Origin of the sequence: Pseudothauera lacus, assembly GCF_003034845.1 — a bacterium.
Taxonomy (GTDB): Bacteria; Pseudomonadota; Gammaproteobacteria; order Burkholderiales; family Rhodocyclaceae; genus Pseudothauera; species Pseudothauera lacus.
Genome location: NZ_PZKC01000017.1, coordinates 1 through 40,827 on the forward strand (window position 1 = coordinate 1; position 40,827 = coordinate 40,827).

A 40,827-nucleotide genomic window follows, 5' to 3' on the forward strand; every position below is an offset into this window, starting at 1 on the left:
GGTTTCGCTCCACGCTTCCTCCCCACACTCGGTCACCCTCATGCAGTTGCGCTTCGCTTCATTTGCCGTGGTCAGCTTATGGGAGGACTTCCACCTCCAAAATCGCGCCCATGCTGGGCGCACAACGTGCGAAGGCCCGGTTCATGGAACCGGGCCTTCGTTTTTGGCCCCCCGCCTGTGCCGTCTCCGCCGGGCATCCTGAACCGGTGGTTCAGGGAGGTCGCGTTCCCACCGCTTCAGGCTCACCCGACTGGGGGCGCGCACACCGCGGCATTCAGGTCGGCAACCGAGTCTCTCGACTATTGGTTCAAGGAATCTACGACTTCGACGAACACTGCAGGGGATTGAACCTGCGACACACCTGACACGCTCAGAACAGCTTTTCCTGCTGGGCGAGCACTCCATCGAGGCGTGCCGTCATGAATCCGATTCTACGCTTCGCGGCAGGCATGTCAAACCCTCCGGCACGCTGCTGCAGAAGATGTTCATGGACGAGATTGAGCGCGGTCATGATGGCCAGGCGCTCGCCGGAGGAACCGGTCTTGCGCGCCACCTCGCCAAGGCGGTCGTCGAGCACGGCAACCGCCGCCAGCAGGCCCTCGCGGTCTTCCGGCTTGCAGGAAACGTGGTATTCCTTGCCGAGCAGCTTGATGTCCAGGGTGTCCATGGCGGGGCGCTCAGGCCTGTGGCAGCCTGGCGAGCAGGCTTTCCAGTTTCTCGGTGGCCAGGCGCAGCTTCTCGCCCTGACTGCGGCTTTCCGCTTCGAGTCTGGCGAGGCGCGCGCGCAGGTCGCGGTTTTCCGCCTTCACGCCTTCATGCAGGACGACGACCTGCTCGATGCGGCTTTCCAGTTGGGAGAGTTCTTCTTCCATGGCGGCGATGGTAGAGGGCGGCCCGATGGCGGTCAAGCGCGCGCGCTGCGCAGCACGTCGGCAAGGCTGCCGCCCATGCAGCGGGCGAGGGTGTCGAGGTCGAGCGCAGCCTCCAGGCTGTCCGCCAGACGGTCGAGATCGGCCTGGCGGCGGGCGGCAAGATCCACCTCCCCGGCGTCTGCGGCCCCCGCCCAGGCAAGGAGCGCCGCCAGCGCGGCGGGTTCGTCGAAAAGTCCATGAACATAGCTGCCCAGCACCTGACCGTCGTCGGACAGCGCTCCATCCTCGCGGCCATCACCGAGACGCAGCGCCGGGCGGGCGAGCGCAGCACCGCGCGACACCCCCATGTGAATCTCGTAACCGCGCACCGCTGCCGCCGCGCCCTGCAGACACAGTTCGCCGTCGACGTTGGCAAGCTGCTTCTCGGCCTCCAGCACGGTGTCCATGTCGAGCACGCCGAAACCTGCCGTCTCCCCGGCAAGCCCTTCCACGCCGGCAGGGTCGGCGAGCGTGCGCCCGAGCATCTGGAAGCCGCCGCAGATGCCGATCACCTTGCCGCCATAACGCAGGTGACGGCGCAACGCGCCCTCCCAGCCATGGGCGCGCAGCCACGCCAGATCGGCCTGCACGCTCTTGGAGCCCGGCAGCACGATGAGGTCGGCGGGCGGAATGTCCTGTCCCGGACCCACCCAGCGGAAGTCGACCTGCGGATGCAGGCGCAGTGGATCGAGATCGGTGTGATTGGAAATGCGCGGATACACCGGCGCGATCACCCGCAACAGGGGGACGGCCTTGTCCACCCGGGCATCGCCGAGGGCGTCCTCGGCATCCAGGAAAAGGCCGTGAAGATAGGGCAGCACGCCCAGCACGGGCCGCCCGGTGCGCGCCTCCAGCCAGTCCAGCCCGGGCTGCAGCAGGGCGATGTCGCCACGGAAACGGTTGATCACGAAACCTTTCACGCGCGCCTGCTCGGAGGGCGAGAGCAGTTCGAGGGTGCCTACCAGATGGGCGAAGACACCGCCGCGATCGATGTCGGCGACCAGGATCACCGGGCAATCGACAGCCTCGGCAAAACCCATGTTGGCAATGTCGCGGTCGCGCAGGTTGATCTCTGCCGGACTGCCGGCGCCCTCCACCAGCACGCACTCGTAGGCGTCAATGAGGCGCTGCCAGGACTCCAGCACCGCGGTGAAGGCGGTGGGTTTGTAGTCGTGGTAGGCGCGTGCATTGAGGTTGGCAGCGACCTTGCCGTGGATGATGACCTGGGCACCGACGTCGCTCGCCGGTTTGAGCAGCACCGGGTTGAAATCCGTGTGCGGCACCAGACCCGCAGCCAGGGCCTGCAGGGCCTGGGCGCGGCCGATCTCACCGCCATCGGCGGTGACCGCGGAATTGAGCGCCATGTTCTGCGGCTTGAACGGCGCCACGCGCACGCCGCGGCGCGCCAGCAGGCGGCACAGTCCGGCGACCAGGGTGCTCTTGCCGGCATCGGAGGTGGTGCCCTGCACCATCAGGGTGGGTGTGCGCTGCATCGCGTAGAATCCGGGGTCCGAGTTTTCCTGTTCCCGTAAGGGTCGCTCCGCGCAGACGCTTCGCCTGCCGGGTGCGGGATTATCCCATGTCCGCTGCCTCCGTCCTGCTCACCACTCTCCTTGCCAAATGCGCCGCGGGCATCGTCCTCGACCGTGCCCTTGGCGAACCGCGGCGCTGGCACCCGCTGGTCGGCTTCGGCCATCTCGCCAACTGGCTGGAAGGACGCCTCAATCGCGGCGGCGGTCCGGGGTTGCAGATGCTGCGCGGCAGCGTCGCATGGCTGCTCGCCGTACTGCCGTGGGTGGCGCTGGCGTGGCTGCTGCGCGACAGCCACCCCTACGCTCACTGGGTGGTGGACGTGCTGCTGCTGTGGTTCGCCCTCGGCGCGCGCAGCCTCTGCGAGCATGGCGAAGCCGTCGCCGCAGCGTTGGCGCACGGCGATCTGGACGCAGCGCGCACGCGCGTGGGCTGGATCGTCAGCCGCGACACGACGGCGCTGGACGCCGGGGAGGTCGCCCGCGCCGGCACCGAGTCGGTGCTGGAGAACGGCAACGACGCGGTCTTCGGCGCGCTGTTCTGGTTCATCGTCGCCGGCGGTGCCGGCGTCCTGCTGTTCCGTCTCGCCAACACCCTGGACGCCATGTGGGGCTACCGTAATGCGCGCTTCCTGTTCTTCGGCCGCGCTGCGGCACGCCTGGACGACGCCCTCAACTGGCTGCCCGCCCGCCTCACCGCGCTGACCTACGCCGTACTGGGCGACACCCGCCGCGCCCTGCGCTGCTGGCGCAGCCAGGCGCCACAGTGGGACAGCCCCAACGCCGGCCCGGTGATGGCTGCGGGCGCCGGCAGCCTCGCCGTCTGCCTGGGCGGCGTGGCCACCTATCATGGCCAGCGCGAAATCCGCCCGCAACTGGGTGAAGGACGCACCGCCGACGCCGGCAGCGTGCGCGCGGCAATCACCCTGGTCAGGCGCGGCCTGCTGCTGTGGCTGGCAGTGCTGGGCGTCAGCGCCCTGCTTGGCGCCCTTGCTGGCGGAGTCCTCGCCCATGCTTGAGCACGGCGGCCGTCTGCGCGCTGCCGCGAGGCAGTACGGCATCGCCATCGAGGCCTGGGTCGACCTGTCCACAGGCATCAACCCTTGCGGCTGGCCGGTGCCCCCCCTTCCCGCAGCGCTGTGGCAGCGCCTTCCCGAGGACGACGACGGCCTCATCGAGGCTGCCACTGACTACTACGGCAGCGCGCATATGCTTGCGGTGGCGGGCTCACAGGCCGCCATCCAGACCCTGCCGGCAGTGCTGCCAGGAACCAGCGTGGCCATCCTCGCGCCCACCTATGCCGAACACCCCCACGCCTGGCGGGGGTGCCGCCCGCGTGTGCTGGGCGCCAGCGAGGTCGATGCGGCGGCGGGAAATGTCGACGTGCTGGTGGTCGTCAACCCCAACAATCCCACGGGCACAGTGTTCGAGCGCAACCGTGTCCTTGCTTGGCTGGCACGCCAGCAGGCGCGCGGCGGCTGGCTGGTGGTGGACGAAGCATTCATGGACTGCACCCCTGCCCACAGCATTGCCGACCACGGCGGCACCGCGGGGCTGGTGGTACTGCGTTCGCTGGGCAAGTTCTTCGGCCTCGCCGGCGCCCGCGTCGGCTTCATCCTCGCACCGCTGCAGCTTCGCCTGGCGCTCGCCGAACGCCTCGGCCCCTGGGCGCTGAGCGGTCCGGCGCGTGAAGTCGCCCGCCTCGCCCTCGCCGACCGCGCCTGGCAGGAAACGAGCCGCCACCAGCTTGCAGCCGCCGGCGAGCGCCTGCACGCCATGCTGCAACACCGGCTCGGCGGCAACTGGACGGGAACGGCGCTGTTCCGCTGGCAGCAGCGCCACGACGCTGCCGCCGTACATGAGGCCCTCGCCCGTCAGGGCATCCTCGTTCGCCTCTTTGCCGAGAATCCGGCGCTGCGCTTCGGCCTGCCTGCCGACGAGCATGCCTGGCAACGCCTCGACGACGCCTTGCGCACCATCGCCTCACTTACCCACCACAACAGCCCCTCGGTACCATGACGACACGCTACAGACTGCGCACCACCCTGTCCGCAACCGCTGCGGCACTCGCCCTGCTGCTCGCGCACGGCGCGGCAGCCCAGATCAGCATCATCGACGATACCGGTCGCGAGGTGACGCTGCCACGCCCTGCGCAGCGTATCGTCAGCCTCGCACCCCATCTCACCGAGGTCTTGTTCGCCGCCGGCGCGGGCCCCCAGGTAGTCGGCGTGGTGGCCTACAGCGACTACCCTGAAGAGGCTGCGCGCCTGCCCCAGGTGGGCGGCTACACCAGCATCGACCTCGAAGCCGTGGTCGCCCTGCGCCCCGACCTGGTGGTGGCATGGGCCAGCGGCAATCGCGCGGCCAACATCGACGGGTTGCGCGCACTGGGCATCGCGGTGTATCTCAACGAGCCCCGCCGCATGGAAGACGTCGCCCGCAGCCTGGAGAACATTGGCCAGCTCGCCGGCACCGGCGCACAGGCCCGCGCCGCCGCGACCGCCTTTCGCGAGCGCCGTGCCGCACTGGCTGCGCGCTACAGCGAACGCCCGCCGGTACGCATGTTCTATCAGATCTGGGACCAACCGCTGATGACCATCAACGGCCAGCATCTGATCAGCGACGCGATCCGGCTGTGCGGCGGCGAGAACGTCTTCGCCGATCTGCCGCAGATCGCCCCTACCGTGGGCATGGAAGCGGTACTCGCGGCGGATCCGGAAGTGGTCGTCGCCAGCGGCATGGGCGAAGCCCGCCCGGAGTGGCTGGAGCAGTGGAAACGCTGGCCCGCCCTGCACGCCACCCGCGCCGACAATCTCTACTTCATCCCGCCACAGCTGATACAGCGTCACACCCCGCGCCTGCTCGAAGGCGCGACGCAGTTGTGTGAGTTCCTGGAAAGGGCGCGCACGCGGCGCGGCGCAGAGGCAAGGTAGCAGCGCAGGCAGTCCTGCGCCGCAATCACACCATCTGTGTGGGTATCGGCGCCGGCATCGGGTCGACCTTGCCCATCGCTTCGCGCGCGGCGCGGCGGCGGGCACTGCGCGACAGGCGGTAGGCCTGCTTCCACGCCGACTCGGAGCGCTCCCACCAGTCGCGGTCAAAGATCCACGCCAGGCGCGGCAACAGGGCGGAGAGGTAGTGCGAAGCGGCGGAAGGGCCGACGGTGGCCGTCTGCCCGGCCTCCACACGCATCGCCCGCAGGCGCTCGGCCGGGGTCGGATGCAGGCTGGCGGCGTCGCCTTCGGCACCACCGCAGAAGCCGGCATTCATGCCGGTAACCTCGTGAAAGCCGGCCGCCACGCCGAGCCCCATCTCGCGGAAGGGGCGGATGCTCGGCTGTGCCGACGACTCGCACTGCGCCAGCACCTTGGGCCAGTAATCCTCGCGCAGGAAGCGGTCCTTCAGCGAAACCTCGATCAAGGCCTCGGCGAGCAGTCCGCGGCCGACCAGACGCGCCGCCGAGGCATCGGCCTCGAACTCCTCCAGCCGGGACAGGCGCAGCATGCGCAGGGTGTAGTTGCCGGAAGCCGCCGCATCGAGCCAGCCTGCAAAGGCGGGGAAGAGGTAGGAGACGTGGTCGAGCACGCGCATCCACCACGCCCGCAGGTGGGCACCGATGGCGCCCAGGCCACGGCGCTGCATGCTCAGGTGGCCGAACTCGTGTGCCAGCACGGCGAGAAACTGTCGCCGCGACAGGCAATGCACCAGCGGCAGACCGATCATCAGGTGGGTTTCGATGGGACCGATCCAGCCGTAGCGCGGGCGCTGCATCACCGCCGCGTTCATCTCGTCGGTAATCCACACGCCGTCGAGCGGCGCGGCCCCCATGCGACGACCAACCTCGTTGATGCGGTAATGGAGGGCTTCGGCCTCATCGGGCGCCAGCCATACCCCGGCCGGCGGGGGCGGCGAGAGCATCAGCAGGCGCACCAGCACCAAACCGAACGCCGCCACCATCAGGGCCAGCGCAGCCCAGCCGAGGGTTTCGGCAAACGATGGGGCGATCAGCGCCTGCCCGCCAAGACGCCACACCGCTCCTGCAACGACGGCAAGCAGGAGCAGCAGACCGACGAGGGCAGCGCCAGCCACCATTCCCAGGCGACGCGCCAAGCGCACGCGCAGCGAGCCGATGCGGGAAGATTCGGAGCTGGCGGAAGCGCGCATGGGAAATCACCCTGGGAAGAGTTTGGCAGTGCACCATAGTCTAGGCCAGGGCGAGCAGTTTTGAGCCAAATCAAATTTGACTCAGTTATTTCAGCAAATGCTGATCGACTAGCCCCCGCCTCAGAAGCGCACTGCTTCAGCGCGCGTCGGCGAGCAGGCCGCGCATCTTCTGCATCGCCTTGGCCTCGATCTGGCGGATGCGCTCGGCGGAAACGCCGTATTCGGCTGCCAGTTCGTGCAGGGTAGCGGTTTCCCCTTCGCTCAGCCAGCGCCGTTCGACGATGGCGCGACTGCGCTCGTCAAGGCTGCCGAGCGCCTCGCGCAGGCCGACGTCCTGCAGGCGGGCCAGCTGCGCCTGCGCCAGCACCTCGGAGGGTTCGGCATGGGGGTCGGGCAGGTAGGCGATGGGCGCGTAACGGTCGTCCTCGTCGTCACCACTGCCTTCGAGCGGGATGTCACGGCCGCCAAGGCGGGTTTCCATCTCCACCACCTCTTCCGGCTTCACCTTCAGCTGCGCGGCCACTGCCTCGACTTCATCCACGTTCAGGGTGCCGCTGTCCTGCTTCAGGCTGCGCAGGTTGAAGAACAGCTTGCGCTGCGCCTTGGTGGTGGCAATCTTCACCAGCCGCCAGTTCTTCAGGATGTACTCATGGATCTCGGCCTTGATCCAGTGGATGGCGAAGGACACCAGACGCACGCCGCGCGACGGATCGAAACGCTTCACCGCCTTCATCAGGCCGACGTTGCCTTCCTGGATGAGGTCCGCATGAGGCAGGCCGTAGCCCAGATAACCGCGCGCGATGGCCACCACCACGCGCAGGTGGGAAAGCACCAGCTTGCGCGCGGCCTCCACATCACCCTCGTCGCGCAGGCGCGTGGCCAGTTCGACTTCCTCGCGCTCGGAGAGCAGCGGCATGCGATTGACCGACTGGATGTACTGGTCGATGCTGCCCGCCGCGGGCACGGGAAAATTCAGGGCATGAGTCATGTGCGTCATTCCTCCTTGGGGCGATTTTAGCACTCTGGCGATGAGAGTGCTAAAGGGAGAAATGGTTCAGCCCTGTCCCGGGACCTCGGCCACCGGCTTGAGGGCACCTTCGAGCACCTGAAAGAACACCGTTTCCAGGGACATCGCCGGCTTCACCGTGACGATGCGCCCACCACCGTCCTGCAGGCGGGCGATGAAGGCCGGCAGATCGGCCTGCGCCAGTTCCTGCTCGAACTCGCCACTGCGGATGCTGCTCGCCGCCTCGCCCAGCGCCGCCGCAGCCTGGTAGCGGACCAGATAGCGGTCGGCGCGCTCGGCTACCAACTCATGCGGTGCCCGCGTGGTGATCAGCTCACCGCGGTGAATGAAGCCGAAACGGTCGGCGATGCGCTCGACGTCGTGCAGCACGTGGGAGGTGAGGAAAATCGCCCCGCCGTCGCGCTTGTAATTGGCGAGGATATCGACGACATCCTTGCGCCCCACCGGATCGAGCCCGGAAAGCGGCTCGTCGAGCACCAGCAGGCGCGGGCTGACCACCATCGCATGAGCCAGCGCAACACGCTGCACGTTGCCCTTCGACAACTGCCGGACCGCCCTCTTGGCATATTCGGCCACCGAGAAGCGCTCCAGCCACTGCATGCACCAGGCTTCGCGGTCGTCGCGGCGGATGCCGTACATGTCCAGCGCCATGCGCAGGATCTCCAGCGGCGTGAACTGCTCGTACAGTGCCGGCGCCTCCGGCACATAGGCCACGCCACGGCGCGCCGCCGCCTCGCGGGCGGAAACGCCGTACAGCCTGACCTCGCCGTCATAGTCGTCGATGACGTCGAGCATGACCTTGATGGTAGTGGACTTGCCGGCGCCGTTCGGGCCTACGAAACCGAAGACTTCACCTTCGCTCACGGTGAAGCTGACGTCGCGCAAAGCCTGCACGGTGCGTCCCTTGCTGCGGAAGGTCTTGCTGACCGAACGGAATTCGAGCGCGAGGCTCATCGCATCCTCTCCATGCCGGGAATCCTGATCTCACGCAGACGGAAGTGCCCGTCCACAAACTCGTAGCCCAGACGCAGCGGATCCTGCGGGAAGGCATCCAGAATACCCTCCTGCAGCAAGGCTTGCGGCTGAACCAAGGCCTTCCCGGTCAGCGCCTCGTAACGCGCCTGCGCTTCACGGAGGGTGAGCAGCCCCTGCAGGCGGCCAATACGCTTGGTCAGCATCTCGCGCAGACGTTCATCGGCAACCTGCTCGCGTTCATGCTCCAGAAATGTCAGCGCCGCGCGGCCATCGGCAAACTCACCGGCCTCGATCATGATGCCGACGTTGCGCATCGATGCCGCATTGTGCGGATCGCGCGCCCGTTCCGCCGCCATCTCCAACGCTGCGCGGGCCGCGCCGGCATCGCGGTTGAAAAACCACAGATTGAAGCCGTAGAAGAACGCCGGAAACTCATCCCAGCGCCGACACGCGACCGCCCTGCGCAGGACGTCCAGCCCCTCTCCCGGCGCACCACCCCAGGACAGCATGGCGTTGGCCACATAGTAGTTGTCTTCGTTGCAGGGATTGAGCTGCGCCACCACGCGGTGAGCGCGGATGCGGTAAGAGGCACTCGCTGCCGCATTGCGCGGGTCGTCATCGGCCGTCGCCATGACCCTGATGGTCTCGAAATTGGCGGCAAGATAAGGGTCTCCCGCCGCCAGCACGATCTGCACCGGAGCGGAAAACACCACGCGATCAGCAACAGCCGGCCGCGGCGCGGGCAGGGCTCCGCCCCGCCCGAGCACCAGGGCCAGGAACAAAGCCGCTGCAACCACTGCCAGCATCAAGGAGTTGAAGCCGCGCACAAGCATCTTCTTCACGCAAAACGCTTGCGCGCCAATGCCCACACCGCCAGCGCAGTGAGCGCCACACCGTAGGCCACCGCGGTTGCCAGGTGCCAGGCCCATTGCTGTGGCAGCAGGTCCATCTGGCCGTAGAGCGCAATCGCACGAACGTCCAGCGCAGCCAGGTCTGGGAGGAGAAAGCCCAGCAAACCGAGCGAGGACTGATAGGTCTCGGCCCCCTCGACCAGCCAGGACTCGCGCTGCAGCAAGGCCACGATGGCCGAAAATGAACGCGCCACCAGCATGAAGCCCAGCGTCCCGATGAGCACGAAACTCGGGGTGGAGGCCACCACTGCCAGCAAGGTGCCCAGCGCCACCAGCACAAACAGATCGACCATCACGAAAGCGATGCTGATCCAGTACGGCAAGCCCAGCGCAACCGGTGTCGCCTGCTCATAGCCGGAAGCCACCCAGCCCACCACACCGGCGAGCGCCCCGGCCAGCACGAGCAGCAGCCCACCGAGCAGGAGAAGTACGGCACACAGACGCCCGAGCAGGAAGAAATGACGGGGCCTGGGATAGGTCAGGGAGCTGAGGAAGAGGCGGCGATCGAACTCGCGCGAGAGAAGCTCCTGAAGCAGCAGTACGCCCACCACGGGCAGAAACAGCCGGATCATCGACAACCCGGCGTCGAGCGCCACGGTTGCCGGCTGGCGCCCGCTGAACTGGGCCGCAAGGTAGGAAACAATGACCACTACAACGGCCACCCAACCGCTCATCACGAGAAATCGGGCACGCATAGCGAGGCGCAAGGCAACCCCAACATCCGGTGCAATCGGCATCGTCAATAACGCAATCTGAACTTAAAGGTGGATTTTAACCACAGGACACGCCATCTGCGATTCGAACACATCACGAATCCGACTAACGGACAGCACAATCATTCGGCAAAAAACTCTAAGCCAACCAGAGACGCATCGTCACAGTCAGCGCCAATCGCCAGACCAACGGGAGCGGAAAAGACAGCACTCGCAACAAACGCTCTGGCTCCAGACACCTCGACATTCTGTGAGGTTGTGGCGCATGTTTCAGCGTTGAAAATGAGACTACCATCACTACGCAGTCCGATTGCGCCACAGGGAACCGAAGACGTCCGCCTGCTCCCCATACGGCTGCACGTAGCCACCTTGATGTCGTTGGCCGTCTCGTTGCACGACCATGCTCCGCTGACGTTCGCAGACAAATTCAAAACAACAGGACGTGACAACAGGGGACAATCGGCCGGCATAACCGGGCCCGTACCTACCGGCTCAGCTGCAAGTGCGGCTGGGCACACCATCAATGCGAGGAGATAGCGTAGCCAGAACATGCGCGATGCCTCCCAAGGAACTACCTTGGCCACCCCTGACAAACCCCTTGTCTGGCAGGTAGCCGACACCACACATACTCTAAACTTGCATAGATTAATGCCACATCACCGCAACCACCCTCACATCCTTTCCCTCCAAGAACCGTACCTTGGAGACTCAGGAAGTGAGGGCGGCGAGACAAGCCGAAATTACGGCTGGAAGTTCTCGTGGGCGGTGAGAATCGCGGCGGAACAACTGCCACCAAGGAAGGACGGCGCTACGGAACCACCACTGGTTTGGGCGAAGAATCCACGGAAGTCTGCCGCCCCTTGGATCACCGTACCTGCTGCAACAGCCGCAGCATCACAATCGTTGTGGTTGAAGATCCCATTGCCACTGGCATCAACGCCAATTTGGGCACAAAGCAGGCTGTCATTGCGCGAACCCGCGTTGTGGCAGCTACCGACGGTAATCGTGTTGGTCGCCTCATCGCAAGCAAATGCGCCAACCACGTTGGAAGAAAGATTGATACGGACGGACTCGGAGAGCAGTTCGCAATCACCGGTAGCCCCACCGGTTACAACGCCGTTCGCGGGAACAACCATCGCCTGGGCGAACACGGAAGAAGACACTCCGAGACCCGCAATCAGCAGGATATTGGCAAGCTTTTTCATATCAGAAATCTCCTATAACGGTTAGCGCTGCGCTGCTGCCATGACGGTCAACATGTTCTTAGCATCGGCCTGAGCAGACGAATCATTCGCCTTGGCACGATACTCGTTGAACTGCGGAATCGCGATAGCCGCCAGGATGCCGATGATCGCCACGACGATCATCAGTTCGATCAGGGTAAAACCCTTCTGCACCTTCTTCATGAGAATGCTCCTCTAGGTTGTTTTCACGGGACAGACTTCCGTCTCGCTCGGCGATCATATACGCACGAGGCGTGCCAGGTTTGTAAAGGATTGTTTTATCTGCAACTTACATGAAGCCCTGGTAATTCGCACGTGACCAAAAATGACAAGCGACCTGCATTACTGTCAAGATTTGACAGTCCCGTGTACACCCCGTGCACACCTTCTCCGGACGGCCGGCGCATGCCATTCAAAGCGCACCCTCGCCAGCCCCGGCGCCACCTTCCAGCACCCGCAGCAGACTGGCGGTGTCGTTGCGCCCCCAGCCCGCGGCCATCAGCGCGTTGAGCTGCTGGGCGGTCTGGCCGGCGACTGGCAGTGGCACGCCGAGGCGGTGGGCCTCGGCGAGCAGCAGGCCGAAGTCCTTGTGGTGCAGGCGGGCCTCGATGCCGGCGGTGAAGTCGCGTGCCACCATGCGCTGGCCCATCACTTCCAGCACCCTGGAGGCGGCAGAGCCGCCCGTCAGGGCCTGGCGCACCGCGGCCAGATCGACACCGTGCGCGCGCGCCAGATGCATGGCCTCGGCACAGGCCTGGATGGCGTTGACCATGACCATCTGGTTGCAGGCCTTGGCGACCTGACCAGCACCGGCGGGGCCGATGTGCACAATGCGCTGCCCGAGCACGGCGAGCAGCGGGCGCACCTTGTTCAGCACCGCCTCCTCGCCCCCGGCCATGATCGCCAGGGTGGCATCGCGGGCGCCCTGTTCGCCACCGGAGACCGGTGCGTCGAGCCAGCCGATGCCGCGCGCGGCGTAGCGTGCGGCGAGCTCGCGGGCGACGGCGGGGGCAATGGTGCTCATGTCCACGTGCACCGCGCCGGAGGCAAGGCCGGCGGCCAGCCCCTCGTGCCCGAAGGCCAGCGCCTCGACGTCGGAGCTGCTGGTGACGATGCTGAACACCACTTCGCAGCGCGCGGCAAGCGCAGCCGGCGTCGCGCTGACGTGGGCGCCCCGCGCGGCGAGTGCGGCAGTGGCTTCGGGGCGGCGCGCCCACACGGCGAGTTCGTGCCCGGCGCCAAGCAGGTGCCCGGCCATGGGCGCGCCCATCACGCCGAGGCCGATGAAACCGACCTTCATGCGCCCTCCCCGCCGCTCATGCGCTCGAGCAGCTTGAGCATGGCGATGGAGTCGTCCTCGCCCATGCCACTGCCCACCAGGGCGTTGAACATCTGTGCGGTGGCCGCTGCCGAGGGCAGAGCGAGGCCGAGGCGGTGGGCCTCTTCCATGACGATGCGCATGTCCTTCTGGTGCATCCAGGCCTTGAAACCGGGCTTGAAGTTGCGGTCGAGCATGCGCTGGCCGTGGTTCTCGAGAATGCGCGAATAGGCGAAGCCGCCGAGCAGGGCCTCACGCACCTTGCCGGCATCCACGCCGCTCCTGGTGGCGAAGTTGAGCGCCTCGGCGACCGCGGCCACGCCCACGCCGGTGAGGATCTGGTTGCAGGCCTTGGCGACCTGGCCGGCGCCCGCGCCGCCGATCAGGGTGACCGACCTGCCCATGGCCTCGAAGGCCGGCTTCGCCTTCTCGAAGGCCGCAGCGTCGCCGCCCACCATGATGGTCAGCGTGCCGGCGATGGCGCCGACCTCGCCGCCGGAAACCGGTGCATCGAGCATGGCGACGCCACGTCCGGCGAGTCCGGCGGCGATGCGCTGCGCCGCGGCGGGGGCGATTGTGCTCATGTCGACGTGGATGTGGCCGGCACCGGCACCGTCGGCAACGCCGTCCGGCCCCAGGGTGACTTGCTCCACGTCCGGGGCGTCGGCGACGATGCTGATGGTCAGCGCGGCCCGGCGCGCCACCTCGGCGGCACTCGCGCAGTCGCCGGCACCGGCGTCGAGCAGCGGCTGCATCGACGCGCGCCGGCGGCTCCAGACGTGCACCGTGTGGCCGGCCTTGATCAGGTTCAGCGCCATCGGGCGCCCCATCAGGCCAAGGCCGATGAATCCGACATCCATATGCGACTCCTCTCTGGCATGCATGGGGGTTCGGGCGGATAATCGCCCACATGAACTACGCCCCAATCATCAAGGAAATCGGCCGCGGCGCCAAGGGCGCGCGCCCGCTCGACGTCGACCAGGCGCAGGCGGTGTTCGGCGACATGCTCGACGGCAAGGTGCCCGAGCTGGAACTGGGCGCCATCGTCATGGCGCTGCGCATCAAGAGCGAATCGGCCGAGGAATTGCTGGGCTTCAAGCGCGCCATCGATGCACGCACGCCGCAGCTGGCGGTGCCGCCCGGCCCGCGCTGCGTGGTGCTGCCGACCTACAACGGCGCCCGCCGGCAGGCCAACCTGATGCCCCTGCTGGCCCTGCTGCTGGCGCGCGAGGGCATCCCGGTGCTGATCCATGGCCGCCACGATTTCGACAATCGCAGCAGCCCCTTCGCGCTGCTCGCTGCCCTCGGCGTACACCCGGCGGCGGACGCCGCAGCGGCAGCGGCCGCCCTGGCGCGCGGCGCCATCGCCTGCATGAAGCTCGACACCCTGCTGCCGGGGCTCGACCGCCTGCTGGCGCTGCGCCTGCGCATGGGAGTGCGCGGCAGCGCGCATACCATGGCAAAACTGATCGACCCCTGCCGTGGACGCAGCGCGCGGGTGGTGGCGGTGACCCACCCGGAGTACCTGCAGCGCATGCACCACTTCCTGTGCGCCGATGGCGGCCACGCGATGCTGCTGCGCGGCACCGAAGGGGAGGCCTATGCCAATCCGCGCCGACGGCCGGAGATGAAGGTATTCGAGGACGGCATGGCGCGCATCGCCTGGAACGCGGAAGAAGGCGGCGCACCGCCGCTGGCGGACCTGCCGGACTGTCCGGAGGTGGCCGACAACGCGGCGCTGATCGAGGCCATCCTGGACGGCCGCCGCGCCTTGCCGGCAGCGCTGGCGGCGCAGGCTGAAACCCTCAGGGCGCTTGCCCACGGATGACAGGGAGGAAGCTCTCAAGAAACAGCTTCCGGGTATCACTGGCAGGGAGGCGCGCAAGGCTCCACTCCCGTTCGGGCTGAGCCCTTCGGCTGCGCTCAGGACCGGCCTGTCGAAGCCCGCTCCGAGGCACTACCGAAAAACGCCCTTCGACAGGCTCAAGGCGAACGGAGTATCCGTTTCCTGCGCCTGCTTTGCCACACCCGCGGCGGGATTTGCTTCGCTCGCTCGGCACAATCAGGGAGGACCACGTTCCCTCCGCCCTGACGGCAGGCTGCGCTACTCGACTACCTTGACGATGGCGCCACCGATCTCGTAGCGCCCGGGGGAAACGCTGTGGCAGCGCTTGACCGCCAGCCGGGTGACCAGCGGGGCGGCACCGCTTGGCGACACCACCGACACCTTGAGCACCTCCGATTCACCGGGGACATAATCGGCGTGCAGGGTCATGCCGCTGATGCTCAGTTCGATGCACTCGGCACTGACCGTGTCACCCGAGGGCAGATGGATGAGGGCCGTGCACCCGAGCGGGATGCGGCGGTCGAGGCGACGTTCTGGGGGCGCGGCACGATCATTCATGGCGGAAGTCCGATGCTCGATGACGACTCCCGGATTGTAGCCCCGGGAGCCCCCCGACACATCACCAAAGTCGTGTTTTTCGGCTCCCCTGCGATCAGCGTCGCGATTCGCGCATCACCTCGGCAAACAGCGCCTCCTTGTCGATCTCCGTCATCGACGGCGCCTCGGCGGCGCACAGCGCGGCCATCTCCACCCCATCCGCGTGACCCAGCGCTGCGGCGTCGGGAAGGTCCTCACGGGCCACCTGCAGGGTACTCATCAGTTGCCCCATGCCGGCGAGCGTGCGCGCCTGGGCGATGTAGCGGTCGTGGACGGCGCTGACGTAGGCACGGCGGGCCTGGAAGTATTCGTTCTCGGTATCGAGCAGGTCGAGCAGGGTGCGCTGGCCGATGTCGAACTGGTCGCGATAGGCCTGGCGGGCCTTCTCGGTGGAGAGCTGGTGCTGATCCAGATAGACCAGTTGCTCCTGCAGGCGGCGCACGTCGTTGTGGGCGATGGCGAGGGTCTGGCGCAGATCGCGGCAGGCCTTCTCGCGCAGGTCGCGGGCCTGATTGAGCTGCTCCGCGGCCTGGCGCAGGCGGGCATTGTCGGCACCGCCGCGGTAGAGGTTGTAGCTCAGCACCACTTCGACCACACCCTCGCGGGTGGTGCCGCTGACGTTGCTGAGGTTGCGGTCCACGGCCTGGCGGGCGCGCAGATCGACGCGGGGGTGGTGAGCGGCACGCCGGGCATCGACCTCGGCCTGCCCCGAGCGGACGTTCTCCTGCGCGGCGAGCAAGGATGGGCTGTTGCGGAAAGCCTCGGCAAGCGCTTCCTGGGCGCTCCCCGGCAGTGCCGCCAAGTCGCCTCCGGGCGCAGGCAGCGCCTCCGGCGGCTGGGCGCCGACGATGCGCTGGTAGCGCGCACTGACGTCATGGAGGTTGGACAGTTCGGTGAGCAGGTTGGATTCAGCCAGCGCAAGGCGGCCGGTGGCCTGTTCGAGGTCCACCCGGCGCGCCACGCCAGCTGCGGCGCGCTCGGCGATCTGGTCATGGACCTGGCGGTGCTGGACGTAGTTGTCCTTGGCCAGTTGCAGCAGCTCGCGGTAGCGCAGCACGTCGGCGTAGGCGCGCACGGCCTCCAGCACGGTGCCCTCGGCAGCATCGACGAGTTCGAAGTAGCGCGCCAGGCGGGCGTGGCCGAGGCGGGAGACCTCGGAACGGGTGAAGAAGCCGTCGTACACCATCTGGTTTAGCGACAGCGTGGCGTTCTGGTGATTGAAGCTGTCACTGCCCAGACCGGGGCGGGAAATGCGTTCGCGCCCGCTGGAGGCGGTGAAGTCGAGCTGCGGACGGTAACCGCCGCGGGCAACGTCCTGTTCGGCCTCGGCAGCACGGAAGGCGTGCCAGCGCGCCTGCACCTCCGGGTTGGCGGTCACCGCGGCGCGCGCGGCTTCACGCAGGGGCTCGGGAGCCTGGGCGTGGACGACGGGGGCAAGGGCGGCAAGTATCGCTACATGAACCAGCTTGCGGAACATCTTCATGGTGTACGGCCTGTCATGGACTGTTGGCAGAGCGGGCAGGCGCCCGTTCTGGGTAGTGGCGATGATAGGCCAGGCGATCCATTGAGAATGCCAACTATTCGATGCAATTCGTTAATTCACCCCGGCCTCTGGCACTCAATCGCGGATAATTGACAGATATTCACCACCTGGGACGCCATGCCCCGCCATCCGGACCTTCGCCGCCGCGCCCTCGCCGCCTGCCGCCGCTGCTGGGTCGGGCTGGCCGTGGTGGCGGCCGGCCTTGCCCTGGCGGCGCCGGACTTTGATCGCCTGCTGAGCCTGGCCCAGTCGCGTTACGGCAGCAGCGGCGTCAACGCGGTGCAGGCCTGGCAGCGGATGCTCGCCGACACTGCAGATGCCGACGAGGCCGAACAGCTGCGCCGGGTCAATGAGTTCTTCAACCGCCGCCTGCGCTTCGACGACGATCTCCCCATCTGGGGCGAGGCCGACTACTGGGCAACGCCACTGGAGAGCCTCGGCCGTGGCGCCGGCGACTGCGAGGATTTCGCCATCGCCAAGTACGTCAGCCTGCGCCAACTCGGCATCAGCGCCGAACGCCTGCGGCTGATCTACGTGCGCGCGCAGATCGGCGGGCCGACCAGCCGCATCAGCCAGGCCCACATGGTGCTGGGGTATTACGCCAGCGCCGAGGCGGAACCGTTGATCCTCGACAACCTGATCGGCGAGATCCGCCCCGCGTCGCGTCGCGCCGACCTCTTCCCGGTGTTCAGCTTCAACAGCGCGGGCCTGTGGGTCGGCGGCGCCGCGGCGTCCTCGGCTGACCCCACCGCACGCCTGTCGCGCTGGCGCGACGTGCTCGAACGCATGCGCAACGAAGGCCTGCAATGAACCCCGCTTCCCGCAAACCGCCTCCCGGAGTCCGTCCGCCATGTCCCTGATCAAGCAACTGTGGATCGCCATCGCCCTGGTGATGTCGCTGGCCTTCGGCGGCAGCCTGCTGGTCAGCACGCTCGGGGCCCGCCACTATCTGGCCCAGCAGCTCTACGTCAAGAACGTGGACAACGCCACCTCGCTGGCGCTGTCACTGTCGCAGATGTCCAAGGACCCGGTAACCGTCGAACTGCTGATCGCCGCCCAGTTCGACGCCGGCCACTACCGCATGATCCGCCTCACCGATCCAGCCGGAGCAGTGATCGTCGAGCGCGCCAACGGCGGTGGCGCGCTCGGTGCCCCGGAGTGGTTCGCCGCACTGGTGCCGGTGAGCGCCGCCGCCGGCGTGGCCCAGGTGCAGGATGGCTGGAACCAGTACGGCACGCTGACACTGGAAAGCCACAGCCGCTACGCCTATGAGTCGCTGTGGCGCGCCACCCTGCAGCTGCTGGGCTGGTTTCTTGGCGCGGCGGTGCTCACCGGCGTGCTCGGCACCGTGCTGCTGCGCCACATCACCCGCCCGCTGGGCAGGGTGGTGGCGCAGGCCGAAGCCATCGGCGGACGCCGTTTCGTGACCACCGACGAACCCTCGACCACCGAGTTCCGCAGTGTGGTGCGGGCAATGAACACCCTCTCCGCACGCGTGCGCGGCATGCTCGCCGAAGAGTCGCAGCGCCTCGAACAGCTGCGCCGCCAGAGTCAGCATGACGAACTCACCGGGCTGCTCGGCCGCCGCCAGTTCCTCAATCAGCTCGATGCCGCACTCAGCCGCGACGATGCTGCCGCTACCGGCACTCTGGTCATCGTGCGCGTGGGTGAACTTGCCGCGCTCAACCTTGCCCTCGGCCGGCCGCGCACCGACGCCCTGCTGTGTGAGCTGGCCGCGCTGCTGCAGGCCCACATCGACGCCCAGCCCGACTGGGAGGGCGCCCGCCTCAACGGCAGCGACTTTGCCCTGCTGGCCTGCGGCAGCAGCGCCACTGCCGCAGTGGTCGCACCGCTGCGCGCCGCGCTCGACGCCCTCGCCGAACGCTGGCACGACTGCGCCCTGCTGCGCCTGCCGATGGGCGCCACGCGCTATCGCAACGGCGAGGCGCGCGCGCAGGTGCTGGCGCGCGCCGACGGCGCCCTGGCCGGCGCCGAGCAGGCCGGCGACCGCGCCGTGCAGATCAACGACGATGCTGCCCCCGCCCATGCCGACCTCGCCGAGTGGCGCAGCAGCCTGGAAGAGGCCCTGCGCGATGACGGCGTCAGTCTGGCGCTGTATCCCGCACTGAACGCCGCCGGCGCCCTGCTGCACCACGAGGCGCCGATGCGCCTGCGCCTCGACGGCGGCTGGCAGAACGCCGGCTACTTCATGCCCTGGGCCGCGCGCCTGGGGCTGACCAGCCGCCTCGACGCTGCCGTGGTACGCGCCGCGCTGGCGCGCATCGCTTCAACGGGAGAGGCGCTGGGGATCAATCTGTCGGTGGATTCGCTGCGCGACGCGGCCTTCCGCAGCGAGCTCTTCGCCACCCTGCAGGGGCAGCCCGCCGCAGCGCGACAACTGTGGATCGAACTGCCGGAGCATGGCGTACTGCGCAACCTGGCCGAATTCCGCGCCCTTTGCGTGGCACTGCGTCCGCTCGGCTGCCGGCTGGGCATCGAACACGTCGGCCGCGGCTTCAGCCGCATCGGCGACCTCCATGAACTGGGGCTGGACTACCTCAAGCTCGACGCTTCAATGGTGCGCGACATCGACCAGGACGGCGGCAACCAGAACTTCGTCCGCGGTCTTTGCGTGGTCGCCCACGCCATCGGCCTGACGGTGATCGCCGAAGGCGTATGCAACGCCGCAGAGCGGCGCACGCTGGCGGAACTGGGACTGGACGGCTTTACCGGGCCGGGGATCCGGGTGGCGGAGTGATCATGGATAGCGCCCTGCCCGGCAAGGGCAGGGCCCGGAACGGGGATAAGCCTGGTACAGCTCAGATCAGGCCGTCGTCGTCATCGAGCAGGTTCAACTGACGCAGTTCGGCACGCGCGCTGCGGCGCGCGCTGAGCTTGTCCTGCGCCGCTGCGGGCAGATCGGTGAAACGGATCACCGCACGCTCGACCAGCAGATCGACGACATCCTCCAGCACCCGCACCAGCGGCAGGTCGGAAGCGGCCAGCTGCGGCGCCGGCCCCAGGCCTTCGAGAAAGACCCGCAAGCCGGCGTCGTCCACCTCCACATGCTCGGCATGCATGTCGTCACCGACACTGCTCACGGCAACGATCACGCCGGCCGCATCACGCTTGACGAATGGCATGCCCCCTCCTCGCGCAAAACCTCATTCTGCCTTCAGGGGGGCACATGCTCAATCGGTGATCAGCTTGCCGGTGGCGAGCAGGTTCTGGACCAGCTGATGGCTGTCGGCAAAGCCGTCGAGCAGATTCACCCCCTCCAGCCTGATCACCTGATCGGCACCGGACATGGCGGCGCCCTGGCTCTTCACCTCCAGCACGGTCGTGTTGCTGCCGCTGTCGTAGGAGAAGCTGAGGTAATCGTCCAGGTTGCCGTGATTTTCGCCAACCAGCAGATCGCGCAGGTTGAGGGCATCGCCATCGGCAAGGCTGAAGTCCTTCACCACATCGACCGCCGGCGAGGCAACACTGCCCTGATCGCCCAAGTTCCACTTGAACACGTCGGCGCCCAGACCGCCGTAGAAGATGTCGTTGCCCGAGGTGCTCAGCAACTCGTCAGCACCACTGCTCCCCAGCACGAGGTTGGCAGTGCCACTGGCAGTGTCGCCGCCATCCACCACCGTGGCGGTGACCGAGACGCCGGTGGCAACGGAAACCCCCGTCGGCACGCTGAGCACGATGCCATCGATGGTCACCGCCTTGGTAACCGGATCGATGCTCACGGTGTAGCTGCCATCACTCACCAGCGGCAAGGTCCAGTTTCCGGCGCCATCGTGCGTACCTGTGGAGAGGATCGCGCCCAGCGGGGCACTGACCACAACGGCAACCACCTCTTCCGAATACTGGACGTCGGTGGGTTCGACCTGCAGTTCCAGGGCGTACTGCACCGCACTGGTATAGGAAAAACTATGGACAAGGTAGTCATTCACATTACTGACATGAGGATCCGTGCCCGAGGGGGTCGAGAACACCACCGCCTCAATCAGCTTGCCTGCCGGGGCGGTGCGGACAATCGGATCACCAACGCGGTCGCGGCCACCAAGGGCGCTGTCGCCGTTCATGATCACCACATCGCTCGTTCCGTCGGTGTAATGAACGGTGTACTTGGCATACTCAGCGTTGGCCAGCCAGGCAAGCTGGAAGCTTACCGACTCGGCAGGACGGTCAAGCTCGACACGCAGCGACTCGCCGTTACCTATCTCCTCCCCTGCACCATTCGAGGCACTCCCTGCCACGCCGAAGCCTGTAGGGGTTCCTGAGCTCCTGATGCTGACCGTGCCTGCACCACCATCCTTGTAGGCGGCAATGGTCATCCCGGAAGGGCTCAGCGCATTCGAAGCATCGACCGCATGCACAACCTGGCCAGTAGAAAGCAGATTGATCATCACGCTGGGCAGATCAGCCACCGGGGTTACGGTAATGTCGAGCGTTGACGTGTCGGTGTTCATCCCGTTGCTCACCGTATACGTCACCTGAGGCACCGGGCCGCTGTAATCCCTTGCGGGCATGAAGCTGTAATCGCCATTGGCTTCGATGCTCAGGGTGCCGACACCGGCAAGCACCACGCTCTGACCTGCTGCGTGCGTACCGCCGTCAACAGTGAAGTCGACCACCGTAAGCGTTGCCCCTCCTGTCTGCGCGTTGTCGAGCAGGTTACCCTCAAGCAGGGTGTCTTCAGCAACGCTGGCAACTTCGCTGGCATCGGTCAGATCGTTGTCCAGAATCTGGCCGGTGCCGGTCACGCCGTCAATGGTGATCAGCAAGGTCTCGGTCGGCTCGACGTCCGTGTCGTCGATCGTCGGGTAGGTCACCGTGAAGCTCGATACACCCGCCGGTACCGTGATCGTCCCCGTCACCGGGTCGTAGGTCACGCCGTCGCTGAACACCGGCACGCCGTAGTCGGCGCCGTCCGTGGCCGTGCCACCGACGCTGTAGTCGTAGGTGCTCGCTTGGGTCGTGGCTTCCGACAGGGTCACCGTATAGACCAGGTCGTTGCCTTCGACCACCGCATCGTCGCCCACGCCCGGACCACCCGGTTCCACGGTGATGATGCCCGGCTTGTCGTTGTCCAGAATCTGGCCGGTGCCGGTCACGCCACCGACGGTGAGGCTGAAGCTCTCGGTATGCTCAACCAGGGGGTCGTCGACCGTCAGCACCGTAACGGTGAATGCACTCACCCCCGCGGGGACCGTGATCGTGCCACTGACTGCGTCGTAGGTAACGCCATTGCTGAAGCTCGCATTGGACAGCGCACTGACGTAATCCACCCCTCCGCCAGTGGCAGTGACATCTGCAAGCGCCAGCGTAAAGATCTCCGCGACAGCACTTGCATGAGAAAGCGTCACGGTAAACACCGCGGGCTGACCCTCGGTGACGGTCACTCCGTCCACATTCCCAGCAGCATTGCCGACGTGGGTGATGACGGGCGAAGGCGCGGGCGGCGGACTGAGGGGAGCAGCCCCCCCTCCCGCAGTGACATCCTCGGCGGTCCCAGGCAGGGTGAACTCGAGATTGCCGGTAACAGCCGGCTGAAATTCGAAAGCCAGCGGATCAACCCCTTCACTGACCCGCAGCAGGCGCACGAAACTGCTGCCGTCACCGCCATCGCCACCGCTCAGGCCTGCGGCGGGGGCTTCCAGCACGTCGTCGAGGTTGGCGCCCTGTTCGAGGGCCTGCAGGATCTGCTCGACGCTGCCATCGGCAATCTGCGCTTCGGTGGCGTGGGCGCGGGTGGCGGCCGACAGTTCGCCATTCATGGCGACGCTCTGATTCTCACCAATGCCGAGCAAGGCGCCGTCGAGGGTGGCCAGTTCGACCCGGCCACCGGCGGAGGTGATGACCGTCTCGCCCTCCAGGAGGACATCTCCGGGTTTCAGGCTGCGGGTGTTGCCTGCAGCGTCACGGGCAAGGGCGTGTCCGGTGACGGCGACGACGGTGGCGATTGCTTGACTGGCGGCCATGCGGGTTCTCCTGGATTCCTGGCGACGGCGACACTGCCGTCCTTTCCGTACTGACGGAACCTTAGCGGGACACGCAAGGGGGAACTATTGGACCAGTGGACAGGCTGTGACGAAATTAACAATTCCGCCCAGTCGGCCACGCCCACGGGCTCAGCGGCCGACGCGCAGGGCCAGTTGCAGGCGGTCGCGCACGCCGAGCTTCTCGAAGACGGTGCCGAGGTGGGCCTTCACGGTACGCTCGGTAATGCCGAGCTGGCGGGCGATTTCCTTGTTGCTGTGCCCCTGGGCGACGGCGCGGGCGACTTCCTGCTCGCGCGGTGAAAGGGTGTCGAGCGTGCTGGCAGGCGCGGTTGCGGGCAGCACGCGACTGACCGCGGCGATGACCCTGGACATGAGATCGGCACCGATCCACAGGCCGCCATGATGGACCACCACGGCCACCTCGCGGAGCTGCTCGGGCGCGGCGAGGGCGTGGCAATAGCCCCGCGCACCCCCGTCGAGGGCCTGCAGGGCCTCGTGCTGCTGCGGCTGCCAGGACAGCACCACCACTGCCCGCACGCCGGCGGCGAGCAGGCTGCGCAGGCGCGCGGGCCAGTCCTCCAGGGTGGCGCTGAGCCAGACGGTATCGGCGGCATCGTAGGCCGTCCCGGCATCGGCACCGGTCAGCACCTCGGCGTCGGGGAAGGCGGCGTGCCAGCGTGCCGGCGCGGTGCCGATGGGGGCGATGAAGTAGTGTCGGCTCATCTTTCGGTCAGTGCGTTGCCCTTGGCGCGCAGGACGGGCTTGAGCAGATAGGAGAGGACGGTCTTCTTGCCGGTGAGGATGTCGACCTGCGCGACCATCCCGGGGATGATCGGCAGCGCCTCGCCCAGCGAGCTTTCCACGGTGCGCACGCGCACCACGTAGAAGGCGTTGTCCTTGTCGTCGGTGACGGTGTCGGCGCCGATGTGTTCGACCCTGGCCTGCAGGCCGCCGTAGATGGCGAAGTCGTAGGCGGTGAACTTGACCATGGCCTCCTGCCCGGGACGCAGGAAGGCGATGTCCTTGGGCAGCACGCGGGCTTCGAGGATGAGGGCGTCGTCGAGGGGGACGATCTCCACCACTTCGCGCCCCGGCTGCACCACCGCGCCAACGGTGTTGACCAGCAGGCGCGAGACGGTGCCGCGCACGGGAGAGCGGACTTCGGCGTGCTTGACGCGGTCGGCAAGCCCGCGGCTGCCCTCGGAGAGGCTGCTGAGACGGGCCATGGTGTCGGAGAGTTCGTTGCGCAGCTGGTTGCGCACATTGAGCTCAACCTCTTCGATCTTGCGCGAAGCCTCGGCAATCGCCGCCTGCACGCGGGAGATCTGCGCACCGGCCTGGTCACGCTCGCCACGCAGGCGGGCAACATCGCGCTCGAGGCGCAGCAGGTCGACCTCCGAGACCGCGCCGGAACTGATCAGCGGCCGGGTGACGTCGAGCTCCTGGGTGGTCAGCTCGAGCCCACGCGCTGCCTGTTCGCGGCGCGAGCGCGCTTCGTTGAGTTCCTGCTGGCGTTGCGCCAGTTGCTCGCGGGCGATGGACAACTGCGCCGCCATGCTCTCGCGGCTGGATTCGTACAGGCGGCGTTCGTGGGCGGCGATCTCGGGCGCTTCGCTCTCGACCCCGGCGGGAAAGCTCAAGGCCGTGCCCTGGGTGAGCGCACTCAGGCGTGCCGCCTTCGCCTGCAAGGCTAGATACTGGGCGTGATTCTCGCGCAGCGAGGAGACGAAACGGGTCGGATCCACGCGCAGCAGCAGTTCGCCGGCCGCCACCTCCTGGCCCTCGCGAACCAGCAACTCCTCCACCACGCCGCCGTCGACGGACTGCACGATCTGCAGTTGCGAGGAGGGGATGACCCGCCCTTCGCCACGGGTGACCTCGTCCACCTCGGCGAACGCCGCCCAAACTACCAGCAGGACGACGACCACAGCCCCGGCGCGCAACAGCCAGCGCGCCCGCAGGGGCTCCTGCTGCAGGCGGGCCCAGTCGGCATCGCCGGCCCAGTCGAGGTTTTCCGCCGGCGCCGGCAGCAAGCGTTCAAGCACGGACTGCAACGGGCCACCGGAAAAGCGCGCCGAAGCCCGCCCGATACCGTCGAAGAGGGAGCGCCCGGAGGACTTCGTCATCAGCCGGCCCTCCCGATGCGGCCCTGGCGCAAGGCGTCCACAACCTGCGCCTTGGGTCCGTCGGCGACCACCTGGCCGCCGTCAATGACGACGATGCGGTCCACCAGTTCGAGCAGCGAGGTGCGATGGGTGACCACGATCAGCGTCTTGCCGCGCGCGAAGACGCCCAGGCGGCGCTTGAAATCCTCCTCGCTGGAATGGTCCATCGACGAGGTCGGCTCGTCGAGCAGCAGGATGGGCGGATCGTTGATCAGCGCACGCGCAATCGCCACGCTCTGACGCTGGCCGCCGGAGAGCGAGTCGCCGCGCTCGCCGATGAGCATGTCGAAACCCTGCGGATGACTGTTGACGTAATCGAGGATGCCGGCGGTCTCGGCCGCACGCAGCAGCGCCGCATCGTCGGCCAGCGGCGCGGCGATGGTGATGTTCTCGCGCAGGGTGCCGAAGAACAGGGTCGGGTCCTGGGCGACGTAGCCGATATTGCGGCGCAGCTCGGCGGGGTCGAGCTGGCGCAGGTCGACGCCATCGACCAGCACTGCACCTTCGCTGGGGCGGTAGAGGCCGAGGATGAGCTTCTCCAGCGTGCTTTTGCCCGAACCCACACGCCCGAGGATGGCCACCCGCTCGCCGGGCTGGATGCGCAACGAGACCTTGCGCAGCGCCGTCACGCTCTGCCCCGGGTAGCTGAAGCCGACCTCGCGGAACTCGACGGCGCCGCGCAGGCCCTGGCGGCTGACGAAGCTGGCCTGCGCCGGGCGCTCCACTTCCTGGTTCATCAACGCATCGAGCGAGGCCAGCGCAGTGGCCGCGTTGTGGTACTGCACCAGCAGCCCGGCAACCTGCGAGATCGGCGCCATCGCACGCGAGGACAGCAGGTAGCAGGCAATCAGCCCGCCCATGCTGAGCGCGCCTTCACCGATCAGATACACGCCGATGACGATGACCACCACGCTCACCGTGTGCTGCACCCACATCGCGCCGTTGGTGACGCTTGCCGAGAGCAGGCGCAACTGCGCGCCAATGCGCGCCAGCAAGGCCGCACTGGCCTCCCACTTGCGCTGCAGCGGCCCTTCCGCGCCCAGCGCCTTGACCGTTTCCAGCCCCACCAGCCCCTCCACCAGCGTGGCGTTGCGCTGCGCCCCGGCACGGTAGGTGGTTTCGGTCAGCGCATGCATGCGCCCCTGCACGGCAAAGGCGTACAGCAGCAGCAAGGCCACGCCGACGACGAAGGGCAGCACCAGCGGCCACGCGATCCAGGCGATGACGATGAGGAAGAGCAGCGCGAAGGGCACGTCGATGAAGGCGATCACCGTGGCCGAGCTGATGAAGTCGCGCACCGACTCGAAGGCGCGCAGGTTGGCGGCAAAGGAACCCGCCGACTGCGGGCGTTCCTCCATGCGCAGGCCCAGCACCCGCTCCATGATGGTCGCCGACAAGCGCACATCGACACGGCTGCCGGCCAGATCGACGAAGTAACCCCGCATGGTGCGCAGGACGAGGTCGCCGACCAGCACCAGCAGCACCCCGGCAGCGAGCACCCAGAGGGTCTCGACGGCATTGTTGGGAACCACACGGTCATACACGTTCATCACGAACAGCGGCATCGCCAGCGCGAAGACGTTGATCAGCAAGGCGGCGAGCAGCACGTCGCGATAGAGCGCGCGGTTGTCGGCGATCACCCCCCAGAACCAGTGCTGCGCGCGCGCCGGGCGCACCTCGGGGGCACGCGCATCGAAACGGAACTGCGGCCGCAGGTAGATGACGTGGCCGCCGTAGCGTGCGCCGAGCGCCTCCCACGGCAGCTCTACGGCAGACTCGCCGAGTTCGGGGAAGATCACCGTCGCCGTGCGCCGCACGGCGTCGCTGGCAAGCAGCACGCAGGCGCTGTCATCGGCAAGCAGCAGGATGGCCGGCAGCAGGGCTGCGTTGATCGCCGGCAGGGGCGTTTGCACCACCCGGCTGCTCATTCCCGCGCGCTGTGCGGCACGGGCGAAGAGGGCCGGACGCAGCCCGGCGCGCCCCACCGGCAGACCGGCCAGAGCGGCATCACGGGTCAGCGTGCGACCGTGGGCACGCGCGACCAGCAGCAGGCATTCGAGCAGCGCATCGACAGCGCCGCCTTGCGCCGCTTCGCCCTCGTCACCGACCATGTTTGCAGATTCCGCCACCTTGCCCGCTCGCCCTCCGTCATCGACGCCTCCGCGCCAGACTGCAGGCAATGCGGATGCAAAGGACCCATTGTGGCCAAGGGCGGCAGCCGACGCCAAGCCAAAGACGCCTCAGCTTGCGGATTTTCACACACTGGGCGTCATCGCAGCGCCGCAACGCTGCGCCGGCATCACTGCGCACAGCTTCACTTGCGGTGCCGGCGGGCAGCTTTCACAATGACCATCCTGGCGGCATCGCCCGAGGAGACCACCATGACCGACACCCAGCGCAGGCAGTTCTCGCGCATCCGCTTCCACAGTGGCGCCAGCCTCACCGTGCAGGGCCGCGACAGCGCCTGCGAAGTGCTCGACCTCTCCCTCAAGGGAGCCCTGCTCGCCACCGCCAGCCCACTCGCCGCGCCGCCGGGCACACCCTGCCGGCTCAGCCTGCAGCTTGGCGAAGGCGACGCCGTGGTGCGCATGGAGGGCGAGGTCGCCCACACCGAGAATGCCCACCTCGGCATGGTCTGCCGCGAGATCGACCTCGACAGCATCACCCACCTGCGCCGCCTGCTGGAGCTCAACCTCGGCGACGCCGACCTCCTCCACCGCGAGTTCTCCGCCCTCATCGCGGAATGACAACGCCCGCCGTGCCGGTTGGCACGACGGGCGTCGGTTGCGGCGCGTGCAGCAGGGCGGCGATCAGTTCTCGCCGAGCACGTCCTTCTTGAAGCCGCGCAGGGCGACCTTCCACCAGTTGAAGGAGTCTTCGATGTTGCGACGGCTGACGCCGTAGTCGATGTTGACGACCATCTCCAGCACCGGATCGTTGTCACGGTCGAGATAGGCCTTGCCGTAACGCTTGGTGCGGTTCCATTCGTTCATCTGCGCCTGGGTGAACTTGTTGTTGCCGTTCCAGGCGGCATAGAACTGGATGTCGTCACAGTCAGTGTTGTTGGTGCAGCCGTAGAAGAAGATCGTGTAGCGCGTGCCTTCGATGCGCCCGGTGATCTTGGGATCGCCCTGGGAGTCCTTTTCCAGGTCGGCACTGCCGAAACCACGGGCAATGTTGAGGATGCGCGCCGGGTCGGTGGCATCGATAAGGTCATTGGCCATTACCGGCGCAGTTGCGAACAGCGCGGCAGCGGCAACCGCAAAAACTCTCAGGCTCATGAAAAACTCCTTGAATTATTGTTATCCCGACACACTGCAAAAATGCGTGTGCGGCGAGATTCTGCTGCACTAAAGCCTATACGCGCAAGCGGGCGTCATCACCGAAGCCCGCGAGCCGGGCGCAGCTCAGTCGATCTGCAGCACATCCTTCTTGAAGCCGCGCAAGGCCACTTTCCACCAGTTGAAGGAATCCTCGAGATTACGCTGCGCAACGCCGTGCTTGATGTTGACCGGCATCTCCAGCACCGGGTCGTTGTCGCTGTCCAGATAGGCCTTGCCGTAGCGCTTGCTGCGGTTCCAAGTGTTCATGTCCGCCAGCGAATACTTCCCGGGCGCGCTCCAGGTGGCGCGGAACTGGATGTCGGAGCAGTTGCGATTGTTCGTGCAGCCGTAGAAGAAGATGTAGTAGCGCGTACCTTCGATACGGCCACTGATGCGCGGATTGCTGGTACTGGGGCTGGTGCCGAGGTCGGCACTGCCGAAGCCCCGGGCAACGTTCAGAACGCGCTCTGGATCAGTGGCGTCGATCAGGTTGCTGGCCAACACCGGCACGCTCATGCCAGCAAGGACGGTGGCAAGTACTGCGATCTTCAAAGTCATGCATCCTCCCTTTTCTGATTCAAGTCTTGGAGACATGCCCGCAGCACCGAAACGGGCGCCGACAGGGCACCCGCCAAGTATCCCATGCCACCCCGCCCCTCTCCGTGACGCAGGGCACGTTCCGTGCCAGTCAAGCCGCCGTAATCATTCGATGTTCTGCACCTGCTCGCGCATCTGCTCGATGAGCACCTTCATCTCCATCGCCACGCCGGAAACGTCGGTGGCGGCAGACTTTGAGGCCAGGGTATTGGCCTCGCGGTTGAGCTCCTGCATCAGGAAATCGAGGCGCTTGCCGGCAGCGCCACCGGCCTTGAGGATGCGATCAACCTCGTCGAGATGGGTGGACAGGCGCGAGACCTCCTCGGCGACATCGATGCGCTGGGCGAACAGCGCCACCTCCTGGCGGATGCGGTCCTCGTCGAGGCTGGCGGCGGCGTCGCGCAGGCGGGTGGCGAGCCTGTCCTGGTGCTCGACGACGATGGCGGGAATGCGCGGCGCCACCTCGGCGACCAGCGCGCGCATGCGCGCCGTGCGCTCGCTGATCGTCGCGGCAAGCTTGTCGCCCTCGCGCCGGCGGGTCGCCAGCAGGTCATCGATCACCGCACGGGCGAGTTCGACGATCAGCGGCTGCATCTGCTCGAAGGCCGGGCTGTCGTCGGCAAGCATCCCCGGCCAGCGCAGCACCTCACCGACCGACAGCGGTGCGGCGGCGGGCAGGCGCTCGCGCACCGTGCGCTCGGCCTCCTGCAACTGCGCCAGCAGGCCGGCATTGAGTGCCAGGCTGCGCGCCGCGGCATCGCTGCCGTGGAGATTGAGACGGCATTCGACCTTGCCGCGGCCCAGGCGCGCGCTCAGCAACTCGCGCAGCGCGGGCTCCGCCTGGCGCAGTTCGTCGGTAATCCGAAAGGCCAGGTCGAGGTAGCGCGAATTGACGCTGCGCAGCTCCAGGTGCAGGCTCACCGGCCCGAGCTCGCGGGTATGCACCGCAAAACCGGTCATGCTATGAATCATGGGTAGATCTCCGGGATGTGTCGGGATCGTTTACACTGCGGGTCCCGCATCACACAATGCAACGAAGCGCGAATCTTAGCCCTCCGCCCGATGCCGCCTCAAGCCAACGCCCCCCTGCCTTCGGGTTTTCAGCTCGATCAGTACCGCATCGAGCGGCAACTGTCGCTGGGCGGCTTCTCCATCGTATACCTCGCCTATGACGAGGATGGTACGCCGGTGGCGATCAAGGAGTACCTGCCCAATTCGCTCGCCCTGCGCAAGGAAGGCGAGCTCGAACCGCAGGTGCCGGACGAGAACATGCCGGCCTTCCGCTACGGCATGAAGTGCTTCTTCGAGGAAGGGCGCTCGCTGGCCAAGCTCATGCACCCCAACGTCGTGCGGGTGATGAACTTCTTCCGCGCCAACTCGACGGTCTACATGGTCATGCAGTTCGAGCGCGGACGCACGCTGCACGACTACATTCACCGCCACCGCGGCCAGGTCAGCGAACGTTTCATCCGCGGTGTGTTCACCCGCATGCTCAACGGCCTGCGCGAGGTGCACGCGCACAAGCTGCTGCATCTGGACATCAAGCCCTCCAACATCTACCTGCGCAACGACGGCACCCCGGTGCTGCTCGACTTCGGCGCCGCGCGGCAGACGCTGATGAGCGACCAGCCGATGCTCAAACCCATGTACACCCCCGGCTTCGCCTCCCCCGAGCAGTTCGGCGACCGCGATGCGCTGGGGCCGTGGAGCGACATCTACAGCGTCGGCGCCACGCTCTACGCCTGCATCGAAGGCACCGCCCCGCCACGCTCCGACGAGCGCGTCAAGAAGGATACCCACCAGCCGGCGAGCAAGACCCACGCCGGCCGCTACTCCGCACAACTGCTGGAAACCATAGACTGGTGCCTGAAGCTCGATCCGCTGGAGCGTCCGCAGAGCGTCTACGCCCTGCAGAAGGCACTGATGCGCAAGGAAGCCGGTGAAGCCATGCCGGCAGGCTGGTTCGCAGACCTGGGCAGCAAGCTCAAGTCCTTCATCGGCCGTTCATGAGGTACAGCCATTGAAGTTCACCATCTACCAGGAAAGCCGCATCGGCCGGCGCAAGACCAACCAGGACCGCATCGCCCACTGCTACTCGCGCGACGCCCTGCTGCTGGTGCTCGCCGACGGCATGGGCGGGCACCTGCACGGCGAGATCGCCGCGCAGATCGCCGTGCAGTTCATCACCCACGCCTTCCAGCGCGAGGCCCAGCCGCTGCTGCAGGACCCGTCGATGTTCCTCTCGCGCGCACTGAGCAACGCCCACAACGCCATCCTCGACTACGCCTTCGACAAGGACCTTCCCGAGGCGCCGCGCACCACGGTGGTCGCCTGCGTGATCCAGGAAGGCCAGGCCCACTGGGCCCATGCCGGCGATTCGCGCCTCTACCTGCTGCGCGGCAACCGCATCGTCGCGCAGACCCGTGACCATTCGCGGGTGCAGTTGATGATGGACCAGGGCCTGATCGACGCCGAAGGGGCGGCCCACCACCCCGGGCGCAACCGCATCTATTCCTGTCTGGGTGGCAACCATCCGCCGCAGGTGGAGTTCTCCAAGCGCATCAACCTGCGCGACGGCGACATCCTCGCGCTGTGCAGCGACGGCCTGTGGGGACCGCTCACCGACGACGGCGTGCTCGAAGGCCTGCGCGGACGCAACGTCATGGACGCGGTGCCGGTGATGATGGACCGTGCCGAGGAACGCGGCGGCCCGACCTGCGACAACCTCTCGCTGATCGCGGTGTGCTGGCATGACGAGAAGTCCGTCGGCGAACCTGACTCGGTATCCACCCAGACCATGGCGCTGTCCGACTTCACCACCAAGCTCGACACCTTCGGCGAAAGCCACAGCAGCACGCCGAGCACCCTCGAACTCACCGACGACGAAATCGAGCGCGCCATCGCCGAGATCAACTCGGCAATCCAGAAATTCAGCAAATAGGCCCCTCATGCGACCCAGCCAGCGCCAGCCCGACGAACTCCGCAGCATCCGCATCACCCGCGGCTACACCCGCCACGCCGAAGGTTCGGTACTGGTCGAATTCGGCCACACCCGGGTACTGTGCACCGCCAGCGTGGAAGAGAGCGTGCCACCCTTCCTGCGCGGCAAGGGCAAGGGCTGGGTGACCGCCGAGTACGGCATGCTGCCGCGCGCCACCCACACCCGCAGCGCACGCGAGGCCGCCAAGGGCAAGCAGAGCGGGCGCACCCAGGAAATCCAGCGCCTGATCGGCCGCAGCCTGCGCGCGGTGATGGATCTCGGCGCGCTCGGCGAACGCCAGATCACCGTCGACTGCGACGTCCTGCAGGCCGACGGCGGCACCCGCACCGCGGCCATCACCGGCGCCTGCGTGGCCCTGCACGATGCGCTGGACGGCCTGGTCGCCGCCGGCAGGCTCAAGACCAGCCCGCTGCGCGACTTCGTCGCGGCGGTGTCGGTGGGCGTGTATCGTGGCACCCCGGTGCTGGATCTGGACTACGATGAAGATTCGGACTGCGACACCGACATGAACGTGGTGATGACCGGCGCCGGCGGCTTTGTCGAAGTGCAGGGCACCGCCGAAGGCCAGCCCTTCAGCCGCGCCGAACTCGACAGCCTGCTCGGCCTCGCCGAGCAGGGTATCGCCCGCCTGGTCGCCCTCCAGAAAGCCGCTCTCGCCGGAAACCGCTCATGAGCACCCGACTCGTCCTCGCCAGCAACAATGCCAAGAAGGCCGCCGAACTGCAGGCCCTGCTCGCCCCGCTCGGCCTGCAGGTGATTGCGCAGGGCGAACTGGGGGTGAGCGAGGCCGAGGAGCCCCATCCCACCTTCGTCGAGAACGCGCTGACCAAGGCCCGCCACGCCGCCGCGGCCACCGGCCTGCCGGCCATCGCCGACGACTCAGGGCTGTGCGTCGCCGCGCTCGGCGGTGCCCCCGGCGTGCATTCAGCGCGCTACGCCGGCGAGCCGAAGTCAGACGCCCGCAACAACGCCCTGCTGCTCGAACGTCTGGCGGGCGTCGCCGACCGCCGCGCCCACTTCGTCTCCGTGGTGGCGCTGGTGCGCAGCGCCGACGACCCCCAGCCGCTGATCGCCGACGGCGAATGGCACGGCGAGATCCTCACCGCCGCGCGCGGCGAAGGCGGTTTCGGCTACGACCCGCTGTTCTGGGTGCCGGAGCTGGAACAGACCGCTGCCGAGCTCGATGCCGCACTGAAGAACACCCTCAGCCACCGTGGCGCCGCCATGCGCCACTTGCTCGAACGCCTCCACGCCCGCCCGCTGTGAGTACGCGCCGCATCATTCCGCTTACCCCTGCCAGCCCCCCCGCAGCGCCCCACCCGCCCCCCACGGCCACACCCCACCCGCCAGCGCCGCCCCCGCTGGCGGTGTACGTGCATTACCCGTGGTGCGTGCGCAAATGCCCGTACTGCGACTTCAACTCACACACCGCGCGCGCCGCCGCGCCGCCGGAGGCCGCCTATCTCGACGCCCTCGAAGCCGACCTGCAGGCCGCCCTGCCGCAGGTGTGGGGTCGCCGCGTGCACAGCGTCTTCCTCGGCGGCGGCACCCCCAGCCTGCTCTCCGCAGCGGGGCTGGACCGCCTGCTGACCCTGCTGCGCACCTTGCTGCCGCTCGACCCGCTCGCCGAGATCACCCTCGAAGCCAATCCCGGCACGGTGGAGGCTGCACGCTTCCGCGACTACCGTGCAGCCGGAGTGAACCGCCTGTCGCTCGGCATCCAGAGCTTCAATGACCGCTTCCTCGCTGCCATCGGTCGCATCCACGGCGGTGACGAGGCACGCGCAGCGGTCGATCTGGCGCTGGCCACCTTCGACCGCGTCAACATCGACCTGATGTACGCGCTACCCGGGCAGGACATGGCACACGCCCTCGTCGACCTGCGCACCGCAATTGCCAGCGGCGCCGGTCATCTGTCGTGCTATCACCTCACCCTCGAGCCCAACACACCCTTCGCCCACGAACCGCCGGCACTGCCCGACGACGAGGTGGCCGCCGACATGCAGGACGCCATCGAGGCTGAACTGGCCGCCGCCGGTTTCACCCACTACGAGACCTCGGCCTTCGCGCGCACCGCCCAGCAGTGCCGTCACAACCTCAACTACTGGACCTTCGGCGACTACCTCGGCATCGGCCCCGGCGCCCACGGCAAGCTCTCCAGCCATCAGGGCATCGTCCGCGAGATGCGTCACAAGCACCCCGAGCACTACCTCGCCGCCGCAGCACGGGGCGACTTCGTGCATCTGCGCCACACCGTCGGCGCCGCCGACCTGCCGTTCGAATTCATGATGAACGCCCTGCGCCTCTGCGACGGCGTACCAGCGGCGCTGTTCACCGCCCGCACCGGCCTGCCGCTGGCGGCGATCGGCGAGGCGCTCGCGACCGCCCGCAGCGCCGGCCTGCTGGACGCCGATCCCGCCACCCTGCGCCCCACGGCCCGCGGCCAGCGCTTCCTCAACGACCTGCTGCAGCGCTTCCTGCCCGACAGCTAACCCGCAACCACGCGGATCGCCGGCACCGGCGCCGCTGCGCCGTCGAGCCCCCACACCTCGCGCAGCACCGCGACCAGCGCGCCGATCACCGCATCACCGGCGCGCGCGCGCAGATAGGCGAACTGCAGCGGCACCGGGGGTACGGCGACGGGCAGCTCGCAGGCACGGTCATTGTCACCATCGATCAGTCCGGCGCGCACGATGCCCAGCCCCGCACCGGCACGCACCAGCTCCAGCACGGCATCCTCCTGGTCGGCCATCAGGGTACGCAAAGGCTCGCAGCCGTGTGCCTGGAAGATGCCCTGCATAGCCTTGTAGTAGGCACACTCCGGTGACGTGAAGATCCACGGCAGGCGCGCCAGCGCGCTCATCTCCAGGCCACTGGCGCGCAGCCGCTTGGCGCGCGGCGCGGCCACCACGAGGTGCTCGTCGCAGAGGCGGTGGAGGACGAGGTCGGAATCGTCGCGCTCGCCGGAGATGAAGCTGGCATCGAGCCTGCCCGCGCGCAGCGCCGGCAGGTTGAGGCCGGTGGAGCCGCCCAGCATGGATACGTCGAGATGCGGGTGGCGCGCCGCCAGCCCGGTCTGCAGCGCCGCCACGCGCAGGAAGCGCGCATCGCTGTTGAGGCCGATGCGCACGCTGCCGGCGATCTCTCCGCTCAGGCTGCGCGCATGCTCGACGAAGGCACCGGCGGCGGCGAGGGTATGGCGCGCGCGCGGGAGCAGGTCCTCACCGATGGAAGTGAGCCGCATGCCCTTCGGCGTGCGGTCGAAGAGCGCCACGCCAAGCGCTTCCTCGAGCGCCTTGATGTGCGCGCTGACCGCCGGCTGGCTGGTGAACAGGCGCTCCGAGGCGCGGGTGAGATTGCCCTCCTCGGCGACGGCGACAAAGGTGCGCAGGTGGTAGAGCTCCATGATCGCGGATCCCGATGCACATGTACTTGACTGGGGCTTTCAGTAAACCCCATTGCGCCGCACAACGCCATCGCATTTTCCGAAGCCCGGCTTCCGAATAAACGATTGGTCAGGACAAGGCAATAACGCCAAGCTGGTATCGACACCGATCAAGGAGAGCCCTCATGGACCACAGCCTGCGCCTCGCTGCCCGCCCACGCCCCGCCCGCAGCTCAGCCGCTGCGGCCGCACCCGGCCTCCTGCGGCGCATTGCCGCCACCCTTGCCACCTGGCAGGCGCGCCACCGCCAGCGCCGCGAACTGCGCGAACTCGACGACCGCCTGCTGCGCGACACCGGCATCAGCCGCGCCGCCGCCGAAGCCGAGGCCCGCAAGCCCTTCTGGCGGCGCTGAGGGGTGCCGCCCCCCTCTCAGGGCGCCTCGCACAGGCAGTGAGCGTAGAGGTGGTCGCGGTCGTTCCACTGCAGCAGCGCAGCAGCGTTGCGTTCGAGCTCGCCGAGCAGCAGGCCGACTGCCGAACCCTGCGCAGCCGGCAACCCGGCGCCGGCACGGGCACCGATGCTGCTCAGCAGGCGCTGCAGGGGTGGCAGGCGTGCTGCCGGCCAGCTCAGGGTGTAGTTGTCCACGCCGGCACGGCGGGCGGCGGCGTCGATGGCGGCGTGCAGGCCGCCAAGTTCATCGACGAGACCGAGGTCGGCCGCCGCCTGCCCAGTCCACACCCGCCCGCGCGCCACCGCATCGACCTCTGCGCGGCTCAGGCCGCGGGCGTTGCCGACGGTATCGAGAAAGCGCCGGTAGCCGTGCTCGATGCCGATCTGCATGGCCTCGGCAGCCGCCGGATCGAGGGCGCGGCGAGGGTCGAGAGCCCCGGCCAGCGGGCCGGTGGCAACACCATCGACGTGCATGCCGAGACGTTCGAGCGGCTGAGAGAACTCCGGGAACATCGCGAAGATGCCGATGGAGCCGGTCAGGCTGAGCGGATGTGCCCAGATCTCGTCGGCGCCGGCGGCGATCCAGTAGCCGCCGGAAGCGGCCACCGAGCTCATCGAGGCGACCACCGGCTTGCCGGCCTCACGGGTAATCTGCAGTTCGCGCCGCACCACCTCCGAGGCCCAGGCGCTGCCGCCCGGGCTGTCGATGCGCAGCACCAGGGCCTTCACCCGGCTGTCCTCGCGGGCCTCGCGGATGAGGCGGGCAAGGGTGTCACCGCCCACCGCACCGGGAGGCTGCTCGCCGTCCATGATCGCCCCCTGGGCCACCAGCACGGCGATCTGGTCGCCGCTGCGCGCACGCTCGCCGCGCACCACCTGCAGGTAGGTGCCGACACCGGTGTGGCGGAAGGGTTCGACCTCGCCGCCATCCTCTTCCAGAGCATCCGCTGCCTGCACGCCGGCACTGCCGACACGCTCGGCGAGCAGGGCGCGCCACTGGTCGCGCGTGCTCAGGCGGTCGACCAGCCCGGCATCGAGGGCCGCCTGGGCGGCATCGCCATCGGCGGCGCGCAGGGCGGCACCGTAGTGTTCGACGTAGCGGTCGAGGTCATCCACGGCAATGCCCCGCGCCTCTGCCACCTGTTCGCGGAAAGCCCCCCACAGGCCGTCGAGCAGATCGCGCGTGGCGCTGCGGTCTTCCTCTGACATGTCGCGGCGGGTGAAGGGTTCGCTGAAGGATTTGTATTCGCCGACGCGGAACACATGCACCTTGATGCCGAGGCGCTCCAGGGCTTCGCCGAAATAGGTCGTGTAGCGCGCCAGACCGCGCAGCAGCAGGAAGCCGTCGGGAGCAAGATGGATCTCGTCGGCAACCGAGGCGAGGTAGTACTGCGCCTGGGTAAAGCGCTCGCCGCGCACCAGCACGGTCTTGCCGGCGGCACGGACTTCGGCGAGCGCGGTGCGCAGTTCGGCGAGCTTGGACAGGCCGCCGCCCTGCAGGCGGTCGGTCTCCACCACCACGACACGGATGCGTTCGTCGTCACGGGCGCTGCGCAGCGCTTCGAGGAGATCGGCGAGCGGCGCCTGCCCCGGCGCGCTGCTGGTACCGCGCAGCATCGCCAGCGGATCCTCGAAGGAGGCCTGCTCGACGAGCACCCCGGAAGGGCGCAGCAGCAGCGCCGCACCGTCGGGTATCTGCGGCCCGGGGCGCCACAGCACGGCGATGAAGACGCCGATGAGGAACAGGAAGGCGAGGTTGAACAGGGTGCGACGCACGGCGTCCAGCCAGCGCCACATGGCCACCAGCATCCTGCCGAAGAAGGCGAAGAATCGTCCGATCATGACTTGCGTTCCTTGGATGGCACCGTTCGACCCCGCTGCCGGCGGGGCTCAGCCCTTGCGACGGAAGACCAGATCCCAGACCCCGTGCCCGAGGCGCAGGCCGCGGTTCTCGAACTTGGTCAGCGGACGGTAGTCCGGGCGCGGCGCGAAACCGGCGGCGGTGTTTTCCAGCATGCTTTCGCCACAGAGTACCTCAAGCATCCAATGCGCGTAATCCTCCCAGTCGGTGGCGCAGTGCAGATAGCCGCCGGGAGCCAGCCTGGACGCGATCAGGGCGACGAAATCGGGCTGGATGATGCGGCGCTTGTGGTGGCGCTTCTTGCGCCAGGGATCGGGGAAGAACACATGCACGCCGGCCAGCGCAGCGTCCGGGATCATGTCGCGCAGCACCTCGACGGCATCGTGCTGGATGATGCGCAGATTGCTCAGGCCCTGTTCGTCGATCAGCTTGCACAGCGCGCCGACGCCGGGGGTGTGCACCTCGATGCCGAGGTAGTCCTGCTCCGGATGCGCGGCGGCGATGCGCGCAGTGGTCTCGCCCATGCCGAAGCCGATCTCGACGATCTTCGGCGCGCTGCGCCCGAAGGCAGCGTCGAGATCCAGCGCCGCCTCGCGATAGGCGATGCCGACGCGCGGCAGCACGGTGTCGAGATAGCGCTGCTGGGCCTCCGACATGCGCCCCTGGCGCAGCACGAAACTGCGGATGGAGCGGCGCGAGAAACGATGCTCCTCCTCCGCCTCGCCGGCGGGAAAGGCGCGATCTTCGATGCCTGCGCCCATGCTCAGGATCCGATCAGGCCGGCAGTGGGCGAGCTCGGATCGGCCGAGTACAGCTTGCGCGGCATGCGCCCGGCGAGGAAGGCCTCGCGCCCGGCTTCGACCGCCTTCTTCATCGCGCCGGCCATCCGCACCGGCTCGCGGGCGGCGGCGATGGCGGTGTTCATCAGCACGCCGTCGCAGCCCAGCTCCATGGCGATGGCCGCATCGGAGGCGGTGCCCACCCCGGCATCGACGATCACCGGCACCTTGGCGTTATCGATGATCAGGCGCAGGTTCCACGGATTGAGGATGCCCATGCCGGAGCCGATCAGCGAGGCCAGCGGCATCACCGCGACGCAGCCGATCTCTTCCAGCATCTTCGCCTGGATGGGGTCGTCCGAGCAGTACACCATGACCTCGAAACCATCCTTCACCAAGGTTTCGGCAGCCTTCAGGGTTTCCGGCATGTTGGGGAACAGCGTCTGCGGATCGCCCAGCACCTCCAGCTTGACCAGCGCATGGCCGTCCAGCAGTTCGCGCGCCAGGCGCAGCGTGCGCACCGCATCGTCGGCGCTGTAGCAGCCCGCGGTGTTGGGCAGGATGGTGAAGCGCCCCGGCGGCAGCACGTCGAGCAGGTTGGGCTCGTCCGGATTCTGGCCGATGTTGGTACGGCGGATCGCCACGGTGACGATTTCCGCACCGCTGGCATCGATCGCCGCACGGGTTTCGGCAAAATCGCGGTACTTGCCGGTACCGACCAGCAAGCGCGAAGCATAGGACTTGCCTGCAATCACCAGCGCATCGTTCATGTTGGACCTGTCATGTAGGAAAAGGGGAACGGTCCGCCCGCGCAGGGCGCGCCGCAATTCAACCGCCGCCGACGGCGACGACGATCTCCAGCCGGTCGCCATCGGCGAGCACCGTGTCGGCGTGACGCGCACGCGGGACGATCTCGCCATTGCGCTCGACGGCCAGACGCTTGCCCGCCAGACCGCGCTGCTGCAACAGCCCCGCCACCGTCAGGGCGTCGTCCACGGTCTCGCTGCGGCCGTTGATGTAGAGCTGGATCATGAGCGCGATTGCGGCAATTGGCAGGGGGCCGATCTTACCACGGCGCCAATTGCGCACCCCAGCGCCCTCCTTTAGAATGCCGGCTCGCTTGCGGTCTTCCGCGACCGCCGGGCGGGTGTAGTTCAATGGTAGAACGGCAGCTTCCCAAGCGTGCGACTCGAGCCGAGTCGAAGGCTAGCTGTAGCCTCTGTGCCACGCGATCCCATTGCGGGATCACCACCATTGCGGTGGGTGCACAGGAACTCAGCCTTTCAAAAAGTGCCGCAAGGCACGAAACGGCGAAGGCCGTATGAGTAATGGTTCTGCCCCTCGAAAGGGGGTGACAGAACCCGGGGTTCAGCCCCCGGTAGTCTAGGAGCGGTGCGCCACTGGTAACGGTGGGGTGCTGAGCGCTCTGACAATGTAGCCACCTTACGGGGTACGTCATGCCCCGTGAGGGGTCTGGCGTGATTTCGGGAGTTGCACCCGGATGAGGCGCTAGGCTGAGTTGGATGGTCAACGTAAGTGAACTGCTGTTAAACGTCGTCAAGCTGATTGAGCCAAAGGCAACTTGCAGTATCGGGCTCTGCCAAAATGGCAAGTGATCGGTTATCCGCTTGCTTGGTGCGGATACGCTGACATAGCATCACCGGCGAAAAAGCAGGACCTTCCCAACTCTGTTACTTGTACGGAACGAGGTAAGCCCAACGCGGCGTCTGGCCGGTCAAGCCAGACAAGGGCGGTCGTAAGATCAACTGATGCCGTAGTGGGTAGAGGATGATGGAAAAAGCGAATGCTCTGCTGTAATGGCGGAGATAGGGGATGAAACGATCGCCCCGACGCGAAAGCGTGCAGACTTCCATCTGGTGACCTATCGCGAGATAGGTTTGTAAAATCGCACCCGGCGGGGATGATGTACTATCCCTGTCTGGGGACAAGTGCGTCTATCCCTTCCGGGACAGAGCGGGCGTCGTATAACGGCTATTACCTCAGCTTCCCAAGCTGATGACGAGGGTTCGACTCCCTTCGCCCGCTCCAATCAACCGGAGGTTGATATGGACGCAGTTCCTAAAGACTGTGATGTCGCCTTCACAACGTGGAACTCTTGGCACAGCACCGACTGGGCCAAGGTCAATCATGTTGTTGCGAGGCTACAGATCAGGATTGCGAAGGCAGTAAAAGCAGGTGCATGGCGGAAGGTGCGCACCCTGCAACGGCTCCTGACGAACTCCACCAGCGCGAAAGTGCTGGCCGTGAGAAGAGTCACGGAAAACCGTGGTCAGAAAACTCCCGGGGTGGATAACGAAACCTGGGACACTCCAGAAGCGAAGTGGGCGGCGGCCACATGCCTCAGCAACACGGGGTACAGACCATCTCGTTATACACATCTCTGAACCTTCGGCGCGCCCGCTGAAATAGTCGTTGACCTTCAACGACTTACAGGAAGTGCTTGTAAACCCTCCAACAAACGCGTCTACTCTTCCAATTTGGGTGACCG

40 protein-coding genes, 2 tRNA genes, 1 other RNA gene and 1 pseudogene are annotated in these 40,827 nt (G+C 67.1%); 16 read left to right on the plus strand and 28 right to left on the minus strand.

Features of this window, described 5'->3' with window-relative positions:
- Positions 1-164: 164 nt before the first annotated feature.
- The 4 genes from ssrS to C8261_RS15715 all read right to left on the minus strand — a co-directional run bounded on the left by ssrS (position 165) and on the right by C8261_RS15715 (position 2,404).
- Positions 165-346, minus strand: a non-coding RNA gene (gene ssrS / locus C8261_RS15700) — 6S RNA.
- A gap of 24 nt (positions 347-370) precedes the next feature.
- Positions 371-667, minus strand: a complete 297-nt coding sequence (locus C8261_RS15705) for a cell division protein ZapA (protein ID WP_107494681.1) — start codon at positions 665-667, stop codon at positions 371-373.
- Positions 668-677: 10 nt separating this feature from the next.
- Positions 678-872 (minus strand): hypothetical protein, encoded by a 195-nt coding sequence (locus C8261_RS15710; RefSeq protein WP_107494715.1) that lies wholly within the window; start codon positions 870-872, stop codon positions 678-680.
- Between the two features lie 32 nt (positions 873-904).
- Positions 905-2,404: a cobyric acid synthase gene (locus C8261_RS15715; RefSeq protein WP_235864948.1), complete on the minus strand. Its 1,500-nt coding sequence runs from the start codon at positions 2,402-2,404 to the stop codon at positions 905-907.
- Positions 2,405-2,490: 86 nt separating this feature from the next.
- Here C8261_RS15715 and cbiB point away from each other — a divergent pair, with 86 nt between their 5' ends.
- Genes cbiB through C8261_RS15730 form a run of 3 tightly spaced genes read left to right on the plus strand, consistent with a single transcriptional unit; the run spans position 2,491 to position 5,373 of the window.
- Positions 2,491-3,459: an adenosylcobinamide-phosphate synthase CbiB gene (cbiB, locus tag C8261_RS15720; protein ID WP_107494682.1), complete on the plus strand. Its 969-nt coding sequence runs from the start codon at positions 2,491-2,493 to the stop codon at positions 3,457-3,459.
- Complete coding sequence (cobD, locus tag C8261_RS15725; protein WP_107494683.1) at positions 3,452-4,459, plus strand: threonine-phosphate decarboxylase CobD; 1,008 nt, start codon at positions 3,452-3,454, stop codon at positions 4,457-4,459. Before cbiB ends, cobD begins: the two co-directional genes overlap by 8 nt.
- Positions 4,456-5,373, plus strand: a complete 918-nt coding sequence (locus C8261_RS15730) for a cobalamin-binding protein (protein WP_107494684.1) — start codon at positions 4,456-4,458, stop codon at positions 5,371-5,373. Before cobD ends, C8261_RS15730 begins: the two co-directional genes overlap by 4 nt.
- A gap of 25 nt (positions 5,374-5,398) precedes the next feature.
- Here C8261_RS15730 and C8261_RS15735 read toward each other — a convergent pair whose 3' ends face one another.
- The 9 genes and pseudogenes from C8261_RS15735 to C8261_RS15770 form a co-directional block, all read right to left on the minus strand.
- Positions 5,399-6,604: a M48 family metallopeptidase gene (locus C8261_RS15735; RefSeq protein ID WP_107494685.1), complete on the minus strand. Its 1,206-nt coding sequence runs from the start codon at positions 6,602-6,604 to the stop codon at positions 5,399-5,401.
- 136 nt (positions 6,605-6,740) lie between these two features.
- Complete coding sequence (gene rpoH / locus C8261_RS15740) at positions 6,741-7,592, minus strand: RNA polymerase sigma factor RpoH (protein ID WP_107494686.1); 852 nt, start codon at positions 7,590-7,592, stop codon at positions 6,741-6,743.
- 66 nt (positions 7,593-7,658) lie between these two features.
- Entirely contained in the window at positions 7,659-8,585 is a 927-nt protein-coding gene (locus tag C8261_RS15745; RefSeq protein ID WP_107494687.1) for an ABC transporter ATP-binding protein, read from the minus strand.
- A complete protein-coding gene (locus tag C8261_RS15750) occupies positions 8,582-9,439 on the minus strand; it encodes a hypothetical protein (protein ID WP_181358972.1) in 858 nt (285 codons plus the stop codon). Before C8261_RS15750 ends, C8261_RS15745 begins: the two co-directional genes overlap by 4 nt.
- Before the next feature lie 5 nt (positions 9,440-9,444).
- The gene (locus tag C8261_RS15755; protein ID WP_181358971.1) at positions 9,445-10,191 is read right to left on the minus strand and encodes a hypothetical protein; all 747 of its coding nucleotides are present in this window, start codon (positions 10,189-10,191) and stop codon (positions 9,445-9,447) included.
- 779 nt (positions 10,192-10,970) lie between these two features.
- Entirely contained in the window at positions 10,971-11,435 is a 465-nt protein-coding gene (locus tag C8261_RS17220) for a hypothetical protein (protein ID WP_146161696.1), read from the minus strand.
- Between the two features lie 98 nt (positions 11,436-11,533).
- Positions 11,534-11,636: pseudogene (locus C8261_RS17875) on the minus strand (prepilin-type N-terminal cleavage/methylation domain-containing protein); the annotation flags it as partial.
- A 229-nt stretch (positions 11,637-11,865) separates the two neighbouring features.
- Positions 11,866-12,753 carry an NAD(P)-dependent oxidoreductase gene (locus tag C8261_RS15765; RefSeq protein WP_107494689.1) on the minus strand — a complete coding sequence of 296 codons (888 nt, stop codon included), beginning with the start codon at positions 12,751-12,753 and terminating at the stop codon, positions 11,866-11,868.
- A complete protein-coding gene (locus tag C8261_RS15770) occupies positions 12,750-13,631 on the minus strand; it encodes an NAD(P)-dependent oxidoreductase (RefSeq protein WP_107494690.1) in 882 nt (293 codons plus the stop codon). The genes C8261_RS15765 and C8261_RS15770 overlap by 4 nt, the downstream gene beginning before the upstream one ends.
- A gap of 50 nt (positions 13,632-13,681) precedes the next feature.
- Between C8261_RS15770 and ybiB the strand changes: the two genes are divergently transcribed.
- Positions 13,682-14,599: a DNA-binding protein YbiB gene (ybiB, locus tag C8261_RS15775; RefSeq protein WP_107494691.1), complete on the plus strand. Its 918-nt coding sequence runs from the start codon at positions 13,682-13,684 to the stop codon at positions 14,597-14,599.
- Between the two features lie 276 nt (positions 14,600-14,875).
- Here ybiB and C8261_RS15780 read toward each other — a convergent pair whose 3' ends face one another.
- Together C8261_RS15780 and C8261_RS15785 are read right to left on the minus strand one after the other, a co-directional pair.
- A complete protein-coding gene (locus tag C8261_RS15780; protein ID WP_107494692.1) occupies positions 14,876-15,175 on the minus strand; it encodes a PilZ domain-containing protein in 300 nt (99 codons plus the stop codon).
- Positions 15,176-15,269: 94 nt separating this feature from the next.
- Positions 15,270-16,697, minus strand: a complete 1,428-nt coding sequence (locus C8261_RS15785) for a TolC family outer membrane protein (RefSeq protein WP_107494693.1) — start codon at positions 16,695-16,697, stop codon at positions 15,270-15,272.
- Positions 16,698-16,874: 177 nt separating this feature from the next.
- Here C8261_RS15785 and C8261_RS15790 point away from each other — a divergent pair, with 177 nt between their 5' ends.
- Both C8261_RS15790 and C8261_RS15795 read left to right on the plus strand, forming a co-directional pair.
- The gene (locus C8261_RS15790; protein WP_107494694.1) at positions 16,875-17,567 is read left to right on the plus strand and encodes a transglutaminase-like cysteine peptidase; all 693 of its coding nucleotides are present in this window, start codon (positions 16,875-16,877) and stop codon (positions 17,565-17,567) included.
- A gap of 40 nt (positions 17,568-17,607) precedes the next feature.
- Entirely contained in the window at positions 17,608-19,515 is a 1,908-nt protein-coding gene (locus C8261_RS15795) for an EAL domain-containing protein (protein WP_107494695.1), read from the plus strand.
- Positions 19,516-19,576: 61 nt separating this feature from the next.
- On the opposite strand, the gene C8261_RS15800 is transcribed toward C8261_RS15795, so the two are convergent.
- From C8261_RS15800 to C8261_RS15820, 5 genes are all read right to left on the minus strand, one after another.
- Complete coding sequence (locus C8261_RS15800; protein WP_107494696.1) at positions 19,577-19,900, minus strand: hypothetical protein; 324 nt, start codon at positions 19,898-19,900, stop codon at positions 19,577-19,579.
- A gap of 48 nt (positions 19,901-19,948) precedes the next feature.
- The gene (locus C8261_RS15805; RefSeq protein ID WP_107494697.1) at positions 19,949-22,735 is read right to left on the minus strand and encodes a retention module-containing protein; all 2,787 of its coding nucleotides are present in this window, start codon (positions 22,733-22,735) and stop codon (positions 19,949-19,951) included.
- 150 nt (positions 22,736-22,885) lie between these two features.
- Positions 22,886-23,479 carry a response regulator transcription factor gene (locus C8261_RS15810; protein WP_107494698.1) on the minus strand — a complete coding sequence of 198 codons (594 nt, stop codon included), beginning with the start codon at positions 23,477-23,479 and terminating at the stop codon, positions 22,886-22,888.
- A complete protein-coding gene (locus C8261_RS15815; RefSeq protein WP_107494699.1) occupies positions 23,476-24,882 on the minus strand; it encodes an HlyD family type I secretion periplasmic adaptor subunit in 1,407 nt (468 codons plus the stop codon). The genes C8261_RS15810 and C8261_RS15815 overlap by 4 nt, the downstream gene beginning before the upstream one ends.
- Positions 24,882-27,032 (minus strand): type I secretion system permease/ATPase, encoded by a 2,151-nt coding sequence (locus C8261_RS15820; protein WP_107494700.1) that lies wholly within the window; start codon positions 27,030-27,032, stop codon positions 24,882-24,884. The genes C8261_RS15815 and C8261_RS15820 overlap by 1 nt, the downstream gene beginning before the upstream one ends.
- Positions 27,033-27,302: 270 nt before the next feature.
- Here C8261_RS15820 and C8261_RS15825 point away from each other — a divergent pair, with 270 nt between their 5' ends.
- On the plus strand, positions 27,303-27,668 hold the full coding sequence (locus tag C8261_RS15825; protein WP_107494719.1) for a PilZ domain-containing protein: 366 nt from the start codon (positions 27,303-27,305) through the stop codon (positions 27,666-27,668).
- Between the two features lie 63 nt (positions 27,669-27,731).
- Here C8261_RS15825 and C8261_RS15830 read toward each other — a convergent pair whose 3' ends face one another.
- From C8261_RS15830 to C8261_RS15840, 3 genes are all read right to left on the minus strand, one after another.
- Positions 27,732-28,202: a YbjN domain-containing protein gene (locus C8261_RS15830; RefSeq protein WP_107494701.1), complete on the minus strand. Its 471-nt coding sequence runs from the start codon at positions 28,200-28,202 to the stop codon at positions 27,732-27,734.
- Positions 28,203-28,328: 126 nt separating this feature from the next.
- On the minus strand, positions 28,329-28,802 hold the full coding sequence (locus C8261_RS15835) for a YbjN domain-containing protein (protein WP_107494702.1): 474 nt from the start codon (positions 28,800-28,802) through the stop codon (positions 28,329-28,331).
- 144 nt (positions 28,803-28,946) lie between these two features.
- The gene (locus C8261_RS15840; RefSeq protein ID WP_107494703.1) at positions 28,947-29,813 is read right to left on the minus strand and encodes a YicC/YloC family endoribonuclease; all 867 of its coding nucleotides are present in this window, start codon (positions 29,811-29,813) and stop codon (positions 28,947-28,949) included.
- Between the two features lie 90 nt (positions 29,814-29,903).
- Between C8261_RS15840 and C8261_RS15845 the strand changes: the two genes are divergently transcribed.
- From C8261_RS15845 to hemW, 5 genes are read left to right on the plus strand one after another with little or no spacing between them, the layout of a single operon-like run.
- The gene (locus C8261_RS15845) at positions 29,904-30,851 is read left to right on the plus strand and encodes a serine/threonine protein kinase (protein ID WP_107494704.1); all 948 of its coding nucleotides are present in this window, start codon (positions 29,904-29,906) and stop codon (positions 30,849-30,851) included.
- A 10-nt stretch (positions 30,852-30,861) separates the two neighbouring features.
- The gene (locus C8261_RS15850) at positions 30,862-31,782 is read left to right on the plus strand and encodes a PP2C family protein-serine/threonine phosphatase (protein ID WP_107494705.1); all 921 of its coding nucleotides are present in this window, start codon (positions 30,862-30,864) and stop codon (positions 31,780-31,782) included.
- Positions 31,783-31,789: 7 nt separating this feature from the next.
- Positions 31,790-32,515: a ribonuclease PH gene (rph, locus tag C8261_RS15855; protein ID WP_107494706.1), complete on the plus strand. Its 726-nt coding sequence runs from the start codon at positions 31,790-31,792 to the stop codon at positions 32,513-32,515.
- On the plus strand, positions 32,512-33,108 hold the full coding sequence (rdgB, locus tag C8261_RS15860; RefSeq protein ID WP_107494707.1) for an RdgB/HAM1 family non-canonical purine NTP pyrophosphatase: 597 nt from the start codon (positions 32,512-32,514) through the stop codon (positions 33,106-33,108). The genes rph and rdgB overlap by 4 nt, the downstream gene beginning before the upstream one ends.
- Positions 33,105-34,334 carry a radical SAM family heme chaperone HemW gene (gene hemW / locus C8261_RS15865; RefSeq protein WP_107494708.1) on the plus strand — a complete coding sequence of 410 codons (1,230 nt, stop codon included), beginning with the start codon at positions 33,105-33,107 and terminating at the stop codon, positions 34,332-34,334. The genes rdgB and hemW overlap by 4 nt, the downstream gene beginning before the upstream one ends.
- Here the strand turns inward: hemW and C8261_RS15870 are convergent.
- Positions 34,331-35,248 carry a LysR family transcriptional regulator gene (locus C8261_RS15870; protein ID WP_107494709.1) on the minus strand — a complete coding sequence of 306 codons (918 nt, stop codon included), beginning with the start codon at positions 35,246-35,248 and terminating at the stop codon, positions 34,331-34,333. The genes hemW and C8261_RS15870 overlap by 4 nt on opposite strands.
- Before the next feature lie 164 nt (positions 35,249-35,412).
- Here C8261_RS15870 and C8261_RS15875 point away from each other — a divergent pair, with 164 nt between their 5' ends.
- Entirely contained in the window at positions 35,413-35,640 is a 228-nt protein-coding gene (locus tag C8261_RS15875) for a DUF1127 domain-containing protein (RefSeq protein WP_107494710.1), read from the plus strand.
- Between the two features lie 17 nt (positions 35,641-35,657).
- Here the strand turns inward: C8261_RS15875 and sppA are convergent, their stop codons facing one another.
- From sppA to thiS, 4 genes are read right to left on the minus strand one after another with little or no spacing between them, the layout of a single operon-like run.
- The gene (sppA, locus tag C8261_RS15880; protein WP_107494711.1) at positions 35,658-37,520 is read right to left on the minus strand and encodes a signal peptide peptidase SppA; all 1,863 of its coding nucleotides are present in this window, start codon (positions 37,518-37,520) and stop codon (positions 35,658-35,660) included.
- A 48-nt stretch (positions 37,521-37,568) separates the two neighbouring features.
- A complete protein-coding gene (gene trmB, locus C8261_RS15885) occupies positions 37,569-38,300 on the minus strand; it encodes a tRNA (guanosine(46)-N7)-methyltransferase TrmB (protein WP_107494712.1) in 732 nt (243 codons plus the stop codon).
- A gap of 2 nt (positions 38,301-38,302) precedes the next feature.
- Positions 38,303-39,088, minus strand: a complete 786-nt coding sequence (locus C8261_RS15890) for a thiazole synthase (RefSeq protein WP_107494713.1) — start codon at positions 39,086-39,088, stop codon at positions 38,303-38,305.
- A gap of 58 nt (positions 39,089-39,146) precedes the next feature.
- Entirely contained in the window at positions 39,147-39,350 is a 204-nt protein-coding gene (gene thiS / locus C8261_RS15895) for a sulfur carrier protein ThiS (RefSeq protein ID WP_107494720.1), read from the minus strand.
- A 114-nt stretch (positions 39,351-39,464) separates the two neighbouring features.
- Here thiS and C8261_RS17370 point away from each other — a divergent pair.
- From C8261_RS17370 to C8261_RS15905, 3 genes are all read left to right on the plus strand, one after another.
- A tRNA-Gly gene (locus C8261_RS17370) sits at positions 39,465-39,569 on the plus strand.
- A gap of 723 nt (positions 39,570-40,292) precedes the next feature.
- A tRNA-Gly gene (locus C8261_RS15900) sits at positions 40,293-40,367 on the plus strand.
- Positions 40,368-40,384: 17 nt separating this feature from the next.
- Entirely contained in the window at positions 40,385-40,723 is a 339-nt protein-coding gene (locus C8261_RS15905) for a reverse transcriptase N-terminal domain-containing protein (RefSeq protein ID WP_107494714.1), read from the plus strand.
- Positions 40,724-40,827: the final 104 nt, after the last annotated feature.

Excerpts from the sequence above, each read along its gene's own strand:
- C8261_RS15800 (WP_107494696.1), bottom strand. The coding sequence starts at position 19,900 with ATGCCATTCGTCAAGCGTGATGCGGCCGGCGTGATCGTTGCCGTGAGC.
- C8261_RS15835 (WP_107494702.1), bottom strand. The coding sequence starts at position 28,802 with ATGACTTTGAAGATCGCAGTACTTGCCACCGTCCTTGCTGGCATGAGC.
- sppA (WP_107494711.1), bottom strand. The coding sequence starts at position 37,520 with ATGATCGGACGATTCTTCGCCTTCTTCGGCAGGATGCTGGTGGCCATG.
- C8261_RS15790 (WP_107494694.1), top strand. The coding sequence starts at position 16,875 with ATGCCCCGCCATCCGGACCTTCGCCGCCGCGCCCTCGCCGCCTGCCGC.
- C8261_RS15765 (WP_107494689.1), bottom strand. The coding sequence starts at position 12,753 with ATGAAGGTCGGTTTCATCGGCCTCGGCGTGATGGGCGCGCCCATGGCC.
- C8261_RS17220 (WP_146161696.1), bottom strand. The coding sequence starts at position 11,435 with ATGAAAAAGCTTGCCAATATCCTGCTGATTGCGGGTCTCGGAGTGTCT.
- C8261_RS15745 (WP_107494687.1), bottom strand. The coding sequence starts at position 8,585 with ATGAGCCTCGCGCTCGAATTCCGTTCGGTCAGCAAGACCTTCCGCAGC.
- cbiB (WP_107494682.1), top strand. The coding sequence starts at position 2,491 with ATGTCCGCTGCCTCCGTCCTGCTCACCACTCTCCTTGCCAAATGCGCC.
- C8261_RS15710 (WP_107494715.1), bottom strand. The coding sequence starts at position 872 with ATGGAAGAAGAACTCTCCCAACTGGAAAGCCGCATCGAGCAGGTCGTC.
- C8261_RS15785 (WP_107494693.1), bottom strand. The coding sequence starts at position 16,697 with ATGAAGATGTTCCGCAAGCTGGTTCATGTAGCGATACTTGCCGCCCTT.
- rpoH (WP_107494686.1), bottom strand. The coding sequence starts at position 7,592 with ATGACTCATGCCCTGAATTTTCCCGTGCCCGCGGCGGGCAGCATCGAC.
- C8261_RS15810 (WP_107494698.1), bottom strand. The coding sequence starts at position 23,479 with ATGAGCCGACACTACTTCATCGCCCCCATCGGCACCGCGCCGGCACGC.
- C8261_RS15755 (WP_181358971.1), bottom strand. The coding sequence starts at position 10,191 with ATGAGCGGTTGGGTGGCCGTTGTAGTGGTCATTGTTTCCTACCTTGCG.
- C8261_RS15830 (WP_107494701.1), bottom strand. The coding sequence starts at position 28,202 with ATGAGCCTGAGAGTTTTTGCGGTTGCCGCTGCCGCGCTGTTCGCAACT.
- C8261_RS15770 (WP_107494690.1), bottom strand. The coding sequence starts at position 13,631 with ATGGATGTCGGATTCATCGGCCTTGGCCTGATGGGGCGCCCGATGGCG.
- ybiB (WP_107494691.1), top strand. The coding sequence starts at position 13,682 with ATGAACTACGCCCCAATCATCAAGGAAATCGGCCGCGGCGCCAAGGGC.
- C8261_RS15730 (WP_107494684.1), top strand. The coding sequence starts at position 4,456 with ATGACGACACGCTACAGACTGCGCACCACCCTGTCCGCAACCGCTGCG.
- C8261_RS15815 (WP_107494699.1), bottom strand. The coding sequence starts at position 24,882 with ATGACGAAGTCCTCCGGGCGCTCCCTCTTCGACGGTATCGGGCGGGCT.
- C8261_RS15705 (WP_107494681.1), bottom strand. The coding sequence starts at position 667 with ATGGACACCCTGGACATCAAGCTGCTCGGCAAGGAATACCACGTTTCC.
- C8261_RS15845 (WP_107494704.1), top strand. The coding sequence starts at position 29,904 with ATGCCGCCTCAAGCCAACGCCCCCCTGCCTTCGGGTTTTCAGCTCGAT.
- C8261_RS15805 (WP_107494697.1), bottom strand. The coding sequence starts at position 22,735 with ATGGCCGCCAGTCAAGCAATCGCCACCGTCGTCGCCGTCACCGGACAC.
- rph (WP_107494706.1), top strand. The coding sequence starts at position 31,790 with ATGCGACCCAGCCAGCGCCAGCCCGACGAACTCCGCAGCATCCGCATC.
- C8261_RS15735 (WP_107494685.1), bottom strand. The coding sequence starts at position 6,604 with ATGCGCGCTTCCGCCAGCTCCGAATCTTCCCGCATCGGCTCGCTGCGC.
- C8261_RS15750 (WP_181358972.1), bottom strand. The coding sequence starts at position 9,439 with ATGCTTGTGCGCGGCTTCAACTCCTTGATGCTGGCAGTGGTTGCAGCG.
- C8261_RS15780 (WP_107494692.1), bottom strand. The coding sequence starts at position 15,175 with ATGAATGATCGTGCCGCGCCCCCAGAACGTCGCCTCGACCGCCGCATC.
- thiS (WP_107494720.1), bottom strand. The coding sequence starts at position 39,350 with ATGATCCAGCTCTACATCAACGGCCGCAGCGAGACCGTGGACGACGCC.
- cobD (WP_107494683.1), top strand. The coding sequence starts at position 3,452 with ATGCTTGAGCACGGCGGCCGTCTGCGCGCTGCCGCGAGGCAGTACGGC.
- C8261_RS15715 (WP_235864948.1), bottom strand. The coding sequence starts at position 2,404 with ATGCAGCGCACACCCACCCTGATGGTGCAGGGCACCACCTCCGATGCC.
- C8261_RS15870 (WP_107494709.1), bottom strand. The coding sequence starts at position 35,248 with ATGGAGCTCTACCACCTGCGCACCTTTGTCGCCGTCGCCGAGGAGGGC.
- rdgB (WP_107494707.1), top strand. The coding sequence starts at position 32,512 with ATGAGCACCCGACTCGTCCTCGCCAGCAACAATGCCAAGAAGGCCGCC.
- C8261_RS15890 (WP_107494713.1), bottom strand. The coding sequence starts at position 39,088 with ATGAACGATGCGCTGGTGATTGCAGGCAAGTCCTATGCTTCGCGCTTG.
- C8261_RS15905 (WP_107494714.1), top strand. The coding sequence starts at position 40,385 with ATGGACGCAGTTCCTAAAGACTGTGATGTCGCCTTCACAACGTGGAAC.
- C8261_RS15820 (WP_107494700.1), bottom strand. The coding sequence starts at position 27,032 with ATGGTCGGTGACGAGGGCGAAGCGGCGCAAGGCGGCGCTGTCGATGCG.
- C8261_RS15795 (WP_107494695.1), top strand. The coding sequence starts at position 17,608 with ATGTCCCTGATCAAGCAACTGTGGATCGCCATCGCCCTGGTGATGTCG.
- C8261_RS15840 (WP_107494703.1), bottom strand. The coding sequence starts at position 29,813 with ATGATTCATAGCATGACCGGTTTTGCGGTGCATACCCGCGAGCTCGGG.
- C8261_RS15875 (WP_107494710.1), top strand. The coding sequence starts at position 35,413 with ATGGACCACAGCCTGCGCCTCGCTGCCCGCCCACGCCCCGCCCGCAGC.
- C8261_RS15825 (WP_107494719.1), top strand. The coding sequence starts at position 27,303 with ATGACCGACACCCAGCGCAGGCAGTTCTCGCGCATCCGCTTCCACAGT.
- trmB (WP_107494712.1), bottom strand. The coding sequence starts at position 38,300 with ATGGGCGCAGGCATCGAAGATCGCGCCTTTCCCGCCGGCGAGGCGGAG.